We start from the raw sequence: 49829 nt of genomic DNA, 5'->3' as shown, positions 1-49829 counted from the left end.
GGCAAATCCGCTAACCGTAAGGCTGGGCTGTGATGGGGAGGGAAATTTAAGTACCGAAGGTCATGAGTTCACACTGCCAAGAAAAGCTTCTAGCCAGGCGAAGGTGCCCGTACCGCAAACCGACACAGGTGGGTGAGAAGAGAATTCTAAGGCGCGCGGAAGAACTCTCGTTAAGGAACTCGGCAAAATGACCCCGTAACTTCGGGAGAAGGGGTGCCTCGGTAGGGTGAATAGCCCGAGGGGGCCGCAGTGAAAAGGCCCAAGCGACTGTTTAGCAAAAACACAGGTCTGTGCGAAGCCGCAAGGCGAAGTATACGGGCTGACGCCTGCCCGGTGCTGGAAGGTTAAGAGGAGTGGTTAGGGGCAACCCGAAGCTATGAATTGAAGCCCCAGTAAACGGCGGCCGTAACTATAACGGTCCTAAGGTAGCGAAATTCCTTGTCAGGTAAATTCTGACCCGCACGAATGGCGTAACGACTTGGGCGCTGTCTCAACGAGAGATCCGGTGAAATTTTAATACCTGTGAAGATGCAGGTTACCCGCGACAAGACGGAAAGACCCCATGGAGCTTTACTGCAGCTTGATATTGGACTTTGGTACGATCTGTACAGGATAGGTGGGAGCCTTTGAAGCCTGAGCGCCAGCTTGGGTGGAGGCGCCGTTGGGATACCACCCTGATCGTATCGGAGTTCTAACCTAGTACCGTGATCCGGTATGGGGACAGTGTCAGGTGGGCAGTTTGACTGGGGCGGTCGCCTCCTAAAATGTAACGGAGGCGTTTAAAGGTTCCCTCAGAATGGTTGGAAATCATTCGCAGAGTGCAAAGGCATAAGGGAGCTTGACTGCGAGACCTACAAGTCGAGCAGGGACGAAAGTCGGACTTAGTGATCCGGTGGTACCGAATGGAAGGGCCATCGCTCAACGGATAAAAGCTACCCTGGGGATAACAGGCTTATCTCCCCCAAGAGTCCACATCGACGGGGAGGTTTGGCACCTCGATGTCGGCTCATCGCATCCTGGGGCTGAAGTAGGTCCCAAGGGTTGGGCTGTTCGCCCATTAAAGCGGTACGCGAGCTGGGTTCAGAACGTCGTGAGACAGTTCGGTCCCTATCTGTCGCGGGCGTAGGAAATTTGAGAGGAGCTGTCCTTAGTACGAGAGGACCGGGATGGACGTACCGCTGGTGTACCAGTTGTCTCGCCAGAGGCATCGCTGGGTAGCTATGTACGGAGGGGATAAGCGCTGAAAGCATCTAAGCGCGAAGCCCCCCTCAAGATGAGATTTCCCAGTATGTAAGACCCCTTGTAGACGACGAGGTTGATAGGTTCGAGGTGGAAGTGCGGCAACGTATGCAGCTGACGAATACTAATCGGTCGAGGGCTTAACCAAAATTCCTGAGTATAGTACTTTACGTTGAAGTTTCGTATCTAGTTTTCAAGGCGCAAACAAACGCTTTGACTGTTTGGTGATGATGGCGGAGGGGACCCACGCGTTCCCATCTCGAACACGACCGTTAAGCCCTCCAGCGTCGATGGTACTTGAACCGCAGGGTTCTGGGAGAGTAGAACGTTGCCAAGCATTGTTCCCTGATAGCTCAGTTGGTAGAGCACTCGACTGTTAATCGAGTTGTCACAGGTTCGAGTCCTGTTCGGGGAGCCATTGCTTCCATAGCTCAGTCGGTAGAGTGCATCCATGGTAAGGATGAGGTCACCGGTTCGATTCCGGTTGGAAGCTCCAGTAATTTTTTAAAGCAAGGCCCGTTGGTCAAGTGGTTAAGACACCTCCCTTTCACGGAGGTAACAGGGGTTCGAGTCCCCTACGGGTCACCATTTTTAAATCCCATGGAGGCTTAGCTCAGCTGGGAGAGCATCTGCCTTACAAGCAGAGGGTCGGCGGTTCGATCCCGTCAGCCTCCACCATTAACTTTATATGCCGTTGTAGCTCAACTGGTAGAGCAACTGACTTGTAATCAGTAGGTTGGGGGTTCAAGTCCTCTCGACGGCATGTTATTTATTGGGGATTAGCCAAGCGGTAAGGCAACGGACTTTGACTCCGTCATGCCAAGGTTCAAATCCTTGATCCCCAGCCATTTGAGTCATTAGCTCAGTTGGTAGAGCACCTGACTTTTAATCAGGGTGTCGTAGGTTCGAATCCTACATGACTCACCATTTGCCTTATTTACAGTATGCGCGTATGGCGGAATTGGCAGACGCACTAGACTTAGGATCTAGCGGGTGACCGTGGGGGTTCAAGTCCCTCTACGCGCATTAAATCCTCAAACATATTCATATGTCTGAGGTACCCTGCGGAAGTGGCTCAGCGGTAGAGCATCGCCTTGCCAAGGCGAGGGTCGCGGGTTCGATCCCCGTCTTCCGCTCCAATGTTTTATGCGCCCTTAGCTCAGCTGGATAGAGTATTTGACTACGAATCAAAAGGTCGGGAGTTCGAATCTCTCAGGGCGCGCCATTCTTCATTATAAGTTATAAACGTATCGGGACGTAGCTCAGCTTGGTAGAGCACCTGCTTTGGGAGCAGGGGGTCGCATGTTCAAATCGTGTCGTCCCGATCATTTTTCTAAACTACGCGGGCGTAGTTTAATGGTAGAACTTCAGCCTTCCAAGCTGATCGCGCGGGTTCGATTCCCGCCGCCCGCTTACATGTAAAGGACCACTTTCGAGTGGTCTTTTTGCATTTTATACGTAGGGAAGAGAGCTTTCAAATGGGTTCGACCGTCCATGAACACTTCGTTGAATAAGCTGGATAGGACGAGCGTCTAAATATACCACTAGTTTCTTCTGTAGGAAGCTTTTTAAATCCGTATTTGGAGTATTCCCGCCGCCCACTTACTAAAATAGAGCCACCTTCGGTTGGCTTTTTCTTTTACCTAAGGACTTGAACAATGGGTTCGACGCTTCTTGCGAACATCAATTTTTTCCCACATAGGATGAGTGATCAATATACCCGTCTAACTGCTTCAATTTGGAAACAATACGAATCAAAGCATCGTAGAATCTTATCAATACATTAATTACCACCGAAAAACGTACGGTTTTTTTATTTTAATACTATGTGTGGCGGTCAGATTGTGGTAAAATATTCTGAAATGAGTTTTTATAGCGACTAGCTTTTGCAGAGAGAAGCATTAATGCATCATAGTGAATAGATGAGGTGGAGAGTCATGATAGAGAGTGAGATCGTCCAACAAAAACAAAGTACGAATAACCTGCTGCGTAGAGATATTCGGTTTCTTGGACACATACTAGGTGAAGTTCTTGTCCATCAGGGCGGAAATGATCTACTGGATGTGGTTGAAAGAATCCGCGAAATGAGCAAGTCGTTAAGAGCACACTATGTTGTTGAGATCTATGATGAATTTAAGAAAACGATATCTTCACTAGATCCGGAAATTCGTCATCAAGTGATCCGCGCTTTCGCTATATACTTCCAACTAGTTAATATTGCTGAACAAAACCATCGTATTCGCCGTAAGCGTGACTACGAGCGCTCATCAGGGGAATCTGTACAACCAGGTTCGATTGAGAGCATCGTGCAAGAGCTGAAGAATACGAATATTCCTTATGCCGAAGTACAAGAAATACTTAAATCGATCTCGCTAGAGCTCGTTATGACGGCTCATCCTACTGAAGCTATGCGTCGTGCAGTGCTTGATATTAATTTACGTATCTCTGAAGATATGATGAAGCTGGACAACCCTAACTTAACTTACCGTGAACGTGAGCAATTGCGCGAGAAGTTATTAGGTGAAGTGCTTAATTTGTGGCAAACTGACGAGCTGCGTGATCGTAAACCGACGGTAATCGACGAAGTGCGTAACGGGCTGTACTATTTTGACGAGACGTTATTCGATGTATTGCCAGAGGTATATCATGAGCTTGAGCGTTGTTTAAATAAATACTACCCAGAAGATAAATGGCATGTGCCGTCCTTCTTGAAATTTGGATCATGGATCGGTGGAGACCGTGACGGAAATCCATCGGTTAAAGCGAATGTGACATGGGAGACACTTGGTCTGCATCGTCAATTGGCTTTGCAAAAGTATGAAGAAGTACTGAGAGAATCCTTAGCACACATGAGCTTTAGCAAGAACATTGTGAATGTGAGCGAAGCACTGATCGACTCGATCCAAAGTGATCGTGAGGCGATGGGGAATATTCAGGATGTTTGGCGCAATGAGAAAGAACCATACCGTATTAAGACGACATATATGATCGAGAAGATTCATAATACGGGCAACGCAAATGTATCTGCTGCACAGAAGTACAATAGCCCTGAAGAGTTTATTCAAGATTTGCAAGTTATGGAAGCTAGTTTGCGTGCGCACTTTGCAGATTATGTCGCGGATAAATATATTAAGAAGCTAATTCGTCAAGTTGAGCTATTTGGCTTCCACTTAGCTGCTCTGGATATCAGACAGCATAGTAAAGAGCATGAGAATGCGATGACGGAAATTTTGGCGAAAATGGGCATTACGCCGGATTATAGCAAGCTTTCGGAAGATGAGAAAATTTCCTTGCTCACGAATGTTCTGAATGATCCTCGCCCTATAACATCTACGTACTTGGACTACACCGAGGGTACGAAGGAATGCTTAGACGTTTATCGTACAGTAGGTAAAGCGCAGAAAGAATTCGGACGTAACTGTATTAACAGTTACCTGATCTCGATGACACAAGGCGCAAGTGACATGCTTGAGGTTGTTGTGTTTGCGAAAGAAGCAGGCCTGTACCGCAGAGAGAGCGACGGAACCGTTACGAGTACCGTTCAGTCAGTTCCGCTTTTTGAAACGATTGACGACCTGCACGCGGCGCCTGGTATTATGAGCACTTTATTAGCAATCCCTGCTTACCGTTTAAGTCTTGATCCAGAAACACAGATGCACGAAATTATGCTGGGCTACTCTGACAGTAATAAAGACGGCGGTGTGATTACAGCGAACTGGGAGCTGCGTATGGCGCTTCAAGATATCACAGAAGCGGCGAAAAAATTCGGCGTGAAGTTGAAGTTCTTCCATGGTCGTGGCGGTGCATTGGGGCGTGGCGGTATGCCACTAAACCGAAGCATCCTAGCTCAACCGGTTGAAACGCTTGGTGGCGGCATCAAGATTACAGAGCAAGGTGAAGTACTATCTTCCCGTTATTCCCTGCAAGGGATTGCTTACCGTAGTTTGGAGCAGGCGACGTTTGCTTTGATCACAGCATCGAAGCTGTCCCGTTCCCCGCAAAGACACCCGCTTGAAGATAAGTGGGAGAACATTATGCGTGGTATTTCAGAGCAAGCACAGACGAAGTATCAAGATCTTATTTTCAGAGACGAAGACTTCTTAACGTTTTTCAAAGAATCCACACCGCTTCCTGAGATTGGTGAGCTGAATATCGGTTCCCGTCCATCTAAGCGTAAAAATAGCGATAAATTCGAAGATTTGCGTGCAATTCCATGGGTATTCTCATGGACGCAAACGAGATACCTGCTACCAGCATGGTATGCAGCAGGTACAGGCTTGCAAAGCTTTGCTCAAGGCAATGAAAGCAACCTAGCGGTTCTCAAAGAGATGTATGAGGATTGGTCATTCTTCCGCACGATGATTGATAATCTGCAAATGGCTCTGGCGAAGGCAGATCTTCTCATCGCGAAGGAATATGGCAGCTTGGTGAAGGAATCCGCGATTGCAGAGCGTATTTTCAATCTGATCAAAGACGAGTATGAGCTGACGTCCTCGATTATTTTGCAAATTACAGGTCAGCAAGAGATTCTGGATAATGTACCTGTCATTCAAGAATCCATCAAATTGCGTAATCCATACGTGGATCCGCTTAGCTACATGCAGGTTGAACTTCTTACGGAGCTGCGTGCACTAAGAGAAAACAATGAAGATGATGCGATTCTACTTCGGGAAGTATTACTTACAATCAACGGGATTGCCGCGGGACTTCGGAATACGGGCTGATCCTTACGACAACATAAGAAAAGCAACAGGATGGTAAAGTCGGGGGCTTGCAGCAATGCAGGCAGCTCGGCTTTTCCTGTAATTACGGGAATTGCCCAAGTCAGGAGGTGCGCGGCAGCATGGGGCGATGGTTGGCAATAGTGCTTGTCCTTATTGGGGCTTCAAGCTACGGCTTGCTTTCTTCATTTATTAAAATGGCCTATGATCAAGGATTCACAGATGGACAAATTACACCTGCTCAGATGACGATGGGAACATTATTCGTATGGGTATTGATTCTTTTTCACAAAAAATCGTGGGTGAATCCCTTTAAGGGTCCTTGGATTAAGCTTGGGCTGATTGGGATTTTTGGACTGTCGTTAACGACGGTCGTTTATAATATTGCTCTGCAAGAGTTAGATGCTTCCTTATGCATAATACTTCTCTTTCAATTTACGTGGATGACGATTGCCATGGATTGTATCGTGAAACGGAGATTGCCTAAACGAATGGAAGGGATTGCGATTGCGCTAATTTTGGCAGGGACGATCCTTGCGGTGAATGTGTTTGATACCAACTGGGGAGAGCTCAGTATTCTGGGTATACTATATGGACTTATATCTGCGTTAGCGTATAGTATATTTCTATTTTTTACGGGACAGGTAGAAAGTTCACTGCCTCCGCTCATGAATTCAGCGATCATGCTGACGGCGGCGCTGCCGATTATGTTTATACTGTATCCACCGACGGTTTTTGTTCATGAAAATGGTGGCATGCTGTTGTTATGGGGATTGCTGCTCGGGTTCTTAGGACAAGTTGTACCAACCGTTTCATTTAATATTGGAATTCCCAAGATCGGAAGTGCGCTTGCAGCAATGCTTGGATCTGTAGAGCTTCCAGTAGCTATTCTTGCAGCTTATCTTCTCTTAGGAGAACCGATTAGCGGGTTACAATGGGGAGGCATGGCCCTGATTCTGGGTGGAATTATAATTTCTGAAAACAAATCGTAATTTCTGCGTATATAGTAGTAGAGGGATTTTTATTTTCAATAAATGGGTGTTGAATTGTCGAGAAGCCGGAGGAAAACCAATTGAACTTTGTTGAAGCACGACTGGCTAAGCTGGCCAGTAATGGGGATCGCAATGCTTTTGCAGAGCTCGTCGAGCTCTATAAAGACAAGATCTTTCATTTGGCTTACCGCATGCTGAATAACAAGCAAGAAGCCGAAGATGCCGTGCAGGAAACGTTCTTGCGCGTGTACACGAATTTACATCGATATGATGAGAATCAGAAGTTTTCGACGTGGATTTTTCGAATCGGGACAAACTTATGTATTGATAAACTGCGACGAAGAAAGATGACGTACTCACTGGATGCGGAAATGACAGATGGCGAAGGCAATGATTATTATGCGATGCTTCCTAGCGATGAGGATACACCAGAGAAACAGCTGCTTGTATCAGAAACGCAGGCCCAGATTCACCGAGCGATTGAGACGCTGCCAGAGAAATATAAATCGGTTGTCATTCTTAGGTATCTGCACGATATGTCACTACAAGAAATTAGCGATGTGCTCGACATGCCCGTCACCACGATCAAAACGCGTGTCCACAGGGGGCGGGAGTACTTACGAAAAAGACTGGAGCAGGAGGAACAAGTTGTTAATACAAATCCTGTTCGAATCTGAAACATATTTGAAATCGAAACGTATGGTATATCACAATATGCAAAAGTCTAAGAAAGGGGTGGCTGTATCGTGAATTGTAAAGAAGCCCTCCCGCTCATACATGAATATCTCGACGGTGATTTACCAAAGTCGGAAGCTCTGCAATTGAAAGAACATTTGATAGCTTGTCAGGCGTGTCATAACACTTTCAAACAGCTAGAGAAAACGGACGCTTTGGTTAGAATGCTGCCCTCCATCAAAGTACCTGATACGTTAACTGCACAGATTATGAGCGGCTTACCACCGATGAAAAAGAAGAATACCTGGACGGATTGGATTCGCAGACACCCTGCTGTATCGGTTGCTGTTGTTTTCGGTACGGTCATGTTCGGAAGCTTCATATCCATGTGGGATGACGATCAGAATCTCATGGTGCAGGGAAGTAACCTTCAGGATGTCGTTATTCAAGGGGATACAGTGATTGTGCCGCAAGGGCATACTGTAAATGGTGATCTTGTGGTCAAACGCGGGGAACTGAAGGTTGAAGGCGATGTAACGGGGAATGTCGTCGTGATTGATGGTTCAGTCAACCTAGCCTCAACGGCGCACATATCTGGAGAAGTCAAACAAGTCGATGAAGCATTGAGCTGGGTCTGGTACAAATTAGGTGAATTCGTAGGTAAAATCACGCCATAAACGGAATGTCCCCTTATAGCTGAGACTATAGGGGGCTTTCTTCTTTTTTTACATAGGAAAAATGAACCAATTCTCGCGCGATGAGTCTAGATAAATAGAAGTATACTTAGCTTTATGTTATGATTCCTATATAGAGAGAACTTTGTTTAGTCGCCTGGGGGAGAATACAATGGATTTGCTCACGAGCATCTCGGCTAAGGATATTGTCGATATACTCATCGTTAGCTATGTGATTTATAAATTGATCCTAGTGGTGCGTGGGACAAGGGCTATTCAACTGATGAAAGGTATCCTCGTGGTCGTCATTACCTGGGTCATCAGTATTTGGTTTCAGTTAAGTACACTGCAATGGATGGTGAATCAAGCTTTTACGTTCGGGGTGCTTGGGGTTATTATTATTTTCCAACCTGAGCTAAGACGAGCCTTGGAGCAATTAGGTCGAGGCAAGCTATTCGGGAGTAGATCCTCTTCAGAAGAAGATCAAGATGTGAACAAAAGAATCAGCGAAGTGATTCGGGCTGCTAATTATTTGGCCAAACGGAAGATTGGGGCTTTGATTGTTTTTGAGAAAGATACGGGACTTACCGACTATGTCGAATCCGGTATTGCGATAGAGAGCAAAATCAGCGGAGAGCTGTTAATTAATATTTTCATCCCTAATACCCCTCTTCATGATGGCGCAGTTATTATTCGGCAAGGGCAGTTGATGGCCGCGGGTTGTTATTTGCCTCTGTCTGAAAATCCTTTCATTTCGAAGGAACTGGGGACTCGGCATCGTGCAGCGATCGGTATGAGTGAAGTTTCGGATGCGATGTGTGTAATTGTTTCGGAAGAAACAGGTCAAATTTCACTAACCATGAATGGACACATCGTGCGGGATATTAAAGAGGAATCGTTGATATCTAAGCTATTTGAAGAGTTGAAGCCCAAAGCGAAAACAAATGAGAAGAACCCTTTCATGAAATGGTGGGGAGGGCGTTCGAATGGATAAATGGCTGCGTAATACAAATGTGGTACGGATCGTTGCTCTTGTCATCGGGATTATGTTATGGGTAGTTGTCCATATGGAAGAAACGAATATATCAGGGAACACAGCACTGCGTGAGCGAGTGGAAACGATTAATAACGTCTCCATTACAACCAAATATGATGAAACCCATTACTTCATCTCGTCGATGTCTCCTGCGAATGTGCAGGTGATTCTGAAAGGGAAGGAATCGTCCGTTAAGAAAGTGACGGCTAGCAATGCGTATCAAATTCAACTGGACTTGACGCAGGTCGGCAAAGGCGACCATCAGGTTACACTTTCAGCGGTAGGGATACCGTCGGATGTTGATGTGGAGATCGTCCCTAGAACGGTCCACGTCATAATTGAAGAGCTTCAGATGAAAGAAGTACCTGTTGTCATTAATGTCAAAGGAACGCCTGCAGCAGGCCTCAAAGCGGGACAACCTATTGTGAAGCCAGGCAAGGTGTACATTACGGCACAAACGAGTAAACTTGATCAGATTGAGAATGTCCGCGGCGAGGTATCTGTGGATAAAGCACAATCAGCGGTGACGAAGCAGGTTAGACTGCAGGCGTTTGATAAGGAAGGCAAAGAAGTAACCCTTAACATTAATCCTTCGGTTGTAGATGTTGAGGTGCCAATCACAAGCCCGTTCCAAACCATCCCGTTGCAGCTCAAAGTAAGCGGTGAACCGCCACCAGGCTTTGCTATTGCGATGATCACGCAAACTCCTGATAAAGTAACGGTATACGGAGCTCAAGATGTCGTAGATCGCCTAGAATTCTATCAAGGGCCGCAGCTTAGTCTGCAGGATTTGAAGGAAACGAAAGATTTCGCACTGGACATACCTCTCAGGAATAAAGTAACACAATTAGATCCTGCGAAAGTGACGGTCCATGTTGAGGTTGTTCCTTCAATTACGAAGGCAGTAGAAAACGTACCGATTACGATTATTGGTCAAAATGAGAATTACGTAACCAAAGTGACGCAGCCAGCGGCGGCTACCCTGAATATTACGGTAGAAGGTGCTCCTGCCATTATTGATCAATTGAAAGTTCAAGATATTCAAGCGATACTAGATGTAAGTAATTTGCCGCCTGGTAAGCATGAATTGAAAGTAACTTTGAATATGCCTACCTTCGTGAAGCTTGGGCTTCCACAAGAAGTGAAGGCGATTGTTGAAATCAGCGAGAAGAATGTAAAAGCAGCAAATCCATAATGGGGAATAGAGAAAGAGGAGAATACAAAAATGGGGAAATATTTTGGAACAGATGGTGTGCGCGGTGTCGCGAATGGCGAACTCACACCAGAATTGGCTTATAAGGTAGGACGCTGCGGCGGGTATGTATTAACAAGACAGGCGAAGCATCCGAAAGTCGTGATCGGGAGAGATACACGTATTTCGGGGCCGATGCTTGAGGCATCCCTTGTAGCAGGATTGTTATCGATTGGTGTTGAGGTGATTCGCATTGGTGTGGTGAGCACGCCAGCGGTTGCTTATTTGACGAAAAAGCTAGGCGCAGACGCGGGAGTTATGATCTCCGCTTCACATAATCCGGTTGAGGACAACGGGATTAAGTTCTTTGGAGGCGACGGCTTCAAGCTATTGGATGAGACGGAGCTTGAGATTGAACAGCTGCTGGATGCAGCTGTGGATGAGCTGCCTCGCCCGGTTGGCGGCGAGATTGGTACGGTTTCGGATCAACCAGATGCGAAGCACCTTTATCTGGCGTTTTTGAAGGAGACGGTGTCGAAGTCGTTCGACGGCGTGAAGGTTGTTCTTGATTGTGCGAATGGCTCGGCCTATGAGCTGGCGCCTTTGATTTTCCGCGAGCTCGGAGCGGAAGTGATCACCATCGGCGCGGAGCCGAATGGGCGCAACATCAACGATGATTGCGGCTCCACCCACCCAGAGACGCTACGCGACGAGGTGGTTAAGCATGGCGCAGCCATCGGGCTGGCTTTTGACGGCGACGCGGATCGTCTGATCGCGATCGATGAGAAAGGCGATGAAGTCGACGGCGACTTCATCTTGAGCATTCTTGGCGATGCGCTGAATCGTCAAGGTAAGCTGAACCACGGCACCATTGTAACGACGGTGATGGCGAACATTGGCTTTTTCAAAGGCATTGAAAAAGCGGGCTTGAAGGCTCTGCAAACGGCAGTAGGTGATCGCTACGTGATGGAAGAGATGCGTAAAGGCGGCTACAACCTAGGTGGAGAGCAGTCTGGTCATGTGATTTTCCTGGATTACATCTCCACTGGTGATGGTATTCTAACTGCGCTACAATTGGTGAATACCCTAGTAGAATCCGGGCGTAAGCTGAGTGAATTGAAAGGGATTATGCGTAAATTCCCGCAGCTGCTAGTAAACATCCGTGTAGCTGATAAAAGCAAGCTGAAGGACAACGCAGTAATCGAAGAAGCGATTCGTAAGGTGGAAGATGAGCTTGGCGATAACGGCCGCGTGTTGGTTCGTCCTTCAGGTACGGAGTCCTTGATTCGTGTTATGGCGGAAGGCCCAGATAAAGAGCAAGTAGAAGCATATGTTCACGATATTGCGAAGGTTATTCAAGAGCAATTAGTATAATTATAGGCTGCTAGTCCCTCATTTTGCTGGTAAATGGCGATATGGGGGATCAGGCATGCCAAAAACAAGTTGCATTGCAGAGTTAAAATGCATATGATGAAGTTACTCAAGAAGGAAAGGCAGGGCAGAGGTTATTCGTAACAAATAGCGCCAGAACTCGCAAGCGGGACGGAAATGTAGCCGAACGGCTGCTACTACGCGGTGAGTTGACGAGGTGAAGGTGTTCGAAACATTCGGCGGGGACCTTCCGGCATGAGGAGTGCCGTTAAGTTGGAGAGCAAAATCGTTCGGGCGACCGGGCAGACAAGTATCCAACATCTATTAGCTTTTTTTGACATGTACACGTAATGAACGCCCTTATAGATAGTTTATTTAGATATGTTGATAGTGAATTTGAGATCCTTGACAAACAGCCCTTGCAGAAGAGGCTTATAAAAATTTGGAGGTTGTAACTATGTGCGGTATTGTTGGTTATATTGGAAAGCGTAATTCTCAGGAGATTTTATTGGATGGCCTTAAAAAGCTAGAGTATCGAGGCTATGATTCTGCCGGGGTAGCGGTGTATACGGCGGATGGGTTGCAAATTAAAAAGGCCAAAGGCCGTATTGCGAACCTTGAGTCGAAGCTTGGTGAAACACCATTGAACGGAAGCGTTGGCATCGGGCATACACGTTGGGCGACACATGGTAAGCCGTCGGACGTGAATTCACATCCTCATACAGATAATTCCCTGAAGTTCTCCGTTGTGCATAACGGCATTATTGAGAACTATATTACGCTGAAAGAAGAGTTAATCGCGAAAGGCCATGTTTTCGTTTCGGAGACGGATACAGAGGTTATTTCGCATTTGATTGCGAGTTTGTACGAGGGAGATATCCTCAAAGCTGTTCAGAAAGCCGTGAAGCACATGACAGGTGCGTTTGCGCTTGGTGTTTTGACGGAGTTTGAACCGGACCGCCTTGTTGCTGTGCGTCAAGCTAGCCCACTGATTATCGGGATTGGCGAAGGTGAGAACTTCATTGGTTCGGATATTCCAGCGATTCTAGAGTATACACGTAACGTGTTCATTCTAAATGATGGCGAAATGGCGCTATTAACGCGGGATGCTGTCGAATTAATGACATTAGAGGGGGATTTTATTTCCAGGGAAATGTTCCATGTCGATTGGGACATTGTTACGGCGGAAAAAGCCGGATTTGATCATTTCATGTTGAAAGAAATCTATGATCAACCGAAGGCATACCGCGATACGATGGGAAGTCGGATTTCCCCTGACGGTAAGAGTGTGACGTTGAATGAGCTTACGATTACGCCGGAGGCAATTCGTAACATCAGCCGTGTGCATATCGTCGCTTGTGGAACAGCGTTCCATGCCGGTATGGTTGGGAAGTATGTCATTGAGAAAATGGCGCGTATTCCGGTTGAAACGGATGTAGCGTCTGAATATCGTTATCGTTCCCCGATTATCACAAAGGATACGCTCGTGATTGTTGTGAGCCAATCCGGTGAAACGGCGGATACGTTGGCAGCACTACGTGAAGCTAAACGTTGTGGAGCACATGTGTTGGCGATTACGAATGTTGTAGGCAGTTCCGTTGCGCGTGAGGCGAACGATATCATTACAACATGGGCAGGTCCGGAAATTGCGGTAGCTTCGACGAAAGCGTACACGTCGCAATTGATCGCGTTCTACCTCTTGGGCTTGCACCTAGCGCAAACACTGGGTACGCAAACGCCTGAGGAAATTGCTGAAGTCATTACAGCGATGAAGGAATTGCCTGCTCAGGTTAGCGAGATTTTAGAGCAAGCAGAAGCATTGAAAGTTGTTGCTGAAGAGATGGCGAAGCATGATAATCTGTTCTTTATCGGTAGAGGTTTGGATTATGCAGTAGCACTTGAAGGCTCCTTGAAGCTGAAAGAGATTTCTTACATTCACTCCGAAGCGTATGCAGCGGGTGAGTTGAAGCACGGTACGCTTGCGCTAATCGAGGATGATATTCCGGTGATCGCGTTAGCGACACAGCACGAATTGCTCGAGAAAACCGTGAGCAACATTAAAGAAGTGAAGGCGCGCGGCGCGAATGTGCTGGGTATTGCCGTGGAAGGTGAAACGGAGCTGCAGAAGTCGGTCGACAGCACGTTCATTATTCCAAAAACGTTGGATGTGTTGACACCTGCGTTGTCCGTAATTCCTTTGCAGTTGTTGTCTTACTACGCGTCGTTGGCGCGTGGGAATGACGTTGATAAGCCTAGGAATTTGGCGAAGAGTGTAACAGTGGAGTAGGAGAATAAAAAAAACGATCCTGAGATATTATTTCTCAGGATCGTTTTTTTTTAGAAGAGGCGAAATTGGATGAATGGAATTGGAAGTAGAAGATTAATAGTTTAATTTATCCTATCAGATGGAGAGAGAAGCAGCACTCAATGACTTTTTAGAGTTTAGATAAGAGCTGAGCAGAGTCAGGATCATTCCCTGACATTTGTTTGGCTTTTCTTTTTCATGGATTAAACTTGCCAGGGCAGCCGTATAAAGCGATGTCGCTACACTTCTAGTCTAATGAATATAGCTGAAACTCATGGAATGCTGTAAAAAGGTTAATGAAACAAATCAACTGATCATAAATCAAACCGAGTCTCGGATTGAAGGTATTATGCAATTGACGGATAGTTCTGCAACAGACTCCCTTGTACCTGCCAAGCTACAACCTATTCTGCAGAGGAAATGGACGAGTCGTTACGAGAATTATGTTGATTTTCACGATTTGCAGTTGACATTGACCCGGATTAAATCTGCGGATATACGAAGTCAGATGAAACTATATAGCCTGGTTTCGGGGTGGGCGATGGACAGTGCCGGGTTCTTTGAGCCTACAGCACAAGATGAGGGCTTGAAGAAACTTATGCTGGGCAAAATGGTTAACTCAAATCTGAACACCATTTGGACAGGAGATGCGTCTAGTTTTTATTACGCCCGGCGAATACCGTTCTATTCTAGTGATCCTGAAGCTGTATTTATCATGGCCATTTCACTAAGTGACCTCAGCAGAATTGTGGGGGAAAGTCATCAATTGGGTTCACTTGTCATTCTGGATAATTCCAACCAGACTGTATTCAGCCAATTGGATGAAGTTTGGAGAGACAACGAATTCTCGCATATAATTGCAGGCAAGTTACAAGAAACGGATGAAAGTAATGGGTATTTTACTACTGAACTCAATGGCAGGCAGACCGAAGTGGTATTTACGAAATCTACGTATAACAATTGGACGTATCCTGGATTGGATCTCGTCGGGAATATACACCAATTTCTAAGCTGTACCGTTCTGTAAGAGTTTGTATCCTCCCTGATTTCATGGGTCACTCAGCGGGTGATAAAAGTTCATCCTCCTCAACACCCGATTTATCAATCATAATAAATGCCATGAGAGGTTTGTTGAGGAGGATATAGATTTATGATGAACAAGAAGATGTTAGTAACAATGCTGGGATGTGTGGTGGCTGCCTGCTTGACTGCCTCCAACTTTGCGTCCGCTTTCGGTGAGACAGTGCCGGAGGGGATGGAGATTAAAGGATTCAGTCTTGAAGATACGGCTTCAGACATTGTCGGTGCGGCGGATTTTACGCCGGAGGGCAACAAAGACGGCCACTTCAAGCTTTCACTGGTGTTAGAAGAGAAAACAACGATTAACGCGGTCGTGCTTCGTTCGACCGATGCTTACGGCAAGGATAATTACCAGGGCGTATGGCGGACCAATCGTGCCACAACTGGATGGCTGCTTGGCATTATGCATGGCAGCGATATCATCAACCCCGGTTTTCGTAAAGATGTAAAGGAGCCTGTCGGTACCTTTGAAGGTACGATGAACTGGGACTTGTATGCCAGTAATAATGGCACGATCAAGGAAACGCAGTACTATGTTTTGGAGATCGAGACGCCGGAAGGAACGGTAGTTTCCAAGCCTATCAAGTACAAGAAGCCGCAGAGGGAATCGACTTCGACTCCTGCACCAACACCAACACCATCGACGGCGCCAACACCAACACCATCGACGGCACCAACACCAACACCGGCATCAACACCGACACCGACAGCCGCTCCTGTTCCGATTAATCCGCTTAAGGTTACAGGAGGCGTCAATTCCGTTACCGTAGAGAGCGGTACTCCTGAATCGACGGTGAATCTTATGCGCATACAGGCAGATCAGACCATAACGATAGGATTTTCTGTCATCAGGTCTAATGGAAGAACAGACTTCTATGCCCCGCCCGGAACGGATTACTATGTTTTCAATGCGGCAGGGAAGCGGTTCGGTCCGGTTGCGGTAACGGCAGGAGAAAACAGCAAATTGTTTAACCTGTCGAACACGACGGCTACCGCGACTTTCAATCCGGCATCAGGTATGTACGATGTTAAAGTCAGCGGCGAAGTTCTAAATTCCGTAGTGAAGGTATCGGTATCGGGATACAACGAAACCATTCCAATCGTAGACAACAAGTTCAACGTAACCTACAGTGCCGATCCGTACAGGTATTCAACAAGAGTAGTGATATCGGCGGCAACAGCGGATGGAACGAAATCCATTATCTATATGGATACGCAGCGCGATCTCGTTGATAATTTAACGGTTGAGGCTACTAAGCTGGATCAGAACGGAACATGGCTGATTAGAGGGAAATATGCACCGGGAAAAAGCAAGGAAGGCTTGGAGGTTTACTGGAAAAATGATGGAGGGCAAGTGACTTACTTGCAGGATGAGCGGCTAATCGGCAAAGTGGCGCCGCTGTCCATAGAGGAGGTTGCTCTTAAACAGTCTATGGATGATTTTGAATATAAAATAACGACCCAAAAAGACAGGATTGAACTAGGCTTCTATGTAAAGAACAGCCAAGGCCAATACGAGTACGTTATACCTATGGAAGGTTTAGGAACGCTGCGTCCGATGGAGAACATTTACATGCAAATCGGATCCACTTCGGCCATAGTGAACGGCAAAGATCAACAGCTGGAGGTTGCGCCGTATTATTTGAATGGACGAACGATGGTGCCGATCCGGTTCATCAGTGAAGTTATGGGTGTGGAGGTAGGCTGGAACGATGAAGATCAAACCGTCACCCTGACCAGGGGGGATACTAAAATAAAGCTGCAGATACACAATTATATGGCCTATGTGAACGGCGTGCCAACATGGTTGGATACATGGCCTCATATTAAAGATGGCGTAACCATGGTGCCGCTGCGATTTGTCGGCGAGAGCTTGAACAAGGACGTTCAATTCGACGAAGGTAGAATACACATAACGAATAAAAATGAATGATACGGTTATCCGCAACAACAGAAAAGGAGCCACGCAGGTTTGCGGGCTCCGGTTTTCTTCTTTAAAATTCGCCTATCATTTCAGCAGCTTGTTTCGTATGCTCCGAATTTGCGTTTTGATCGTGTTCACAGACTTGTTCAACATATTAGAAATTTCGGTCCGGTTGTAGCCTCGTTGTTTGAGCTCATGAATTTCCCGCTCTGAGGAAGTGAGCTGCATTAACCGGATTTCCTCCCGCATCGTGCCAGCGGCATCCGGATGGATGGAGGATTCGCCCTTGTAGGCCTCCCGGATCGCTTTCACGATATCATGGAAGTTTGATTTGCTGATGTAATTGACAGCCCCGTTCTGGAATGCCTTCACGATAATCTCTTTTTCCGTCAATGAAGTTAACATAATAATTTTAACATCGAATTGTTTCGCCAGCATCAGTTCTCTGGTCGTATCCAAACCGTCCAATTGATTGTGGGTCAGGTTAATGTCCATCAACACGACATCCATTTCAACGGAAGCCGCTGCTTCCAGAGCCTCCTGCCTCGTTGCCGCCGCTTTGACAATCTCGATGTCCGCTTCCATGCCCAAATCTTCCGTTAGCCGTTCTCTCCAGAACGGATCGTCCTCCACCAACATGACGCGTATAAGTTGAACCATTCGTTCCCTTCCTCTCATTAAACACCGGCTTGCAATGGGGAAGAGGACTTAACTGCAGTTATTTGACGCATCCTCCTGGACGGAAAACGAAGCTCCATCCAAGTCCCCAGTCCCGGATTCGAATCTACGAGGCGAATGCCTCCGCCATGCTTCTGCATCACTGCGTAACAATAGTTGAGCCCGAGACCGTAATTCGAGGTTCCTTTTTTTGTCGTAAAAAAAGGATCGAACATCTTCGCAGCGCTTTCTTTCGGAATACCCGTCCCGTTGTCTTTCACCCAGACGAGAATATTTTTCTTGATCTTCTGCACGGTTATCGAGATTTGGCCATTGTCCTGTTCAAGAGCATCGACCGCGTTGGCGAGCAAGTTGCCGATTACTTCTCGGATATGGGTGCCATCACAGATGAGGATCGGATCGATTTGGATGTCCCTGACGATTTGGACCCGTTTCTCCTGAAGCACTGGCTCCAATGTCTGAACACTGATCTCCAGCAGATCTGCTAGCCGATGCTCCTGCTCATGAAGGACAATCCCATCGGTCCTTTCTTTGAACTGGTTGACCATTTTGAGTATATGCTCGGCTACATGATCCAGATTTTCGAGATTGCGCAAGGTCTCTTCCTTGTCGTCATTGACCACCGCTCCGCGCATCCGGCTGCTTAAATAGTTGATCTTCTGCACTTCGTTCTTGATTGTATGGTTCAGAATGAGGGCGCCTTTGGTCAGATTTCTCATGGAGTAATCGATTTTCTGCTTCTCAATCCGCATCTTGATCCCCATAAAGCCGTATTTCATGGAGTAAAACACAAACATGGATACAAATACCAGTGCGATCAGGAAGTTAAACTGCCACATATTATTGCTCACAATCTTCAAACCATCCCGACCGATCAGAAAATGGTCCAATCCGTAGTAATCCGTCGCATACAAAAAGCTGATGCATACCATAAGAGCAGCCGCAGTGCGGAAGCTATTCTTCTTGTGATGAGGGTTCCTCTCGGCTGCATACCGCAGCCAATAAACAGACAATCCCGCCGCAAAATAGATCCCGGACATGATCCTAAAGGACGGATGTCCCAGCTGTAATACCGGATATAAGGGTGGTAAGGTAGCAAGGTAGATGAGAATCGGCAGCGGCAAGAGCAGGCTGAATAACAGGATGCTCTTGCTGCGAAAAATTCTGGTGAACACGAGCGAGCACATCAGCAATAGATAAGGTAAAAAATGATATTCCAGACCCCAAATGAGCATTGAAAACAGTCTGACAGTTTCAGCTGTTTCTGGCGCAAATGAAGAAGAAGTGCGCATCCAAGGTAAAAGCGAAATGTTCAATACCACAGAAAAACTGGCAAAACCCGTTACATACAACAATGCGCTGAACCAGCGGACATGCCCTTGCTTCGGGTTGTTTACCAGCATGAGTGTGCCTAACGTCCACAATGAAATGAATATGGAGCAATATAAAATGACCATCTTAAGCCTCCAAACCAGATGGGGTGATAAAAGTTCAACCTTCTACAAAGACTCCAACTCCCCTTATACTGAAGATATAGCGGGATCGGCAAGCCTTCAGGGCAGGATTGTGTGAACGTCACAATATATTCATTATAGCAGTAACAACAGTACCTGTGGAAGTTAACGAGACTGTGATAAAAGTGCGAAAAATAGACTAATCTTTCAAATGTTTGTTTCATAGTACTGGAAGTTTGATTCAAAATTCGTTAAAATTGATACATATTGTATCAGAATTATGGAGGGTATAAGACAAATGAAATTCGGACTTTTGAAAACCATTCGCAACATGCTGGCTCCTTTGCTGGCCCTTATCCTTATGATCACGTCGGCGCTGCCGGCAGCGGCCAACGTATCGGAGATAAGCGCATCCAGTCCAACCTCCTCCGTAACAGAGACTGTATACGGCAAGGTTGGTAGAACGGCAGCAACGGCCATACCGGGACCACCGCTTTCGTGGAATGTACTTTCCAAGCTGAACCATGGCTTTACGAGTTTGATGTACGCGGCATCAGACCGCCCGATCTCAGAGCTCAGCTCGGACGAAAAGTATTTGGCATTTCTGACGTACGATATGTCTGATGAGGTCGGAATAGGGAGGAAGGTTGTGCAAATTCAGGACCGCGCTACGGGGGAATTGCACCAAGTCAAGACACCTTCTGCGACCGGGTGGGTGCATCATTTCGATATGTCGTCGGATGCCCGCTATGTCGCCTTTAGCTACAGCGAGGAACTTATCAGTCCTAATGTGAAAGTGTATTTGTATGACAGAAGCACGGATATATTAGAAACAGTGAACGGAGTCGGTTCAACCGCAGGGTTTCCGGACTTCGATAGCAACAAGGTATCGATTAGTGATGATGGCCGCTTTGTGGCGTTCGATACGGAAGCGAACATCGTGGATCTCGGGGATGAAGACGGGAAGCGGGACGTGTACCGCTATGACCGGCAAGGCTCCGGCATTAAGCTGCAACGGCTCAGTGTTCCGCTTGAAGCGAACTTTAACGATGAAAGCCGTGATCCTTCCATCAGTGCGGACGGCAGCAAAATCGCTTTCGTCTCCAAATCGAAGTTGACGGCTTTGGATGATTATATTGGGACGGAAAGCCTCTACCTGTATGACAGCGCAGCAACTGGCGGGCAGGCATTGAAGCGTGTGACACAAGGATACACGCCTTCGATCAGCGGCGACGGCCGATGGATGACTTTTACGACATACCGAGATGACCTAGGTTCTGTTGATACCAATGGCACCCAAGATATTTATGTATATGATGCTACCAATGGAAACTTTCAACGCGTGTCTTTGAAGCCGGATGGTACGGAATTTGACCTTGACAGTATAAATCCTTCGATTAGCCGAAACGGTACTTATGTTGCTTTCGAGACAGAAGTATTGGTCATACACGACGGTGATGAGGATGTGGAAACGGAAGCTTACGTGGCAGACAGCCATGGCTTGACCTCTGCGAAGGTCGCTGTTCCTGGAGCCCCCCTTTCCTTGATTCCTTCGGCTAAACGACCTGTCGTTTCCGATACAGGGACTGTTAATTTCTATTCCTTTTACGTAGAAAATTTCGGAGGAACGGAATTCCCATTCCCCGATTACTTTATCGCTGCGAATGGATCAGCGCCGGTCTGGCCGTCAGGCAGCACCTTGCAGGCGTCTAATCTGGGAGCGGACCACATCACGTTAAGCTGGCCCGGAGTCTCCGATCCGAACGGAGTTACAGGTTACGCTATTTATAAGAACGGTAATCCCATTACGTATATTGCGGCAACCGGGCAAGCAAGCTATTCGGTAGCTTTGACTAATCAGGTTCGGGATGAGGGGATGGACTACCTTTTCCAAGTAGAAGCCATTGACAGTAAGTACCATTGGAGCTTGAACGGTCCAACCTATAATTGGGAATCCGATGGGGATGGAAATCCTCCCCCCCAAGATCTGTTCCTTTTCTGGAACGGGGAACGCAGCGACGCGAACGGTCCTCTGAAGCAAGAGAGTACGATTAAGATTACGGCCAGAGGGGCATCAGGTCTTGCAACGAAGCTTCAATGGACATATAAAGAAGAAACAAGTGGGGTAGTAACGTCCAAATCTAATTCAATGTTATTGACGGAAAGTCAGACTGGCTCTGGTTTTTACACGGGTACCTTCAAAATGTCCCCGAACGCCACGGAACTGAGTTCCATTGTGCTTATGCAGAAAAAGGCTGATGGCACGGAAGTATCAGAACATGCGGAGAATCTGCCTATTGCTGTCGGAGGAGGGCTCCAAGTCCAGTTCTCGAATGCCACTCTGCAAGAGCTTCGCGGTGCGATCCTGACCGTATGGGGAGAATCGGGAGAGCACACCTTAAAAGTGGAGGAAAACGGCGTGAAGGTCCTCACCGGACTGATGCCGGGAACTGAGTATGTAGTCTACTTGCATACGCCAGATCACAGGTACGAGATGGGCAGGCTGGACAGTATCACCGTTCGAGCGGGCCAAACCAACACGGTTATCTTGCCTGTCACTCTTCCCGCTCAAGCCCGGGTCAAAGTGGTGAATAACCAAGGCAAACCGGTGGCAAACGTCCCAGTTACACTTTGGGATGCGGACCACGAGCTTCTTATGTCCACCACGACAGCCGTGGATGGAATGTCTTATTCTTACGATGACCTGCTGCGGGACCAAATCGTGACGGCAGAGCTTGATCTTAGTGATCTCTTCTACGAATATGCGCCGGGTACCAATTTGAGCATGAAGCTGGTTAGCGGGGATAATGTTCTGACCGTCAACCTGATTTCTCCCGATCGGGGGATGTTAGAGTTAACGGTGAAGGATCCAGCCAACAAGCCTGTCTTTAATGCTTATGTGACCGCCACTCAGATGTATAGAGGCAAACCGATCGTTATGAAGGCCCGCACCAGCTTGGACGGAAAGGTAAGGATGGAAGGACTTTTTGTAGGGGATGTGGTATTGGAAGCTTCAGAGTCCTCCTATCTCTATAGTTCCGGTCAGGTCCCGGCACAGGTAACGGCCAATTCAACCACCGTCAAAGACATTCCGGTTAGACAACCGGGACAGGGGATTGTGAATCTCAAGGTGTTTAAGAAAGCGCTGGATACGGAGTGGCAGGGACCGCTTAACATGGAGAATGAAATGTTCCTGTCCCATGTGGAGTCGAAATTCGGCTGGATAAGCACTTATTTTTCCAATGCGGTTTCGATAGGCGGAAGTCGGGGGACACCTGTAAATGTCTGCGTATCCGGGGCGATTTACGCCTATGTGAGTCAATGTAAGGATTTTATATTGGACGAAAACTCCAATGCCACAGCCGAGATGAGGTTGGAGGAAACGGGTGCCCGTGTTCAAGGGAAGGTGGAGCTCCGAAGTAATATTTACTATGGTGCTTCAGTCTATGAAATTAAACCAAACGGCAGCAAGGTATGGGTGGCCAATGCTTGGGATAATAACTTCCAGACGGAGCCTTTCAACATCAACGTTCCTCGCGCGGGTAACTACCGGATGGAAATCAACCGGAGTGTGAAAGACGCGAATTCCCGTTACCGTTATGACTATGCGTCGGTCGATTTCTCCGTCGCCGAGAATCAAATTAAGAATTTGGGCGAGATCACCTTTAGCCCATCCCAATATTTCACCAACAAAACAGGTAACTATTTCATGGCGCAAACGGTCCGGGCCACACCTGGAAGCACGGTGTCACTCCGAGCTTCTTACCGGAACAATAACGATAACCCTGCAACAAATGCTGATCTGCTCCTGGACATTCCAGATGGGACGACGCTCGTTTCCGACGAGTTAGGAAACAAGGCGGTAACCGGAGCCAAAGGTCCAGTTACGGTAGAGGGCAATACACTTCGCGTGCCTGTAGGCACTTTAGCCAAAAATGATGAAGGCACAGTCGTTTATAAACTTGCGGTTTCTCCTAGCTTTAATAAAGATACCATGGTTTCAGTGGCGCGCATCGATGCTACTCTGGGTTCTGTACATGTTGTGGAAACACTGGGGAAAGTTTATCTGGATATGCCGAAGGTGACGCTGGATGCGCCGGAGCGGATAACCGATGCCGACCGTGGTACCGTATTAAGCGGTTTTGCTCCGGCAGGCAGTACATTGGTGCTATATGACTCGAATGTTCGGATAGGTGGCGTCGTTGCCAACGCATCCGGTGTATGGAAAACATCGGTTACGCTTGTGGATTTAGGAGATCCCGGCTTCCATGCCTTGTGGGCGGAGACGACGGTAAACGCCGTAAATCTCAAATCCGAAAAGACATTCGTGATGTATGACACGCATGGACCTCAGCTGTTGCGAATGGCTATGGCCCAAGCGCCAGCAGGACGTTGGGTGACGATGGAAACCGGGGCACCAGACTTCGCTTATACGGTTGTGCCTGGAAATCCTTTCTTATTGGACTTTGAATTTTCGAATCCAGATCAGGTCGAAAATGTCCGTGTCTATATGGACGGTCAGGAGGGTGAACCGATTGCGGCCATAAGAGATGGTATTTTATATCGGGCGACAGTACCGACAAAGCATGATGCGCTGGGGGGAATTTACATCGATTACGATGTGAAAAAACCGGAGCGCACCTATGACGGAACGATGCCTGATTTAGATCAGGTTCGTGCTTCGCTACCCCCTGGAATGAAGGATTTCGAGGTTGTTTCGAAGACACCGTTCGAGCTGGTAAGCGGAGTTTACACAGGCACAGTCGTCATAAAGTTCCCGCAGCTAAGTAACAAACAAATGTCGATTACCCTTACGATCGATCCGGATTCTAATTATGAGCCTACGGAAGAGGAAAAGGTATTAGCTGCGCGTTCGGGCGTTCCAGCCATCCAGTCGAGCTTTGAGGTAAACGAGACGGACACCTTCCTCAGCATTAAGACGCACGGCTATATGCCGAGTAATCTTTTGTCCGAGGAGTTCACGGGCCTCACAGGCTTGCGTGCTCTTGGCCGTCCGGCCAAGGCGGGGGATTGGGGTCATACGGCAGAATATTTCATGGAAATTAAATCCGACGTGGATGAAGTGAAGGGACCCATCGATGAATTCAAGGGCCAGTACGAGGACTATATGGGCTTTGCTGGCAAAGTGAATAAGATCATGTACAACGTGGAGACCAGCGGTCTTGATTGTCTTGAAGAGCTGCCGGCTACTGTGAAACAAGGCGGTAAGGCATTGGCCTCATTGGTTGTCGGTGAGGTGGCCAAAACCGCTCTGGGTGCCTGGACGGGGGCAATGGCGCTGACTGGAGGCGGTGCTGTTGTGGCAGGTTTTGCCTCTGGCGTGCTGGAAGATAAGATCGACAATTATGTTGACGAGCAGATTGATGCCATCGGGTCAGGGTACAACAGGTGCAGCGACAATCCTGACAGGAAAAAGAATAAGGGATATAACGTCGCACGGCCAAAATGGATCTATGATCCTAGCGGTTATGTGTATGAAGCGGTAAAGAGCAATCCGCTTTCGGACGTTACGGCAACTGTCATGTATCAAGATAAGAACTCGGGTGTTTGGAAGGTTTGGAATGCGAAGGAATATGACCAAATCAATCCGCAGCTGACCGATGGGGCCGGGAAATATGGCTGGGATGTTCCTCCTGGCAAGTGGAAGGTCGAGTGGAGAAAGGCAGGTTACCAGCCTGTCTCCAGTGAGGAACTGGATGTGCCGCCTCCACAAACTGAGGTCAACGCAGGGATGATTTCATGGGACGCACCACAAATTTCCACAGTAACAGGCGTTACCTATAGTGGTGGTAGTTATGTGGATATCACATTCTCTAAATATCTGAAGGTTGTGGACTTGAAGGAAGAAGCCGTCGTCATTCAAACGGAGCAAGGTGTTGGTGTGGAGGGCACGGCAGCATTTATACAAAAAGAAGAAAGTGCTTCGGACAAAAATGTTATGCTTTCCAAGACGATCCGGTTTACTCCAAAGGTATTGAAGGCAGGCATCGGATATAAGCTGAAGCTGAACCCTGCATATATAACGAGTTATGCTGGCAGGAAAATCGAGCATGGAGATGCTGGATTTACCGCAAAAGTCCTTGATACGACTGGACCTACGGTGAGCGATGTTGCGGTGGAAAGTGGAGGACGAATCGTCCGAATCATCTATAATGAACCGATTTCAACAACGGCAGATGTGAATAAGATCCAGTTGAACGGGGTTACGGGACTAATAACTTCTGCTGTCGCAGATTTGAAGCGGGGTCAAACGGAAACCAGGGACCTGCTGTTAACCGTGGACGGGGCCGTAACGGCAGCATCGGTACTTACGCTCATGGAAGGGGCTGTAAAGGATCTTCAAGGAAATGCCTCTGCGTTTAAGGTCGCTTCCATGGGATCAGCTCCACCACCCCCTACATCCGAAGGTGGTGGTGGGGCGTCGGCTCCTCCCCCTAAAGACCCGCTAGATCTAGGGGAGAAGGCAGTTATCGAGAAGAAATCAACTTCCTCCGGCGGAAATGCTTTCTATCTGACTATCGAGAAGGAAGCGATAGCTGGAGCCCTTAAGGAAATCAAACCGTCTCAAGAGCTGTATATCAAGGTGAAAGAGCCTGCAGACGAAATCATTCTGCAGTTCCCTGCGGAGTCGGTTGGTCAGATAGCAGATGCCAAAGCTACCATACGCTTGATCTCCGATGGAATGAGCTTCAAGTTGGACCCCGCAGTCTTCACAATCGGCAAAACGGAGGTTGGAGCGAAAGTTCGAGTAACTATTAACTTAGCGAAAGGACAAATGGGCAAGGACGCGGAGGAAGCAGCGAGCAAACTAAATATGAATTGGCAGCTGCTGACGGCAATGGCAAGTGTGAGGGTTGACATGGTCAACGGAACTCAAATCCAACCTGTGTCTTTGGCCAAGAAGAATGCAATTGTGGGAAATTACTCGGGACTCCAAGGCACAACGCTGGAGATTTATCGGTACGATCCGATAACCCGAATTTGGAGCTATGTACGCAGCGTACCGAACGGGAATGGCCAAGGGCTGCAGTTTGATATGAGCAGCACGAACATCTTTGCAGTGATGAGCTACACAAACCGTTTCAGAGATACAGTTAACCACTGGGCAATGCAAGATATCGATTGGATGGCTCGACGTCTCTTGATCAATGGCGTTTCCCAGGCAGAGTTCCGTCCAGAAGGATCCGTTACCCGAGCGGAGTTCGCCGCTATGCTCGTTCGGGCATTGGGAATCCAATCAAACGGATCGCAGGCGAGTACGTCTTTCTCAGACGTAAACCAGAACGCTTGGTATTACAATGAGGTTCTAGCAGCCGTAACCCATGGTCTTGTAGACGGATTCGAATCTGGGCAATTCGGGCCAGATGAGAAGATCACCCGTGAACAAATGGCGGTTATGATCAGCCGGGCATACAAGCTTGCCAATTCAGCTGGTAACGCCTCTTCCGCTGTAAACTCGGGCGAGAAATTTAAGGATAGCGACCAGATACAGAGCTGGGCAAAACAAGCGGTAGCTCTGGTTCTGAAGGATGGCATCATGCAGGGTATGACGGATGAAACTTTCGTGCCGGATGGCATCACAACCCGCGCGCAAGCCGCGGTCGTACTGAAAAGATTCCTGATCAAACAGGAATAGAAAATCACAAAGAGCCCTCTTAGGAGGGTTCTTTGCTTATTAGCATAGGATCATTGACTTTTGTACAAGGCTTAGGCTTCGCCCTTGTTCTGATTAGAAAAAAGTCTTGATAATGTAAATTACATCTTGGGATTTACAAATGAGCAAAAATCAATAAAATATCCTGACGTTTAGCATGTTCAATGAAAAATCACCTGGCAATGGTGTCAGCAGCTGTTGCGCCAAAGTCAGTTGGATAAACGAAGATGTTAATGTGGGTTGTGTCTTATCCCGTTTGCATAGGGTGGGGGGCTATGATAAAATGCATTCAATAGGGAGTGATTATGATGACGGAAGAGAGCCACTCACACGACATGTGTGCAACTTCAAGCGAACGAAAGAGTCACCATTCCGACAAAGCCAAGAGTAATCTGATCACCCGATTGAACCGTATCGAGGGGCAAATTCGTGGAGTTAAGGGGCTTATTGAAAAGGATACGTACTGTGATGATGTGCTGAATCAGATTTCATCTATCCAATCCGCGTTAAATGGGGTAAGCAAGCAATTACTTGAGCATCATATGAAAAGTTGTGTCATTGATCGCATTCAAGAAGGCGATGAAGAAGTGATAACCGAATTATTAACAACGATTAATAAACTGATGAAATAAGGGCCCGAGATATCCCACAAACGTACGTAAAAGGACTTCACCATATAGATGAGGTCCCAATGTGAGTTAATCGCCATGTGTTTATTTCTTAATAAGGTTCAAATTAAGCGCCTGCTGTTCCGTTAAAATAAACTCCTGTTGAGGCCAAATATCCTCATCTGCATCTCTGCCGAAGAGACGAAGGAGCTCTAGCCACACCCCTTTTTCTATAGCCTCTGCAGCTGTGATCATGATCTTCATAATAAAACACCTCCTGTGTTTAATTACACGGATCTATTGCTTTTTAAACGAATTAGGCAGGATGTTCCGAAGGTGCTTTATGGATAGGATATGCTCAAGGGTACGAATTCATCCTTTTAAAGTCAGATATAATCGAGATTCATATACGACTGCAACGCTGTGGGAACGTATGTGGATGCCTATGGGGAACCCAAAGACAAGATAAGTCTCTGACTTGACAAATATAGGGTAGGGGGGTATACTAAACTCATTGGATATCAAACACGATAAAGGAGAATGAACCATGAAAAATGTAACGTTAAAAGTAGCAGGTATGTCCTGTAATCACTGTGTGAATTCCGTCGAAGGGGCTTTGAAAACGATAGGAGCAACTGGGAAAGTCGACCTAGCAAACGGAACGGTGATTGTGGAGTTCGACGAAAGTAAGTTAACGATAGAAGCTATTAAAGATGCTATTGAAGAGCAAGGGTACGACGTCTAACAAATGAGGTGTAGATGATGGATACTGCTAATGAAGCAACAGCAACGAAGCAAACATCACTGCAGATCACGGGAATGACATGCGCCGCTTGTGCTAATCGAATTGAAAAGGGTTTGAACAAGCTGGAAGGGATCACGGAGGCTAATGTCAACTTCGCGATGGAACGAGCAACGGTAACTTATGACCCTAGTCGCATCGATGCTGCCAAGATGGAACAAAGCATTCAGAAGCTAGGCTATGATACGGCGAAGGAAGCCGTTGATTTACAGCTTGAAGGCATGACCTGTGCGGCCTGTGCCCAGCGGATTGAGAAGACCTTAAACAAGTTGCCTGGTGTGAGAGCGGCCACGGTGAATTTTGCAATGGAAACGGCCCATGTCGTGTACAATCCAGCCGAACTTACGGTATTGGATATGCAGAATCGGGTGGAGAAGCTCGGCTACAAAGCAGTCCCTGAACAAGAGCAAGGTGATCCTGCTGAACATAGGCGGCAAGAGATTGGAAAGCAAAAGCGTAAGCTTTTGTTATCTGCGATCTTATCATTGCCGTTGCTGTGGTCGATGGTCAGCCACTTTTCGTTTACAACATGGATTTGGATACCGGAATTGTTCATGAATCCGTGGTTTCAATTGATGATGGCAACGCCGGTTCAGTTTTACATCGGAAGACAATTCTACGAAGGTGCATATAAAGCGCTTCGAAATGGCTCTGCCAACATGGATGTACTGGTTTCACTGGGAACGTCAGCAGCTTACTTCTATAGTCTGTATTTGACGATTGATTGGGTTATCGGGGGCGCCAGCATGCATCACGGACCGTCTCTATACTATGAAACAAGCGCTGTGCTGATTACGTTAGTCATTATGGGGAAATTGTTTGAAGCACTAGCTAAGGGACGGACATCGGAAGCGATTAAGTCTTTGATGGGATTGCAGGCGAAGACAGCTTTGGTCATCCGTGAAGGTCAAGAGCTCAACATACCAATAGAAGAAGTTATTACTGGGGATATCGTGCTCGTCCGTCCTGGAGATAAAATACCGGTAGATGGAGAAGTGCTCGAAGGTTCTTCCTCCGTTGATGAATCGATGCTCACTGGCGAAAGTCTGCCGGTAGCAAAGAATCCCGGTGATGCGGTTATAGGGGCAACCCTTAACAAAAATGGCATGCTTCGCATCCAAGCAACGAAGGTCGGGAAAGAAACAGCGCTGGCGCAAATTATTAAAGTCGTCGAAGAAGCACAAGGCTCGAAAGCACCGATCCAACGGGTGGCGGACGTTATTTCTGGGATTTTCGTCCCTATCGTAGTGGGTATCTCCCTTCTCGCTTTCCTAGTCTGGTATTTCGTGGCGACACCGGGTGATTTTGCAGGGGCTCTGGAAAAAGCCATAGCCATCTTGGTTATAGCCTGTCCTTGCGCGCTAGGCTTAGCGACACCGACTTCGATTATGGCTGGATCAGGGCGCGCAGCCGAACTGGGTATTTTGTTCAAAGGCGGCGAGCATCTGGAGAAGACCCATCAGATTGATGTAATCATTTTAGATAAAACAGGTACGATCACCAAAGGAAAGCCAGCACTTACCGATGTGTACGCTGAAGGTGACGAAGCGGAATTCCTACGACTGGTAGGCGCCGCGGAAAGAAACTCGGAACATCCCCTCGCAGAAGCGATCGTGGCAGGGATTAGAGACATGGGCATTGAACTACCAGCGACAGAATCATTCGAAGCCATCCCCGGTTATGGCATTAAAGCTGTCGTTGAAGGGAAAGAGCTGCTCATCGGAACACGACGTCTCATGGAACAATTCGGTATAGATGCGAAGGGTGCCTATGACACGATGTCGAAGCTGGAGGGGTCCGGTAAAACAGCCATGCTTGTTGCCATCAATAAAGGGTACGGGGGTATAGTAGGTGTAGCGGATACCGTCAAAGAAACGTCACACGCCGCGGTTAGCCGTTTGAAAGCTATGGGCATTCAGGTCATCATGATCACCGGTGATAACGAGCGGACGGCCAAAGCGATCGCAGCTCAGGTGGGTATTGAGCATATACGTGCGGAGGTTCTACCCGAAGGTAAAGCGGAAGAAGTGAAGAAACTTCAGGCTCTAGGAAAGAAAGTGGCGATGGTTGGAGATGGTATTAACGATGCACCGGCGCTAGCGACGGCTGACATTGGGATGGCGATCGGAACGGGCACAGATGTGGCCATGGAGGCTGCTGATGTGACACTCATGCGCGGGGACTTAGCCAGCATTCCGGATGCCATCTACATGAGCCGTCAAACGATGAGCAACATCAAACAAAATTTGGTCTGGGCACTTGGATACAATACGTTAGGGATACCGATTGCTGCACTTGGCTTATTAGCGCCTTGGGTTGCGGGTCTCGCGATGGCATTAAGCTCGGTTTCTGTTGTTCTTAATGCACTTCGTCTTCAACGAGTGAAGGTTCGTAACGAATTGACCTAAATATAGAAGAGAGTGAGAAAAGCGCGTGTATATTCAGAAAATAGGGCTTATCGCAGCTGTGCTTGCAGTGCTGCTACTAAGCGCATGCGGCAGTGTAAAAGAGGCAGCCAGCAAGAGCCAGCATGGCAGTCATGCAGCAGCCTCTAGCCCAGCAAGTGCCGATGAGCACAGCGGGCATGGGGGTGGAATGCCTGAGGCATCCACGAACCTGAAAGCTTCGTTCACCTTCGGATCGACAAGTCTGAAAGCGAACGAGAAGTCGGAATTAACGATCCAAATTACGGATCATACTGGCAAGCCAGTCACTGATTTTCAAGTGAATCATGAGAAGCTACTGCATTTGATTATAGTGAATCATAATCTATCGTCCTTTCAACACATCCATCCAGCCTACCAAGGAAATGGTAAGTTTACGGTCAGCGCAAGCTTCGAGGCTGGTGGAGACTATAAGCTCATCGCTGATTTTATTCCTAGTGGCGGAACTAGCACAACGCTCAGTCAATGGGTGAAGGTTGCCGGTAAAGAGGCGGAGCATACGGTGCTTAAAGCGGATGCTAAACTACGGCAAGAGATTAGCGGTAAGGCTGTTGAACTTTCCCTGAGCAGCACGAAGGCCAAAGAAGATGTAACACTCTCTTTTACAATTCGAGACGCTCAGACGAACAAGGAGATCACGAATCTGCAGCCATACTTAGGCGCTGTAGGTCATGTTGTGATTCTGTCAGCCGATGCCGAGCAGTACATTCATGTACACCCGCTTGAGGAGAAGGCAACGGGTCCTGTTGCTAGGTTCGCGACCTCATTCCCAGAAGCGGGAATCTATAAGCTGTGGGGACAGTTCCAGCATAACGGAGAAGTGTTTACAGTGCCTTTCGTTGTTAATGTGAAATAAGCCCATTAATAAGCGTATGAATAAGCCCTTGCGTCCTTCAATAGGAAGGATGAGGGGCTTATTTGTTTTTGAGCCATTAGGGATTGGGATTTTGAGCAGAATCGGGTCTGGGAAGATGTAGGAGTTCCGATAGCTGTGCAGTCAAGAATTCTGGCGTGTAGGGCAAGTCATTACGAAGCCAGAAGACAATCGTACCAATAATGGCCGAGGAGCCATACCAGATTGCGATATCTTTCTTAACTCTAGCATTCAAAGCGGAGGATGCCTCTAACTTGTCCATTCGACTGGTGATAAAATCAGCGATCAGCTTCATGAGCCGTTCTGTAAATACAGGAATACGTTTGGAAGCAAGCAGAACCTTGTAGAAATTTGAATTATCTGCGATATGCTCAAGCATGTTCTGTATGATCTGTATATTGAAACCAGGAGGATCCGGAGCTTCCTTCAAAATGGCATGGATTTCGTTAATCATGTCTTCAGCCAACTTATCAACCATATCGGGAATATCTTGATAATGAAGATAGAAGGTAACGCGATTAATCGTCGCTCGCTCCGCGATGCGATTCACAGTTATCTTCTCAAGTTCGAGCTCATGAAGTAGTTCGATAAAGGCATTTCGAATTAATAGACGCGTCCGGAGTACACGTGGGTCTATTCGTTGTGGTTTTGTTGACATGAGCGATCATTCCTTCTCTCTAAATTTCTATACGACAATTACTTCAAACATTGTAGATAATCTGATAGATAGACGACAAATACATGGAAACTGTTAACTAATAAACATTTATAAAAAAGCTGTTGCTTGTGAACATTAGAATTGATGACTATAATACTATTTACATCGAGTTTATTATACAACACAATGTCAATTAGTTCGAAATTGAATGTGAAAGGAATAATGGTATGAGTAAAATTGCAGCATTTGATCCTAGTTCTATTAAGAAAGGCCCACTTCTATTTGTTATGATTCTTGGAGCTTTCATTGCCGTTCTGAATCAAACGATTATGAGCGTTGCCTTACCGCCACTCATGGTCGAATTCAATATTGCCGCTTCAACAGGACAATGGTTGACCACTGGTTATATGTTGGTTAACGGTGTTTTGATTCCGATAACAGCGTTCCTGATGCAACGCTTTACGACGCGGGAGCTGTTCCAAGCGTCTATGATTATTTTCCTCATTGGTACCATCGTTTCAGCCGTGGCGCCAGGCTTTGAGATATTGTTGACTGGTCGTCTGATTCAAGCAGCTGGGGCAGGTATTATCATGCCGCTACTTATGAATGTTATTTTGACAATCTTCCCGGCAGATAAGCGTGGAGGAGCTATGGGGATGGTTGGGTTAGCGATCATTTTTGCCCCGGCAGTCGGTCCTGCTCTTGCTGGTTATATTTTGGAACATTATTCGTGGCGTACTCTTTTCTACGGCATCATCCCTATTGTTGTTATCGTAATTGCTGTTGCTTTTATGTATCTTAAAAATGTTTCTGAACGTCAGTATCCCAAAATCGATACGTGGGGTGCCATTCTTTCAACCATCGGATTCGGTTTCCTTCTTTACGGCTTTAGTAGTGCTGGCGGCAAAGGCTGGTCAAGCATGGAGGTCATCTTATCTATTGTTGTGGGTGTAGTTGCATTAATTTTGTTTACATGGCGTCAACTGGTTATCAAAGACCCACTTCTAGATCTTAGAGCGTTCAAACATAACATGTTTACCTTGACCACTTTAATCAACATCGCGGTTACAATGGTCATGTACGCTGATATGATGCTGCTTCCGTTGTATTTGCAAAATGCCCGCGGCTATACCGCGTTAGAGTCTGGTATCCTTATGCTCCCTGGCGCATTGCTTATGGGCTTGATGATGCCAGTAGCTGGTAAGCTATTCGATAAATTCGGAGCTAAATGGTTGTCCATTATCGGAATGGTCATTACGATCATAACCACACTTGGATTCATCAATTTGACGGATTCTACAAGTTATACGTACCTAGTGCTCATGTCCACAGGACGACGCTTTGGTATGGCACTATTCTTAATGCCGATCACGACGGCGGGACTCAATCAATTGCCTGCTAGGCTGAATGCGCATGGTACCGCGATATCCAATACCATCAAGCAAGTAGCCGGCGGCGTGGGTACCGCACTATTGATCACCGTTATGACGACAAGAACCAAATCACATGTCATCGAGTTAATGACGGCAGGTAAAACAGCGACGGCTACGAAGGAAATGATTAAAGAGGCATCTATTCAGGGGATTAATGATTCTTATTTAGTTATTATCGGAATCGCAGTTGTCGGTTTGGTGCTATCCTTCTTCATTAAACGTGTAGGCCAGGCGGAGGAAGAAGAAACAGAAGTTGTTACTAGTCGGAAATCGGTAAGTACAACTTAGGAACAATAGAAGTCTCTCAATCAAGTGCAGTACGCTCCTTTGGAGTGTGCTGTGCTTTTTCTTTTTGGTCTAGAGGGATGTCGAACATTTGTGTATAATGAGACAAGTTGACAAACGGACCCGACTTTTCTGAGACTGAAAGGTCAAGAAACACGAAGAAGGAGTGGAGATAGGTTGTTGGTTCACAAGTTTAAAATGGCGTGGTTCTCGAACGTCCAGAAGGATGTCCTCGCGGGGATAACGGTCGCCTTAGCGCTGATTCCCGAGGCTATCGCCTTTTCGATCTTAGCGGGGGTAGACCCGATGGTGGGGCTGTACGCCTCTTTTTGTATTGCAGTGACGATTTCGATAGTAGGCGGGCGCAGAGGAATGATTTCGGCGGCAACTGGCGCTATGGCTTCATTGATGGGACCTGTCGTGGCGAAATACGGGATCGAGTATTTATTCGCTGCGACGATACTTACGGGTATTCTCCAGTATGTGATGGGGCTTTTGAAATTTGGCAGATTCATTACCTTTATCCCCCATTCGGTCATGACGGGATTCGTGAATGCCTTGGCGATCATTATTTTCATGGCGCAGTTCCCCAGCTTTGAAGGGGCGAATTGGCAGATGCTGCTGATGATTGCAGGTACGCTGGTTATTATTTATATGTTGCCGCGATTCACACAGGCGGTGCCCTCACCGCTAGTGGCCATTATTGTGATGACGATCATTTCCATGAGTCTGAATCTCGATCTTCGGACCGTTGGGGATATGGGCAAAATCACACAAGAGCTGCCATTTTTCCATATTCCGCAAATTGATTTGTCGCTGGATCTGGTCTGGCGCATGCTGCCATTCTCTTTAGCACTTGCGGTTGTCGGTATGACGGAATCCCTGATGACGGCCACGATTGTAGATGAGATGACGGAAACGAAAAGCGACAAAAATAAAGAGGTCAAAGGCCAAGGGATCGCGAATGTGGTCTCAGGGTTGTTCGGTGGAATGGCAGGTTGTGCGATGATCGGACAAACAGTCATCAATGTGAAATCCGGAGGGAGATCGCGGTTATCGACGTTTGTATCAGGCGTGTTTCTGCTATTCCTTATTCTCGTTCTCGGCGATGTCGTTCGACAAATTCCGATGGGTGCGCTGGTTGGTGTCATGTTCATGGTATCGATCGGGACCTTCGATTGGAGCTCATTACGAACGCTCGCTAGAATACCTCGGAGTGATGCGCTTGTCATGGTCGTGACCGTTGCCGTCGTTTTGGCCACATCCGACTTAGCGTTAGGCGTTGTAGCTGGTGTGATTTTGAGTGCATTGGTCTACGGTTGGCGCTCTGCAAGAATCAAGGCTCACGCGAGTATAGAGAAGAATGGTTCCAAAGTGTATCGGATAACGGGACAGCTGTTCTTCGGTACGATGGCGCATTTTGTAGAGCTTTTCGATTATAAAAATGACCCAAAAGCGATCGTTATCGATTTCAGCACTTCTCATGTATGGGATCATTCCGCCGTGACGGCGATTGCCAAAACCATGCAAAGATACGAGCAAATCAATAAAACCGTCACGATTATTGGCTTGAACGCGGAAAGCAAGCACCTGATGGATCGAGTCGGACCACTGCAACACTAGGCCTTCCAATGAGGGGTGAGAATTACGTTGAAACATCGTTTAAGGGCACTCGCTGTGCATGCCGCTACATTCATACATGTTGCACTAATAGGTTCATTCATCAAATGGGTTTTCTATGGAAGCCTAGTGGGGATTGTCACAGGTTCCGCTTCGGCACTGTTTCTAGCCAGTTTAGACCTTGTTACCGAGAAGCGATTGAGCCATCCATGGTTGTTGTTTCTTTTACCGTTAGGCGGGGCGTTAATGGCGTATGTCTATCTGAAAATGGGCAAAAATTCGGGCAGGGGGAATAACCTGATCCTCGAACAGCTTCATGATGAAGGGAAGGAAGCGATTCCTTTCCGGATGGCGCCACTGGTGCTTATAGGGACACTTGTCACGCATCTATTTGGCGGATCAGCGGGTCGCGAAGGGACGGCTGTTCAGATGGGGGGAAGCTTCGCCGAATGGATAGGGCGCATCTTCCGAGTGGACGAGGCTGATCGGAAAATCCTGCTCATGTGCGGAATCAGCAGCGGGTTTGGCTCTGTTTTTGGGACGCCGCTTGCGGGAACTATCTTCGGCTTAGAGGTGGCTGCCATTGGGATGATGAGGTATCAAGCGCTGATCCCCTGTTTTATTGCCAGCTTGGTAGCTCATCTCGTTACCACGGCATGGGGGATTCATCATATTCACTATACGATGGGTAGCGTCCCTGAGATATCCACAGGAGTTATACTCAAGGTCGTTTTGGCCTCGGTCCTATTCGGATTAGCCAGCATTCTGTTTAGCGAGCTTACCCATGGGATGAAAAAGCTGTACTCACGGCTATTCGCGAACCCCGTGCTGCGAGCCTTTGTCGGCGGTCTTGTGATTATTGTGCTTGTTGCGATTTTCAGAACGAGGGACTATCTTGGGCTGGGCATCCCCTTGCTGCAGCAATCTTTTGAAGGGCCAGTTGCTCACTTGGCCTTCTTATGGAAAACGGTGTTCACCGCGCTTACTCTCGGTGCTGGTTATCTCGGCGGGGAAGTAACCCCGCTGTTCGTCATTGGCGCCACGATGGGCAACTCGCTTGCCGATCTATTGGGTGTTTCCGCGCCATTCTTAGCGGCGCTGGGGCTAATCGCGGTATTCAGCGGTGCGACGAACACGCCGCTAGCTTGCTTTATCATGGGCGTGGAGTTGTTCGGCTCCGAGGGGATCCTCTATATGTTCATGGCTTGCATCGTGAGCTATTTGTTCTCCGGCCATTCAGGGATTTACACCTCACAGCGAATCGGGTTGTCCAAATCGAGAGGACACGCTGTGCCTGAGGGGGCAACATTGGCTTCGATCAAGTCGAAGAAGAAAGAATGAGTGAGTGTAAGCGGGCCGTCCTGTAAAGTAGATAAGTCTACTTGTGGACGGCCTGTTTTATTTGTTGAAAACCAATTAGTCCGATATCTCCGAACTAAAACGAGGATTTCTTGTGAAAAAGGACTAATAGGTGCTGTGGCAGTAATCCCGACCCCCGAGGTAGTCGGAAAAATCGACTATCTCAGGCGTGCCAGAGGGCAAAAAGGGAAACTGCCCCTCTGTGATCCTACGACCATTTGGCTCTAAACGCTGTGTGCGGCATGAATTTGGAGGCACCAGATTTGAACAATCCAGCTAGAATAACACAGTGCAAGGCAACAACCTCCTGCACCCAAACGGGCTTGGAGGGGGAATCAGCAGCAAAGGTATGAACCTCTTGAAGGGCCATTTGCTGTGCAAAAAGAAGGAAATCCTCGCGCAAGCAATAGAGATTCTGTTCAAGCTCAATAGGTGATTGTTGCAGGGCATGGAGTCCTCTGCCGATACAAGCGAAAGTCTGTAAGGTAGGCGGCAGGAGACAAGACAGCCATTTGATACACAGTGCGATCTGCCTTTGGTTTGGCGCTTTTCGTAAGTTGAATTGATGATTCAGATCGAGGATGCCGCCCGGAATGACATAGGGGGTTTCCACTGTGGAGCTAAAAATATGAATATGGTCCTCCCCCACATGAATGATATCGAGATGGTTAGGGATATCCGCAGCCCAGACAGCTTTCTTCAGAGCGACTAGATGATCTTCCGTTTCATGCTCAGCGTGCTCTGGGGTGTTAGTTAATAAATCAGATAATACGTTCTTCCCTTGACCTAGCTTACCTAACTTCCTCATGTACTTATCATTGTGCATTCGATTACCTCACCTGTAAGTTACATAGTTATCATTACCGCGGCAGCGGTGTTCAGAATTCAAATAATAACGCAATAACACTGGAAGGTCAACCCATTTTTTACTATTTTTATAAAAAAGCGAACAAAAAATAAGACCAAATCCAATCCTGGATCGGGTCAATATGTAATTGGCTTAGATTACAAATTTGTAGCCTACGCCCCATACGGTCTTAATATATTTCGGCTCTTTGGGATTGATCTCGATTTTCCTGCGCAAATTCGTAATATGTACATCAATCGCCCGCTCATTTATGTAGGAGTCGAATCCGCGTAAAGCATTGATCAGGTCTTCGCGACGGTATACCCGTTCAGGATGTTCAACTAGCAATCGAATGAGCTCAAACTCAGAGAAGGTCATTTCGATCGATTCACCTCGTACGTGCAAGGTTCGTTTCTCTAAATTAATTTGGAGCTCCATGGCGGGAACGGTAATCCGTTGGCGAATCGGGGTAGGAGTAGCAGGCTGTTGCTCAGCGGGTAGTTCCTTTTTGAAGCGACGTAATAGGACTTGGATGCGGGCCTTCATTTCATGCATACTGAATGGTTTGCATAAATAATCATCGGCGCCAACGGTAAAGGCTTCAATTTTCTCACTGACTTTGGAATTAGAGGAGATGATAATAATCGGAACAGGTGTTAGTCCTCGTAAGGAATTGCATAGCTCTGTACCTTCAAAGTCTGGGAGAATAAGATCAAGTAGTATCAGATCTGGCTGGAAACTGTGTAGAGCCGTTAGACCCTCCTGTCCATTGTGGCACCTGAGAACTAAGAAGTCTTCCTCTTTCAGATACATGCAGATCATCTCACCGATAATATCATCGTCCTCAATTAATAGAACTCTGTCCATTAGAAGTTCCCCCTAACGCATAGTTTTCTAATTTGAAATGTGTATAAAGTGATGAGGTGAGTGATGTTGCTAATATTTAGCTAATAATTCTATTATACGCTGTCGAATTTTAAGAGTAAACCGTTTTCATCTTGGAAATCTAAAAAAATGTTAGTAAAATATTAGCGAAAAGTAGGTGTGAAATTCATAAGATTTAAGTAAGTGTCCTAATAAGTGGAAAGTATACTGGTGGTATAAGTAAGAATGGCTTGAAGAGGTGGCGGGGGAATGAGTTTGATAGGCAGGCATGGAGTACTAGTAGTGAGTAGGTCGGAACGAACTCAGGGGGTCATTACGACCATATTGAAGCAGGATGAACAGCTTATACTGTCGGGAGTTGTAGCAGATGGCAGTGCTGCATTGGCATGTGTGTTTCGAGACAGGCCGGATTTGATCCTCATTGATATGGACTTGCCTGATTTGTTGGGACTTTCGGCACTTCAACTCATCATGGACCATAGTCCTATTCCTGTGATCATACTGAGTACACTTACCTCGGAAGGCTCGGCTCAAACGATCCAAGCGATGCGTTTTGGCGCAGTCGATTATTTCCATAAAGAGATGTTAGTTTCGGGTTTGGAGGGGGATGGGGTAGTCACCTATTTCCTCGAACGTTGCAAGCTTGCTGTTCAAAATGGGGTTAAAGGCGTATATCCCGCAAGCACGCAATCAGACGGATACATGGACAGCTTGCAGCCTGGCGCTCCGTTAATCAATGGCGCTTTGCTGCAGAGACGGATGGATATTGAATTATATCTTCGCCATGCAATCTCGAAGGAAGAATTTAATCTTGTCTATCAGCCTGTTGTTGACATCAGTACGAATTGTGTTGTCGGTTTGGAGTGTCTTCTTCGCTGGGACAATGCTTATATCGGCTACGTCCCGCCTTCGGAATTCATTTCGATTGCAGAAGAAAGCGGGCTTATCCACGAGATTGGGGAGTGGGTGCTGCGAGAAGCTTGTAGACAGAACCGGAAATGGCAGCTCGCGGGCCTTCCACCCATGTTTGTAGCTGTCAATTTATCGCGCAAGCAGTTCAATGATTGTCGGTTAAGTGGAACCATTGCAGCAATCTTAGAGGAGACCGGCTTAGAGCCTAAGTACTTAGAACTTGAAATTACAGAGAGCTTGAGTGTTGATGCCAGACTAGCCGCGGATACACTAGGGAAACTCAAAGAGCTGGGTCTCCGCATTGCTATGGATGATTTCGGTACAGGCTATAGCTCGCTTGGCTACCTGCGTGATCTTCCGGTGGATAAAATGAAAATAGATCAATCCTTTATCAAAGGGTTACAACACGGCCAAGTGAACGCAATCATCGTGAGCACGATGCTATCAATGGCGAAGCAATTGAACCTCTCTGTGGTGGCAGAAGGCGTTGAAACCGAAGAGGAGCTGCAGTTGCTGCGCGAGTATGGCTGCCGCTTCGTTCAAGGCTATTATTTTAGCAAACCAGTCGAAGTTAGACATATTGAAGAAATGTTGTATCAACTAGCCTAAATGAAATGATAGAATGATGAAGGATAAGTTAAATGAGTATCCTCACTAGAGTCAGAAACGGTTGGTGATTACACTGTTACGTGATTTGATTATCAATTTTGCGTTAATAACCGTCTTTGTCGGATTTGTGGAACACTTCTTTCTCCTCATGAAGCTTGATCAGAGGCCAACCTGGCTAAATAAAGTCTATATAGGTTTGGCACATGGGGTGCTTGTGGTCGTTCTGATGAATTTCAGAATTCAAATGGAACCACAAGTCAGTCTGAATTTCCCAGGCGTCGGTTTGCTGCTGGCTGCTAATATGGGAGGCATGATTTCTTTATTTATTACCTTTATCAGTTTATGGGTAGGTAGATTCATCATGGAAAGTACGATTTCTTTGCCGCAGCTTCTGATTGGGGTTGCAGCAATTACAGGAACGGGTATCCTATTTGCCAAAATAAATTCCTATTGGAAGAAATGGTTGTATGGATCAACGTTCTTCTTTGTTTTTTATTATGTCATGGCTTGGATGGTGTCCGGTGCGTCACTCGACATCTTTTGGAAATATATCAGCTACCAGTTGATATGCGTCTTTGTAATCGCTTGTTTCTTGCGCTATCTGGTTCGAAATCGGGAATATAAGCAGCAGATTCGACAGGTTGAGGAAGAGTTGCTTGATATGTTACGTTTTCAACCGGGATTCACGTTTAAGCTCCATAAACATCGTGATGAATACGTTTACATAGTGATTGAAGGCCAGCTTCTGCAAATGCTAGGCATGAAACCTAGTCAGTTTATTGGCAAGAAAGTAAGTGAAGTGAATGTATTTAACGAATCTTTTCTGGTTCGTGTCCAGCAATATTACGAGAAGGCTTGGCAGGGTGAACGTGTCAGTTACGAGTATGACTACAACGGCTTTACAATTCTAGTAAGTCTACAGCCCATCTATAAATATGGTCATGTGATTGAATTGATCGGTTCTGCTTGTGATGTTACGGAGCAACGCGCTGCTTTAATTAAAGCAAGAGCTAGGGATGAACAATATCGGACCTTGGTAGAAAACTCGGAAGATTTCATATTTCGATTTCGCTTGGATGGTACCATTGCCTCGTCCAATAGTAAGATGTATCTGACATACCAGATGGATGCCGACCAAGTGAAAGGAAAGCTGCTAACCGAATTGGTCCAAATGGACGAGCCGGAGACATGGGAAATAGGGTTCGAGCAAACCATTCTGGAGCGGAAAACGCAACAGTTCGGTATTCATCTCCTGCATCCGGATGGGTCCGAGCATGCCTATAATGTGACGTTATCGCCCCTATTCACGGAAGGGGAGAAAGAAATTGATGGTGTAACGGGAACGGTCCACGATATCACGGATCTGAAGAAGCGGGAAGAAGCGGATCAGTCCAACAGGGCCAAGAGCCAGTTCTTAGCTAGGATGAGTCATGAAATACGTACGCCGCTCAACGGGATCATCGGGTTGTCTCTGCTTTTACAAAGGACAGAGCTATCTACGATTCAGCAGGATTATTTAAGCAAAATTGATTCATCCTCTAATGTTCTGCTTGCTACGATTAATGATATTCTTGATTTTTCGAAGCTTGAAGCGGGGAAAATGACCTTAGAAACGGTAGATTTCTCACTGGAGGCATCCCTCCAAAAGGTAGCTGATCTTACGAGTGTATCGTTAGGCAAGAACCGAATCGAGATTATACTCGAAACGTCGGAGGACCTGCCTGATTTCGTAAGTGGTGATCCGTTTCGCTTAGAGCAAGTACTCATTAATCTAACGAATAATGCGATTAAGTTTACGAAGAGGGGCTATTTGAGATTGAAAGTCGCCCTAGAGGAAAGGTCTGATGAGGGTTACTTACTCTCGTTCGCCATGGAAGATACAGGCATCGGAATCTCTAAGGAGCAGCTCTCGAAGCTCTTCGTTCCGTTCTCACAAGCAGATACGTCAATGAGTCGGCGATATGGGGGGACAGGCTTAGGGCTTGTCATCTGCCAGCATTTAGTTCAGTCCATGGGCAGTGTTTTGCAAGTGGAGTCCACTCTTGGGCAAGGCAGTCGATTCTATTTCAACTTAATGCTAGGGAAAGCTCGTGCCGAAGAGGAGGCGCAGCCTAATGTCGAACAGACGAAGGTTAGTTCTTGTCAGAATCAGCGAATTCGGATTGCCGAAGACCATCCTCTCGTTGCAAAGCATATCTCTGAATTACTTAAAGCGATGCACTTGGAGACAGAACGCGTAGCGACTGCGTCGGAATTAGTAGCTGCGTTGGAAAAGGATGCGTGGAATGACTCGCCTGTTGACTATGTGCTTCTCGATATGCAAATGGATGATCTCGAGTGTCAGGATAGGTTAGAGAGAGTGATCGCACCAATCGACCGTTCACGTACGAAGATAATCGCCTATACGACACTTGATGGCAGGGAACTGATGTCAGAGCTGCCGGAGGCTTTGCAAGCTGATGTTGTGCTCGTGAAGCCAGTAAGCAGAGCTAATCTGAGGCTGGCTATCGAAGGATTAGCTCACAGGGAGATCCGAACTGTTGTAGCGGAAACTACTCTGATGTCGCATACAGAAGCGGAGCAGGTAACGAAGTCCAAAGGGAACATTCTCGTGGTAGAGGACAATGAGATCAATCAGCTCGTCATCTCTGAGCAATTGAAGCAATTGGGCTATCACGCGGTGATCGCACAGAATGGCCTTGATGCTTTAGCTTTAGCTGACAACCAGCCATGGATGCTGATTCTCATGGATATACATATGCCAGAGATGGATGGTTATGAGGCTACACAGAAGCTGAGACAGCGCAAGCATTTGAATCACGTGCCTATCGTGGCACTCACCGCGAATATGCTTATGCAGGATCACATGCAGCTGCTGAAGCTGGGAATGAATGATTTGCTTATTAAACCGATTACGGAGCGCCAGCTGATAGATATGTTAGGGAAATGGAATCAATTGAGCTTGTTGAACCAATATCCAGGGGTTGGTGCGGAGCAATTAATGCGGAATATTGATCAGAAGCTGCATATTTTCCAGTATATGATGGAGAAATTTAAGCAGGATTACCATAACTTCTATGACCAGATGATACCATTTATAGTTGGCGGGGAGCTCGTTGCTGTTAAAAGGAAGATCCACACCCTGAAAGGGATCGCTGTGAATTTCTACGCGGATACGCTGGTGGCGGAGGTGCTCGCTATGGAGAAAGAGCTGGAGAAGGGCATACATACTGAGGAAGTCATATACATTTTGAAACGAATTCAGCATGAGATCGATGGGATTCTTGGACAGCGCAGTGCCACTGTGGCGTTAGGCGAAACTCACTGAGCGTGTTCGAAATGTTGAAAGCGTAGCGGACGAAGAGGCCTGATGTTGACGTTGATACCGAGTGAGACGGTCGACGTACATCAGGCCTTTATGTTTTGTTTCGTAAATCTACTGTGCTCCAGGCAAATTGATGGATTTTATACAGTTATATTTCGGGATTTTTCGATCAAACGCTCAATAGATGGAGAACCTACAGTTAATTTTATACAATTTAGCTAATCGGAACAAATGAGATAGTTTTACCATAGTCGCCGTTAGCCCTCCGAACCTACAAACGCCATACACCGTCCGAGATTCCGTTCGATAGGAGTTTTGAAAAAAATAGCATGTATGAGTTTCACTTGATAAGGCGGCTATATGTCCCCATAAACACTTTGATACGTCTGATGAAGATAGTGTAGCTATGCAGGACTAGCGAGGTACGTTAGTCCATAGGAGAGCCAGACGAAATGATATACATTGACGGCTGCATAAACGATAACGGTGAGGGTTAAGCAGGGCTGGACCCACAATTTCTGGCGAATATAGGGATATATGAGCATTAATGCGATTGGGAATATAAGTTTCACGAGATAGTAAGCGATGATGTGCCATTCGTAGATATGGCGGATGAACGGATTGGCCTCTTGGATGAAGGCTAGCTGCAAGCCGATATCGGTGAATAGCGCGTCGAAAAAGCAGAGAATGAGCAGCAATACCAGTAGTTTGCTCTTAAACAAGTATCGAAAAACAAGCATACGGTTCCTCGCTTTCCGTGGCTTCATTCGGATACGTTCCCGGTCATCGGGCAAGTAAGAGTTGCTGAGGACGAATCTCGCCGTTGATACATAATGTATCATTATAAAGGCAGTTTGTCCAGTTCACAGCCTTGTAAGAGAAAATCCCCCTGCGATCCAATGCAGATCGAGGGGGATTCGTTATAGGCCCGGTGGGGGTCGAACCCACAACCTACCGGTTAAGAGCCGGTTGCTCTGCCATTGAGCTACGGACCTAAGATTTACTAATTGTAACATGCTGCGTAAGATAGGGTCAATCTATTTCCCAGAACCTGTTTTGAAATAAAGAGCTTACCCCACAGTGGGATAAGCTCTTCAAGATACGTGTGGTTTAGAATACTTTCGTCGTCCACGACTCACAATTCCAAGTCTCTGTCACGACATCGCGATAGAAATCAGGTTCATGGGAGATCAGGATGATGCTGCCTTTGTACGCTTTCAGTGCACGCTTCAGTTCTTCCTTCGCGTCGACATCCAAATGGTTCGTCGGCTCATCGAGCACGAGCAGGTTGGTTTCGCGGTTGATCAGCTTGCATAGGCGGACCTTCGCTTTCTCACCACCGCTGAGCACAACGATTTTGCTTTCAATATGTTTCGTCGTTAGTCCACAACGGGCTAGCGCCGCGCGAACCTCGAACTGGTTTAATGAAGGGAACTCGTTCCAAACCTCATCAATACAGGTATTGTTGTTGGATTCCTTAATTTCCTGTTGGAAATAGCCAACTTGTTGATTTTCACCCTTATGCACGGAACCTGACAATGCAGGAATTTCCCCTAAAATGCTGCGCAACAACGTCGTCTTACCGATCCCGTTGGCACCGACGAGGGCGATTTTCTGCCCACGTTCCATACGAAGGTTAAGCGGACGGGATAACGGCGAGTCGTAACCGATAACCAGATCCGTCGCTTCAAAGATGAGCTTACCTGCCGTACGTCCTTCTTTGAAGTTGAACTGTGGCTTCGGTTTTTCTTTGGCAAGCTCAATGACTTCCATCTTGTCGAGTTTCTTCTGTCTGGACATCGCCATATTACGAGTTGCCACACTCGCTTTGTTACGTTGAACGAAGTCTTTCAACTCAGAGATTTCCTGCTGTTGGCGCTTGTATGCGGACTCCAGCTGGGATTTTCTCATTTCGTGAACTTCTAGGAAATGGTCGTAGTCGCCGACATAGCGATTCAAGGCTTGATTTTCCATGTGGTAGATCAGGTTGATTACGCTGTTCAGGAACGGAATATCATGTGAGATGAGGATGAAGGCATTCTCATATTCGTTCAAATAGCGTTTCAACCATTCAATATGCTGCTCATCCAAATAGTTCGTAGGCTCATCGAGGAGCAGGATGTCTGGCTTTTCCAAAAGAAGCTTCGCCAGCAACACCTTCGTACGCTGTCCACCGCTCAAATCATTCACGTCTTTATCTAAGCCGATATCTGTCAGACCCAAACCGCGGGCCGTTTCTTCGATTTTGGCATCAATCATGTAGAAATCTTGATTCGTTAACGTATCTTGAATCGTTCCTACATCCTCGAGCAAGCGCTCAAGTTCATCAGGCGAAACGTCGCCCATGCGGCCATACATATCGTTCATTTCTTGTTCCATATCGAATAGATACTGGAAAGCACCTTTCAACACGTCGCGCATCGTCATGCCTTTGCTAAGTACCGCATGTTGATCGAGGTAGCCAACGCGCATGCGCTTGGACCATTCGACTTTCCCGTCGTCCGGCTGCAGCTTCCCGGTAATGATGTTCATGAAGGTAGATTTCCCTTCACCATTTGCGCCAATAAGTCCGATGTGCTCGCCTTTCAACAGGCGGAAAGATACATCGTTGAAGATCGCGCGATCTCCAAATCCGTGACTAAGTCGTTCTACGTTTAATATGCTCATGAATGACACCTTTTCTATTGAACTTTTTTTGTTGATATGAATTTATATGTAATAGTTACATATAGCTTCGCATCAACCTTGGTAAACGGATACCGTCTTGTGAAAGACGGCGCAGCCGTTTATCCCTGGCTTCTTACATTTTATTATAAACGATAGGAAGCAAACAACTCCCCCAGGTGAATAAAAAAAGGAAATTAAGCTTCATCCATCAGGATATGCCCATAGGCTGGCTCAATTTCGACGAAGCCAGCCATGTGGCGCATGTGGCAGGTAATCGGCTTATTTTGACCCATTAGGATGATGTTCTGCAGATCGCGGCGTCCCTCGGAGGGCAGGGCGAATGCTTTAACGTAGTTAAATACTTCGCTAAGTGTTGTGTGAATGGCGGCGAGGAGCGGGTCATGCTCACCTTTACCCATTAAGTTCAGAAGAATAGCACCACCCTCGTCGAGCTTTGTTTGGGCGATTTGGAAAAAGGTTAATGACGTTAACGGCAGCGGTGTGCCCTTGTCAGTAAAAGCATCAACTAGGATGTAATCGTACGTTCGCGGAGGCTCGTTGCTAAGGAGCTGCCTGCCATCACCGATGTGCACGTTGTCCTGGTTGTAGCCGAAGTAGCGCCTGCTTAGTGCCACGACATGTTCATCCAACTCCGCAACAGTGAAGCGTTTCTCTCTCAGGTGGGAAGCGATCGTGCCGATCCCGTGACCGATGAGGAATACACGCTCAAAGCTGGGGGCGTTAACCTGCATGAGATGAATCATGGCTCTTGGATATTCGAAGAGAATACGATCTGGATGCGCCAAATCCATCGCACCTTGCATGGCCTGATTGGAAAACTCCAGGATGCGAAAGCTCCCTTTTTCATCTGAAAAGGTAGTGGTGTCATAAATGGAGATGTCATGGTGGACGGTTTGTTCCTTGTATAGCACGTTCAACGAGCGAGTCTCCTTCGATAATAAGTATGTGGACAGTATATCATAGCTCGGTAAACTGCACGGCATATCATAGGGAAACTATGACAAGTCATAACAGGAATTGTGACGAGTCATTGTGTAATTCATGACGGTTCATGGTGGTTTATATGCATCCAGTCTCTATTCCTATGCTGCAGCTGCCGTGCAAGAAAACAAGCGGTTGTGGTGTATTTCCCCTGACCAAGTCATAAATGATCATGACGTGGTCAGGGGAAATACAGGAGCTAAGTCCCTATCCTCTACCTTGCGATATTGTCGATAATGAATTGGATTAGCGAGAGAAAGCGCATAAATCGCTGCCCATTATAAGCGATGTTATCCAAGACGAGGAGGTAGTAAGGTGAAACTAGGTAGATTTAAAAAGGCTGCTGCTGTGAGGCTGACTTTGGCTATAGCGCTTGTTTTGGCCGGTTCAAATACAGCTGCGGACATAGGGAGGCTGCCGTCGGCAAAAGCCGCAGGTATGCCGGCTCAATTAACGGTATATGACGATAAGCTTGGGAGTTCCTTTGCTGATTACAGCTGGGCTAACCATAGCTTATCGGAGAAAAAGATTGTTCATACGGGCAGCCAATCCATTCGCATGAAGCCTAATCAAGACGATGGGTTGTATTTGTATAATGACCGCATTATTCGAGTGTCTGATTACCCTGTGTTGGAACTGTGGTTGAACGGCGGGCAAGCAAGCACCCAGAAGCTAGAGGTTGTCCTCAATGCTGGAGGGGAACAAGTTGCTTCCATCCCGTTGAACGAATCTCATCTCCAGGTAGGTACTTGGCAGAAGGCGACCATCGAGCTAGATAAGCTGAACATTCCGAATGGTATATTCGATGGCATTCTCATTCGCGGTACGACAGCGGGTCAGCAACCTGAGGTGTACATGGATGATATTGCCTTGTCAGGTCGTGTTACGGAGACGGAGGATACAGCCGTGCTCACCGGTATTTCTGTAACGCCATCCCGTCTGAATTTGCTAACGGGTCAAACAGGAAACATTGCGGTTAACGCTAGCTTTTCCGACGGTACTTCGGCTCCTTTGACACAGGGTGCGGTCTGGAGCTCATCGGATCCTACCGTGGCATCGGTGGCTAATGGCACCGTTAGAGCGCTGAAGGCTGGCTCCTCCGTGCTGTCGGCAGTATATGGAACAGCGCGCGCAGAGACGACAGTGCGGATCTCGGAGATTGCTCCTCCCCCAGTTCATGACGGCCAAGCGGCAATGAACATTTATGAAGAAGGACTGAGCGACGTTTTTCAGGATTACAGCTGGGCCCAGCATAATCTGAATGATTCTTCGGTTGTCCACACAGGATCCAAAGCGATCTCCTTCAATCCAAGCGGTCAAGGTGGCTTATACCTGTATAAGGGGAATGGAGCGGTTCAGGTGAAGGATTACGACCGTCTCGAATTTTGGATCAACGGAGGGGAAGCCGGCGCACAGCAGTTGGAACTGGTGTTTAACGCTGGCGGTCAAGCTGGAGCAAGGGTGAATATCGGAAGTCTGATCGAAGGCGGTGCAATTCCTGCCAATAGGTGGACGAAGGTACAGCTTCAGCTGCCGGAGCTGCAAATCACGGATCAGTTATTCGATGGTCTTCTGTTTAGCGGCTTAAGCGAAGGTGAGCAAGGTACCGTATATCTCGATGATATTCGCTTGCTAGAGAAGTATGTTGCGCCTCCCGTATTGGTGGAAGGCGTCCTGTCTCAATACGGTATGGTGCTAGCACCTGGCGACAGCGCCAAGCTTACCTATGAAGCTCGTTATTCCAATGATACAAGTGCCGATATGAGCGACCAAGCCACATGGACCACGAGCGATCCTGGTATTATCACCGTAGATAAAGGCGTTTTGAAGGCGACAGGAAGTGGTTTAGCGAAGCTGACTGCTGTTTATGGCACAGCATCGGCTTTCATGTACGTACAGGTCGTTCCAGTCACACCCGAGGACATATATCGGGACGGATTGGCTGAGGGCTATGATACGTGGAGTTGGGGAACGAACAATTTTGAAAACGTGCAGCCAACGGCTTCTGGAACGAAGTCCATATCCTTTCTAGCCCAAGGGTATGACGGTATTTGGATGCATCGCAATACGAAGATGGATCTTGATCATTACTATGGTTTATCGTTGAAAGTCCATGGCGGCTCCACTGGCGGACAGAAGCTGCATGTGAACTTGATGGACGATCGAGGTTTCGTAGGGGAGCTTAATCTCGACAGTGTGCTGCCAAACGGCGTACCGGCGAATCAATGGACAGAGGTTAAGCTGAAATTTGCTGATCTTGGTATCCGTGAGCTGACGTTCGATGGCATTGTCGTATCGGCGTGGGGCGAGCACGATCAAGGAACGGTCTACTTTGATGACATTAGCATGCTGAAGACCACATCGGTCGTTAGCTTGCCTGATCCAGAGCTTCCAACCGTCCAAGTAACGATTGACTCAATGAAAGGGCGTCGCGCCTTAAGTCCTGGCATCTTTGGTGTTAATTTCGAGGATGCCCCTTCGGA

General features: G+C 47.1%; 31 protein-coding genes, 13 tRNA genes and 2 rRNA genes (2 of these 46 running past the window's edge). 36 read left to right on the top strand and 10 right to left on the bottom strand.

Features of this window, described 5'->3' with window-relative positions:
- The 24 genes from ACSQ8P_RS33230 to ACSQ8P_RS33115 form a co-directional block, all read left to right on the top strand.
- Window positions 1-1387, top strand: a 23S ribosomal RNA gene (locus tag ACSQ8P_RS33230) (it extends 1528 nt beyond the left edge of the window).
- A gap of 72 nt (window positions 1388-1459) precedes the next feature.
- Window positions 1460-1576: ribosomal RNA gene (gene rrf, locus ACSQ8P_RS33225) — 5S ribosomal RNA — on the top strand.
- Between the two features lie 5 nt (window positions 1577-1581).
- Window positions 1582-1657: transfer RNA gene (locus tag ACSQ8P_RS33220), tRNA-Asn, on the top strand.
- A gap of 2 nt (window positions 1658-1659) precedes the next feature.
- Window positions 1660-1735 (top strand) — tRNA-Thr (locus ACSQ8P_RS33215).
- A gap of 17 nt (window positions 1736-1752) precedes the next feature.
- Window positions 1753-1827 (top strand) — tRNA-Glu (locus tag ACSQ8P_RS33210).
- A gap of 14 nt (window positions 1828-1841) precedes the next feature.
- Window positions 1842-1917: transfer RNA gene (locus ACSQ8P_RS33205), tRNA-Val, on the top strand.
- 12 nt (window positions 1918-1929) lie between these two features.
- A tRNA-Thr gene (locus ACSQ8P_RS33200) sits at window positions 1930-2002 on the top strand.
- Window positions 2003-2012: 10 nt separating this feature from the next.
- Window positions 2013-2087, top strand: a tRNA-Gln gene (locus ACSQ8P_RS33195).
- A gap of 3 nt (window positions 2088-2090) precedes the next feature.
- Window positions 2091-2166 (top strand) — tRNA-Lys (locus ACSQ8P_RS33190).
- A 19-nt stretch (window positions 2167-2185) separates the two neighbouring features.
- Window positions 2186-2265 (top strand) — tRNA-Leu (locus ACSQ8P_RS33185).
- Window positions 2266-2303: 38 nt separating this feature from the next.
- Window positions 2304-2378, top strand: a tRNA-Gly gene (locus ACSQ8P_RS33180).
- A gap of 9 nt (window positions 2379-2387) precedes the next feature.
- Window positions 2388-2464 (top strand) — tRNA-Arg (locus tag ACSQ8P_RS33175).
- A gap of 26 nt (window positions 2465-2490) precedes the next feature.
- A tRNA-Pro gene (locus tag ACSQ8P_RS33170) sits at window positions 2491-2564 on the top strand.
- Window positions 2565-2581: 17 nt separating this feature from the next.
- Window positions 2582-2652 (top strand) — tRNA-Gly (locus ACSQ8P_RS33165).
- 524 nt (window positions 2653-3176) lie between these two features.
- A complete protein-coding gene (gene ppc / locus ACSQ8P_RS33160) occupies window positions 3177-5963 on the top strand; it encodes a phosphoenolpyruvate carboxylase (RefSeq protein ID WP_436239079.1) in 2787 nt (928 codons plus the stop codon).
- 119 nt (window positions 5964-6082) lie between these two features.
- A complete protein-coding gene (locus tag ACSQ8P_RS33155) occupies window positions 6083-6952 on the top strand; it encodes a DMT family transporter (protein ID WP_436239078.1) in 870 nt (289 codons plus the stop codon).
- A gap of 80 nt (window positions 6953-7032) precedes the next feature.
- Entirely contained in the window at window positions 7033-7629 is a 597-nt protein-coding gene (gene sigW, locus ACSQ8P_RS33150) for an RNA polymerase sigma factor SigW (protein ID WP_436239077.1), read from the top strand.
- A gap of 69 nt (window positions 7630-7698) precedes the next feature.
- Window positions 7699-8304, top strand: a complete 606-nt coding sequence (locus tag ACSQ8P_RS33145) for a zf-HC2 domain-containing protein (RefSeq protein ID WP_436239076.1) — start codon at window positions 7699-7701, stop codon at window positions 8302-8304.
- 169 nt (window positions 8305-8473) lie between these two features.
- The gene (cdaA, locus tag ACSQ8P_RS33140; RefSeq protein WP_056618181.1) at window positions 8474-9295 is read left to right on the top strand and encodes a diadenylate cyclase CdaA; all 822 of its coding nucleotides are present in this window, start codon (window positions 8474-8476) and stop codon (window positions 9293-9295) included.
- The gene (locus ACSQ8P_RS33135; RefSeq protein WP_436239075.1) at window positions 9288-10532 is read left to right on the top strand and encodes a CdaR family protein; all 1245 of its coding nucleotides are present in this window, start codon (window positions 9288-9290) and stop codon (window positions 10530-10532) included. The genes cdaA and ACSQ8P_RS33135 overlap by 8 nt, the downstream gene beginning before the upstream one ends.
- A 30-nt stretch (window positions 10533-10562) precedes the next feature.
- Complete coding sequence (glmM, locus tag ACSQ8P_RS33130; protein WP_436239074.1) at window positions 10563-11903, top strand: phosphoglucosamine mutase; 1341 nt, start codon at window positions 10563-10565, stop codon at window positions 11901-11903.
- Between the two features lie 454 nt (window positions 11904-12357).
- Complete coding sequence (gene glmS / locus ACSQ8P_RS33125) at window positions 12358-14187, top strand: glutamine--fructose-6-phosphate transaminase (isomerizing) (RefSeq protein ID WP_436239073.1); 1830 nt, start codon at window positions 12358-12360, stop codon at window positions 14185-14187.
- Between the two features lie 292 nt (window positions 14188-14479).
- A complete protein-coding gene (locus ACSQ8P_RS33120) occupies window positions 14480-15232 on the top strand; it encodes a hypothetical protein (RefSeq protein WP_436239072.1) in 753 nt (250 codons plus the stop codon).
- Between the two features lie 123 nt (window positions 15233-15355).
- Entirely contained in the window at window positions 15356-17218 is a 1863-nt protein-coding gene (locus ACSQ8P_RS33115; RefSeq protein ID WP_436239071.1) for a copper amine oxidase N-terminal domain-containing protein, read from the top strand.
- A 75-nt stretch (window positions 17219-17293) separates the two neighbouring features.
- Here the strand turns inward: ACSQ8P_RS33115 and ACSQ8P_RS33110 are convergent, their stop codons facing one another.
- Together ACSQ8P_RS33110 and ACSQ8P_RS33105 are read right to left on the bottom strand one after the other, a co-directional pair.
- Window positions 17294-17869: a response regulator gene (locus ACSQ8P_RS33110; protein WP_436239070.1), complete on the bottom strand. Its 576-nt coding sequence runs from the start codon at window positions 17867-17869 to the stop codon at window positions 17294-17296.
- A 17-nt stretch (window positions 17870-17886) separates the two neighbouring features.
- Entirely contained in the window at window positions 17887-19122 is a 1236-nt protein-coding gene (locus tag ACSQ8P_RS33105) for a sensor histidine kinase (protein WP_436239069.1), read from the bottom strand.
- Between ACSQ8P_RS33105 and ACSQ8P_RS33100 the strand changes: the two genes are divergently transcribed.
- From ACSQ8P_RS33100 to ACSQ8P_RS33090, 3 genes are all read left to right on the top strand, one after another.
- Window positions 19115-19459: a hypothetical protein gene (locus ACSQ8P_RS33100; RefSeq protein WP_436239068.1), complete on the top strand. Its 345-nt coding sequence runs from the start codon at window positions 19115-19117 to the stop codon at window positions 19457-19459. The genes ACSQ8P_RS33105 and ACSQ8P_RS33100 overlap by 8 nt on opposite strands.
- A 180-nt stretch (window positions 19460-19639) precedes the next feature.
- A complete protein-coding gene (locus tag ACSQ8P_RS33095; protein WP_436239067.1) occupies window positions 19640-26998 on the top strand; it encodes an S-layer homology domain-containing protein in 7359 nt (2452 codons plus the stop codon).
- A 326-nt stretch (window positions 26999-27324) separates the two neighbouring features.
- Window positions 27325-27648, top strand: coding sequence for a metal-sensitive transcriptional regulator (locus tag ACSQ8P_RS33090; protein ID WP_056618141.1), 324 nt, complete (start codon window positions 27325-27327; stop codon window positions 27646-27648).
- An 81-nt stretch (window positions 27649-27729) separates the two neighbouring features.
- Here ACSQ8P_RS33090 and ACSQ8P_RS33085 read toward each other — a convergent pair whose 3' ends face one another.
- Window positions 27730-27888: a hypothetical protein gene (locus tag ACSQ8P_RS33085; protein WP_436239066.1), complete on the bottom strand. Its 159-nt coding sequence runs from the start codon at window positions 27886-27888 to the stop codon at window positions 27730-27732.
- 283 nt (window positions 27889-28171) lie between these two features.
- Here ACSQ8P_RS33085 and ACSQ8P_RS33080 point away from each other — a divergent pair, with 283 nt between their 5' ends.
- The 3 genes from ACSQ8P_RS33080 to ACSQ8P_RS33070 are packed head-to-tail and all read left to right on the top strand — an operon-like array spanning window position 28172 to window position 31726.
- Window positions 28172-28369, top strand: coding sequence for a copper ion binding protein (locus ACSQ8P_RS33080; RefSeq protein ID WP_436239065.1), 198 nt, complete (start codon window positions 28172-28174; stop codon window positions 28367-28369).
- Between the two features lie 17 nt (window positions 28370-28386).
- Window positions 28387-30834, top strand: coding sequence for a heavy metal translocating P-type ATPase (locus ACSQ8P_RS33075; RefSeq protein WP_436239064.1), 2448 nt, complete (start codon window positions 28387-28389; stop codon window positions 30832-30834).
- A gap of 25 nt (window positions 30835-30859) precedes the next feature.
- On the top strand, window positions 30860-31726 hold the full coding sequence (locus ACSQ8P_RS33070; protein ID WP_436239063.1) for a hypothetical protein: 867 nt from the start codon (window positions 30860-30862) through the stop codon (window positions 31724-31726).
- Between the two features lie 76 nt (window positions 31727-31802).
- Here the strand turns inward: ACSQ8P_RS33070 and ACSQ8P_RS33065 are convergent, their stop codons facing one another.
- Entirely contained in the window at window positions 31803-32402 is a 600-nt protein-coding gene (locus ACSQ8P_RS33065) for a TetR-like C-terminal domain-containing protein (protein ID WP_436239062.1), read from the bottom strand.
- A gap of 227 nt (window positions 32403-32629) precedes the next feature.
- Here ACSQ8P_RS33065 and ACSQ8P_RS33060 point away from each other — a divergent pair, with 227 nt between their 5' ends.
- The 3 genes from ACSQ8P_RS33060 (at window position 32630) to ACSQ8P_RS33050 (ending at window position 37081) form a co-directional block, all read left to right on the top strand.
- Window positions 32630-34123 carry a DHA2 family efflux MFS transporter permease subunit gene (locus ACSQ8P_RS33060; protein ID WP_436239061.1) on the top strand — a complete coding sequence of 498 codons (1494 nt, stop codon included), beginning with the start codon at window positions 32630-32632 and terminating at the stop codon, window positions 34121-34123.
- A gap of 177 nt (window positions 34124-34300) precedes the next feature.
- Window positions 34301-35743 carry a SulP family inorganic anion transporter gene (locus ACSQ8P_RS33055; RefSeq protein ID WP_436239669.1) on the top strand — a complete coding sequence of 481 codons (1443 nt, stop codon included), beginning with the start codon at window positions 34301-34303 and terminating at the stop codon, window positions 35741-35743.
- Window positions 35744-35770: 27 nt separating this feature from the next.
- Entirely contained in the window at window positions 35771-37081 is a 1311-nt protein-coding gene (locus tag ACSQ8P_RS33050) for a voltage-gated chloride channel family protein (protein WP_436239060.1), read from the top strand.
- Window positions 37082-37307: 226 nt separating this feature from the next.
- Here the strand turns inward: ACSQ8P_RS33050 and ACSQ8P_RS33045 are convergent, their stop codons facing one another.
- Together ACSQ8P_RS33045 and ACSQ8P_RS33040 are read right to left on the bottom strand one after the other, a co-directional pair.
- Entirely contained in the window at window positions 37308-37925 is a 618-nt protein-coding gene (locus tag ACSQ8P_RS33045; protein ID WP_436239059.1) for a hypothetical protein, read from the bottom strand.
- A 174-nt stretch (window positions 37926-38099) separates the two neighbouring features.
- A complete protein-coding gene (locus tag ACSQ8P_RS33040; RefSeq protein ID WP_436239058.1) occupies window positions 38100-38813 on the bottom strand; it encodes a response regulator transcription factor in 714 nt (237 codons plus the stop codon).
- 300 nt (window positions 38814-39113) lie between these two features.
- Here ACSQ8P_RS33040 and ACSQ8P_RS33035 point away from each other — a divergent pair, with 300 nt between their 5' ends.
- A complete protein-coding gene (locus ACSQ8P_RS33035; RefSeq protein ID WP_436239057.1) occupies window positions 39114-40352 on the top strand; it encodes an EAL domain-containing protein in 1239 nt (412 codons plus the stop codon).
- A gap of 85 nt (window positions 40353-40437) precedes the next feature.
- Window positions 40438-43680 (top strand): response regulator, encoded by a 3243-nt coding sequence (locus tag ACSQ8P_RS33030; RefSeq protein WP_436239056.1) that lies wholly within the window; start codon window positions 40438-40440, stop codon window positions 43678-43680.
- Between the two features lie 401 nt (window positions 43681-44081).
- On the opposite strand, the gene ACSQ8P_RS33025 is transcribed toward ACSQ8P_RS33030, so the two are convergent.
- The 4 genes from ACSQ8P_RS33025 to ACSQ8P_RS33010 all read right to left on the bottom strand — a co-directional run bounded on the left by ACSQ8P_RS33025 (window position 44082) and on the right by ACSQ8P_RS33010 (window position 47348).
- Window positions 44082-44519 (bottom strand): DUF5658 family protein, encoded by a 438-nt coding sequence (locus ACSQ8P_RS33025; protein WP_436239055.1) that lies wholly within the window; start codon window positions 44517-44519, stop codon window positions 44082-44084.
- A gap of 81 nt (window positions 44520-44600) precedes the next feature.
- A tRNA-Lys gene (locus ACSQ8P_RS33020) sits at window positions 44601-44672 on the bottom strand.
- Between the two features lie 115 nt (window positions 44673-44787).
- Window positions 44788-46344 (bottom strand): ABC-F family ATP-binding cassette domain-containing protein, encoded by a 1557-nt coding sequence (locus ACSQ8P_RS33015; protein WP_436239054.1) that lies wholly within the window; start codon window positions 46342-46344, stop codon window positions 44788-44790.
- A 194-nt stretch (window positions 46345-46538) separates the two neighbouring features.
- Window positions 46539-47348 carry a spermidine synthase gene (locus ACSQ8P_RS33010; protein ID WP_436239053.1) on the bottom strand — a complete coding sequence of 270 codons (810 nt, stop codon included), beginning with the start codon at window positions 47346-47348 and terminating at the stop codon, window positions 46539-46541.
- A 313-nt stretch (window positions 47349-47661) separates the two neighbouring features.
- On the opposite strand from ACSQ8P_RS33010, the gene ACSQ8P_RS33005 reads away from it, so the two are divergent.
- Window positions 47662-49829, top strand: partial view of a glycoside hydrolase family 44 protein gene (locus ACSQ8P_RS33005; RefSeq protein ID WP_436239052.1) — the 5' portion only. Its footprint extends 1450 nt past the window's final position; only the first 2168 of its 3618 coding nucleotides appear in the window; it begins with the start codon at window positions 47662-47664; its stop codon lies beyond the right edge, outside the window.

Source organism: Paenibacillus sp. LjRoot153, from assembly GCF_964253085.1.
In the GTDB taxonomy this organism is placed as follows: Bacteria; Bacillota; Bacilli; order Paenibacillales; family NBRC-103111; genus Paenibacillus_E.
The sequence above is the reverse complement of the archived record's forward strand: the minus strand, read 5'-3'. Positions and strand labels throughout refer to the sequence as shown.

Excerpts from the sequence above, each read along its gene's own strand:
- ACSQ8P_RS33105 (WP_436239069.1), bottom strand. The coding sequence starts at position 19,122 with ATGCTCATTTGGGGTCTGGAATATCATTTTTTACCTTATCTATTGCTG.
- ACSQ8P_RS33095 (WP_436239067.1), top strand. The coding sequence starts at position 19,640 with ATGAAATTCGGACTTTTGAAAACCATTCGCAACATGCTGGCTCCTTTG.
- ACSQ8P_RS33155 (WP_436239078.1), top strand. The coding sequence starts at position 6,083 with ATGGGGCGATGGTTGGCAATAGTGCTTGTCCTTATTGGGGCTTCAAGC.
- ACSQ8P_RS33025 (WP_436239055.1), bottom strand. The coding sequence starts at position 44,519 with ATGATACATTATGTATCAACGGCGAGATTCGTCCTCAGCAACTCTTAC.
- ppc (WP_436239079.1), top strand. The coding sequence starts at position 3,177 with ATGATAGAGAGTGAGATCGTCCAACAAAAACAAAGTACGAATAACCTG.
- cdaA (WP_056618181.1), top strand. The coding sequence starts at position 8,474 with ATGGATTTGCTCACGAGCATCTCGGCTAAGGATATTGTCGATATACTC.
- ACSQ8P_RS33075 (WP_436239064.1), top strand. The coding sequence starts at position 28,387 with ATGGATACTGCTAATGAAGCAACAGCAACGAAGCAAACATCACTGCAG.
- ACSQ8P_RS33135 (WP_436239075.1), top strand. The coding sequence starts at position 9,288 with ATGGATAAATGGCTGCGTAATACAAATGTGGTACGGATCGTTGCTCTT.
- ACSQ8P_RS33065 (WP_436239062.1), bottom strand. The coding sequence starts at position 32,402 with ATGTCAACAAAACCACAACGAATAGACCCACGTGTACTCCGGACGCGT.
- ACSQ8P_RS33045 (WP_436239059.1), bottom strand. The coding sequence starts at position 37,925 with ATGCACAATGATAAGTACATGAGGAAGTTAGGTAAGCTAGGTCAAGGG.
- ACSQ8P_RS33115 (WP_436239071.1), top strand. The coding sequence starts at position 15,356 with ATGATGAACAAGAAGATGTTAGTAACAATGCTGGGATGTGTGGTGGCT.
- ACSQ8P_RS33060 (WP_436239061.1), top strand. The coding sequence starts at position 32,630 with ATGAGTAAAATTGCAGCATTTGATCCTAGTTCTATTAAGAAAGGCCCA.
- ACSQ8P_RS33015 (WP_436239054.1), bottom strand. The coding sequence starts at position 46,344 with ATGAGCATATTAAACGTAGAACGACTTAGTCACGGATTTGGAGATCGC.
- glmM (WP_436239074.1), top strand. The coding sequence starts at position 10,563 with ATGGGGAAATATTTTGGAACAGATGGTGTGCGCGGTGTCGCGAATGGC.
- ACSQ8P_RS33085 (WP_436239066.1), bottom strand. The coding sequence starts at position 27,888 with ATGAAGATCATGATCACAGCTGCAGAGGCTATAGAAAAAGGGGTGTGG.
- ACSQ8P_RS33110 (WP_436239070.1), bottom strand. The coding sequence starts at position 17,869 with ATGGTTCAACTTATACGCGTCATGTTGGTGGAGGACGATCCGTTCTGG.
- ACSQ8P_RS33080 (WP_436239065.1), top strand. The coding sequence starts at position 28,172 with ATGAAAAATGTAACGTTAAAAGTAGCAGGTATGTCCTGTAATCACTGT.
- ACSQ8P_RS33120 (WP_436239072.1), top strand. The coding sequence starts at position 14,480 with ATGGAATGCTGTAAAAAGGTTAATGAAACAAATCAACTGATCATAAAT.
- ACSQ8P_RS33100 (WP_436239068.1), top strand. The coding sequence starts at position 19,115 with ATGAGCATTGAAAACAGTCTGACAGTTTCAGCTGTTTCTGGCGCAAAT.
- ACSQ8P_RS33090 (WP_056618141.1), top strand. The coding sequence starts at position 27,325 with ATGACGGAAGAGAGCCACTCACACGACATGTGTGCAACTTCAAGCGAA.
- ACSQ8P_RS33040 (WP_436239058.1), bottom strand. The coding sequence starts at position 38,813 with ATGGACAGAGTTCTATTAATTGAGGACGATGATATTATCGGTGAGATG.
- glmS (WP_436239073.1), top strand. The coding sequence starts at position 12,358 with ATGTGCGGTATTGTTGGTTATATTGGAAAGCGTAATTCTCAGGAGATT.
- ACSQ8P_RS33010 (WP_436239053.1), bottom strand. The coding sequence starts at position 47,348 with ATGCCGTGCAGTTTACCGAGCTATGATATACTGTCCACATACTTATTA.